Origin of the sequence: Escherichia sp. WS3227_2 (genome assembly GCF_046486495.1) — a bacterium.
In the GTDB taxonomy this organism is placed as follows: Bacteria; Pseudomonadota; Gammaproteobacteria; order Enterobacterales; family Enterobacteriaceae; genus Escherichia; species Escherichia coli.
Genome location: NZ_JBJQLG010000009.1, coordinates 167,380 through 225,050, shown reverse-complemented (window position 1 = coordinate 225,050; position 57,671 = coordinate 167,380). Strand labels below are relative to the sequence as shown.

Annotated in this window: 54 protein-coding genes (2 of these 54 only partly in view); 23 read left to right on the top strand and 31 right to left on the bottom strand. The window is 49.9% G+C overall.

Features of this window, described 5'->3' with window-relative positions; translation table 11 throughout:
- On the top strand, positions 1-2,021 hold the 3' portion of the coding sequence (katE, locus tag ACJHXB_RS15025; RefSeq protein ID WP_000077833.1) for a catalase HPII. It extends 241 nt beyond the left edge of the window; 2,021 of the gene's 2,262 nt are visible here — the last part of the coding sequence; its start codon lies beyond the left edge, outside the window; its stop codon occupies positions 2,019-2,021.
- Positions 2,022-2,067: 46 nt separating this feature from the next.
- Here the strand turns inward: katE and chbG are convergent, their stop codons facing one another.
- The 7 genes from chbG to osmE form a co-directional block, all read right to left on the bottom strand.
- A complete protein-coding gene (chbG, locus tag ACJHXB_RS15020) occupies positions 2,068-2,826 on the bottom strand; it encodes a chitin disaccharide deacetylase (protein WP_000440456.1) in 759 nt (252 codons plus the stop codon).
- Between the two features lie 12 nt (positions 2,827-2,838).
- Entirely contained in the window at positions 2,839-4,191 is a 1,353-nt protein-coding gene (celF, locus tag ACJHXB_RS15015; RefSeq protein WP_000078748.1) for a 6-phospho-beta-glucosidase, read from the bottom strand.
- 104 nt (positions 4,192-4,295) lie between these two features.
- A complete protein-coding gene (gene chbR / locus ACJHXB_RS15010) occupies positions 4,296-5,138 on the bottom strand; it encodes a transcriptional regulator ChbR (protein ID WP_000983653.1) in 843 nt (280 codons plus the stop codon).
- 7 nt (positions 5,139-5,145) lie between these two features.
- Entirely contained in the window at positions 5,146-5,496 is a 351-nt protein-coding gene (gene chbA, locus ACJHXB_RS15005; RefSeq protein ID WP_000968909.1) for a PTS N,N'-diacetylchitobiose transporter subunit IIA, read from the bottom strand.
- 50 nt (positions 5,497-5,546) lie between these two features.
- The gene (gene chbC, locus ACJHXB_RS15000; protein WP_000073041.1) at positions 5,547-6,905 is read right to left on the bottom strand and encodes a PTS N,N'-diacetylchitobiose transporter subunit IIC; all 1,359 of its coding nucleotides are present in this window, start codon (positions 6,903-6,905) and stop codon (positions 5,547-5,549) included.
- Positions 6,906-6,988: 83 nt separating this feature from the next.
- Positions 6,989-7,309, bottom strand: a complete 321-nt coding sequence (chbB, locus tag ACJHXB_RS14995) for a PTS N,N'-diacetylchitobiose transporter subunit IIB (protein ID WP_000412169.1) — start codon at positions 7,307-7,309, stop codon at positions 6,989-6,991.
- A gap of 298 nt (positions 7,310-7,607) precedes the next feature.
- The gene (osmE, locus tag ACJHXB_RS14990; protein ID WP_001039044.1) at positions 7,608-7,946 is read right to left on the bottom strand and encodes an osmotically-inducible lipoprotein OsmE; all 339 of its coding nucleotides are present in this window, start codon (positions 7,944-7,946) and stop codon (positions 7,608-7,610) included.
- A gap of 201 nt (positions 7,947-8,147) precedes the next feature.
- On the opposite strand from osmE, the gene nadE reads away from it, so the two are divergent.
- Positions 8,148-8,975: an ammonia-dependent NAD(+) synthetase gene (nadE, locus tag ACJHXB_RS14985; RefSeq protein WP_000175035.1), complete on the top strand. Its 828-nt coding sequence runs from the start codon at positions 8,148-8,150 to the stop codon at positions 8,973-8,975.
- A gap of 229 nt (positions 8,976-9,204) precedes the next feature.
- Positions 9,205-10,092, top strand: coding sequence for an excinuclease Cho (gene cho / locus ACJHXB_RS14980; protein WP_000252392.1), 888 nt, complete (start codon positions 9,205-9,207; stop codon positions 10,090-10,092).
- Here the strand turns inward: cho and ves are convergent.
- The 7 genes from ves to astC form a co-directional block, all read right to left on the bottom strand.
- Positions 10,052-10,627: an environmental stress-induced protein Ves gene (gene ves, locus ACJHXB_RS14975; protein ID WP_001308689.1), complete on the bottom strand. Its 576-nt coding sequence runs from the start codon at positions 10,625-10,627 to the stop codon at positions 10,052-10,054. The genes cho and ves overlap by 41 nt on opposite strands.
- Positions 10,628-10,829: 202 nt before the next feature.
- Positions 10,830-11,315: an ATP-independent periplasmic protein-refolding chaperone Spy gene (gene spy / locus ACJHXB_RS14970; protein WP_001228989.1), complete on the bottom strand. Its 486-nt coding sequence runs from the start codon at positions 11,313-11,315 to the stop codon at positions 10,830-10,832.
- Positions 11,316-11,644: 329 nt separating this feature from the next.
- Positions 11,645-12,613 carry a succinylglutamate desuccinylase gene (astE, locus tag ACJHXB_RS14965; protein ID WP_000368472.1) on the bottom strand — a complete coding sequence of 323 codons (969 nt, stop codon included), beginning with the start codon at positions 12,611-12,613 and terminating at the stop codon, positions 11,645-11,647.
- Positions 12,606-13,949 (bottom strand): N-succinylarginine dihydrolase, encoded by a 1,344-nt coding sequence (gene astB, locus ACJHXB_RS14960; protein ID WP_000994951.1) that lies wholly within the window; start codon positions 13,947-13,949, stop codon positions 12,606-12,608. The genes astE and astB overlap by 8 nt, the downstream gene beginning before the upstream one ends.
- Positions 13,946-15,424 (bottom strand): succinylglutamate-semialdehyde dehydrogenase, encoded by a 1,479-nt coding sequence (gene astD, locus ACJHXB_RS14955; protein WP_000177305.1) that lies wholly within the window; start codon positions 15,422-15,424, stop codon positions 13,946-13,948. The genes astB and astD overlap by 4 nt, the downstream gene beginning before the upstream one ends.
- Positions 15,421-16,455 (bottom strand): arginine N-succinyltransferase, encoded by a 1,035-nt coding sequence (gene astA / locus ACJHXB_RS14950; protein ID WP_000989429.1) that lies wholly within the window; start codon positions 16,453-16,455, stop codon positions 15,421-15,423. Before astA ends, astD begins: the two co-directional genes overlap by 4 nt.
- Positions 16,452-17,672, bottom strand: a complete 1,221-nt coding sequence (gene astC / locus ACJHXB_RS14945) for a succinylornithine/acetylornithine transaminase (protein ID WP_410233508.1) — start codon at positions 17,670-17,672, stop codon at positions 16,452-16,454. The genes astA and astC overlap by 4 nt, the downstream gene beginning before the upstream one ends.
- Positions 17,673-18,117: 445 nt before the next feature.
- On the opposite strand from astC, the gene xthA reads away from it, so the two are divergent.
- The 9 genes from xthA to ynjE all read left to right on the top strand — a co-directional run bounded on the left by xthA (position 18,118) and on the right by ynjE (position 26,463).
- On the top strand, positions 18,118-18,924 hold the full coding sequence (xthA, locus tag ACJHXB_RS14940; RefSeq protein WP_000673927.1) for an exodeoxyribonuclease III: 807 nt from the start codon (positions 18,118-18,120) through the stop codon (positions 18,922-18,924).
- 166 nt (positions 18,925-19,090) lie between these two features.
- Entirely contained in the window at positions 19,091-19,801 is a 711-nt protein-coding gene (locus ACJHXB_RS14935) for a TVP38/TMEM64 family protein (RefSeq protein WP_001306150.1), read from the top strand.
- 4 nt (positions 19,802-19,805) lie between these two features.
- The gene (gene ydjY / locus ACJHXB_RS14930; protein WP_000939207.1) at positions 19,806-20,483 is read left to right on the top strand and encodes a lipoprotein YdjY; all 678 of its coding nucleotides are present in this window, start codon (positions 19,806-19,808) and stop codon (positions 20,481-20,483) included.
- 13 nt (positions 20,484-20,496) lie between these two features.
- Positions 20,497-21,204 (top strand): TVP38/TMEM64 family protein, encoded by a 708-nt coding sequence (locus tag ACJHXB_RS14925; RefSeq protein WP_000977153.1) that lies wholly within the window; start codon positions 20,497-20,499, stop codon positions 21,202-21,204.
- The gene (locus ACJHXB_RS14920) at positions 21,204-21,752 is read left to right on the top strand and encodes a carboxymuconolactone decarboxylase family protein (protein ID WP_000524083.1); all 549 of its coding nucleotides are present in this window, start codon (positions 21,204-21,206) and stop codon (positions 21,750-21,752) included. Before ACJHXB_RS14925 ends, ACJHXB_RS14920 begins: the two co-directional genes overlap by 1 nt.
- Before the next feature lie 9 nt (positions 21,753-21,761).
- Positions 21,762-22,928: an ABC transporter substrate-binding protein gene (locus ACJHXB_RS14915; RefSeq protein ID WP_001215287.1), complete on the top strand. Its 1,167-nt coding sequence runs from the start codon at positions 21,762-21,764 to the stop codon at positions 22,926-22,928.
- Entirely contained in the window at positions 22,901-24,436 is a 1,536-nt protein-coding gene (locus tag ACJHXB_RS14910) for an ABC transporter permease (RefSeq protein WP_000224998.1), read from the top strand. The genes ACJHXB_RS14915 and ACJHXB_RS14910 overlap by 28 nt, the downstream gene beginning before the upstream one ends.
- Positions 24,436-25,086 (top strand): ATP-binding cassette domain-containing protein, encoded by a 651-nt coding sequence (locus tag ACJHXB_RS14905; RefSeq protein WP_000882822.1) that lies wholly within the window; start codon positions 24,436-24,438, stop codon positions 25,084-25,086. The genes ACJHXB_RS14910 and ACJHXB_RS14905 overlap by 1 nt, the downstream gene beginning before the upstream one ends.
- A 69-nt stretch (positions 25,087-25,155) precedes the next feature.
- On the top strand, positions 25,156-26,463 hold the full coding sequence (gene ynjE / locus ACJHXB_RS14900) for a thiosulfate sulfurtransferase YnjE (protein ID WP_001469177.1): 1,308 nt from the start codon (positions 25,156-25,158) through the stop codon (positions 26,461-26,463).
- Positions 26,464-26,471: 8 nt separating this feature from the next.
- Here ynjE and ACJHXB_RS14895 read toward each other — a convergent pair whose 3' ends face one another.
- On the bottom strand, positions 26,472-27,092 hold the full coding sequence (locus tag ACJHXB_RS14895; RefSeq protein ID WP_001469178.1) for a CDP-alcohol phosphatidyltransferase family protein: 621 nt from the start codon (positions 27,090-27,092) through the stop codon (positions 26,472-26,474).
- An 86-nt stretch (positions 27,093-27,178) separates the two neighbouring features.
- Between ACJHXB_RS14895 and nudG the strand changes: the two genes are divergently transcribed.
- On the top strand, positions 27,179-27,586 hold the full coding sequence (gene nudG / locus ACJHXB_RS14890) for a CTP pyrophosphohydrolase (RefSeq protein ID WP_000781867.1): 408 nt from the start codon (positions 27,179-27,181) through the stop codon (positions 27,584-27,586).
- Here nudG and ACJHXB_RS14885 read toward each other — a convergent pair.
- The gene (locus ACJHXB_RS14885; RefSeq protein WP_000085245.1) at positions 27,552-27,824 is read right to left on the bottom strand and encodes a YnjH family protein; all 273 of its coding nucleotides are present in this window, start codon (positions 27,822-27,824) and stop codon (positions 27,552-27,554) included. The genes nudG and ACJHXB_RS14885 overlap by 35 nt on opposite strands.
- A gap of 235 nt (positions 27,825-28,059) precedes the next feature.
- Here ACJHXB_RS14885 and gdhA point away from each other — a divergent pair, with 235 nt between their 5' ends.
- On the top strand, positions 28,060-29,403 hold the full coding sequence (gdhA, locus tag ACJHXB_RS14880) for an NADP-specific glutamate dehydrogenase (protein WP_000373044.1): 1,344 nt from the start codon (positions 28,060-28,062) through the stop codon (positions 29,401-29,403).
- Positions 29,404-29,479: 76 nt separating this feature from the next.
- On the opposite strand, the gene topB is transcribed toward gdhA, so the two are convergent.
- The 3 genes from topB to ACJHXB_RS14865 all read right to left on the bottom strand — a co-directional run bounded on the left by topB (position 29,480) and on the right by ACJHXB_RS14865 (position 33,151).
- The gene (topB, locus tag ACJHXB_RS14875; RefSeq protein WP_001235825.1) at positions 29,480-31,435 is read right to left on the bottom strand and encodes a DNA topoisomerase III; all 1,956 of its coding nucleotides are present in this window, start codon (positions 31,433-31,435) and stop codon (positions 29,480-29,482) included.
- A gap of 4 nt (positions 31,436-31,439) precedes the next feature.
- The gene (gene selD, locus ACJHXB_RS14870) at positions 31,440-32,483 is read right to left on the bottom strand and encodes a selenide, water dikinase SelD (protein WP_001469179.1); all 1,044 of its coding nucleotides are present in this window, start codon (positions 32,481-32,483) and stop codon (positions 31,440-31,442) included.
- A 116-nt stretch (positions 32,484-32,599) separates the two neighbouring features.
- Complete coding sequence (locus ACJHXB_RS14865) at positions 32,600-33,151, bottom strand: NAD(P)H nitroreductase (RefSeq protein WP_000339271.1); 552 nt, start codon at positions 33,149-33,151, stop codon at positions 32,600-32,602.
- 160 nt (positions 33,152-33,311) lie between these two features.
- On the opposite strand from ACJHXB_RS14865, the gene sppA reads away from it, so the two are divergent.
- The 3 genes from sppA to pncA all read left to right on the top strand — a co-directional run bounded on the left by sppA (position 33,312) and on the right by pncA (position 37,003).
- On the top strand, positions 33,312-35,168 hold the full coding sequence (sppA, locus tag ACJHXB_RS14860) for a signal peptide peptidase SppA (protein ID WP_001259824.1): 1,857 nt from the start codon (positions 33,312-33,314) through the stop codon (positions 35,166-35,168).
- Positions 35,169-35,334: 166 nt separating this feature from the next.
- Positions 35,335-36,351: an asparaginase gene (gene ansA / locus ACJHXB_RS14855; RefSeq protein ID WP_001170162.1), complete on the top strand. Its 1,017-nt coding sequence runs from the start codon at positions 35,335-35,337 to the stop codon at positions 36,349-36,351.
- Positions 36,352-36,361: 10 nt separating this feature from the next.
- Positions 36,362-37,003, top strand: coding sequence for a bifunctional nicotinamidase/pyrazinamidase (gene pncA / locus ACJHXB_RS14850; RefSeq protein WP_001135079.1), 642 nt, complete (start codon positions 36,362-36,364; stop codon positions 37,001-37,003).
- A 92-nt stretch (positions 37,004-37,095) separates the two neighbouring features.
- On the opposite strand, the gene ACJHXB_RS14845 is transcribed toward pncA, so the two are convergent.
- The 10 genes from ACJHXB_RS14845 to msrB all read right to left on the bottom strand — a co-directional run bounded on the left by ACJHXB_RS14845 (position 37,096) and on the right by msrB (position 46,904).
- Positions 37,096-38,454 carry an MFS transporter gene (locus ACJHXB_RS14845; protein WP_000438820.1) on the bottom strand — a complete coding sequence of 453 codons (1,359 nt, stop codon included), beginning with the start codon at positions 38,452-38,454 and terminating at the stop codon, positions 37,096-37,098.
- A gap of 116 nt (positions 38,455-38,570) precedes the next feature.
- A complete protein-coding gene (locus ACJHXB_RS14840; protein ID WP_000719088.1) occupies positions 38,571-39,329 on the bottom strand; it encodes a DeoR/GlpR family DNA-binding transcription regulator in 759 nt (252 codons plus the stop codon).
- A gap of 136 nt (positions 39,330-39,465) precedes the next feature.
- Positions 39,466-40,446 carry an NADH-dependent methylglyoxal reductase gene (gene ydjG, locus ACJHXB_RS14835; protein ID WP_000723727.1) on the bottom strand — a complete coding sequence of 327 codons (981 nt, stop codon included), beginning with the start codon at positions 40,444-40,446 and terminating at the stop codon, positions 39,466-39,468.
- Positions 40,447-40,455: 9 nt separating this feature from the next.
- Positions 40,456-41,403, bottom strand: a complete 948-nt coding sequence (locus ACJHXB_RS14830) for a sugar kinase (protein ID WP_001469180.1) — start codon at positions 41,401-41,403, stop codon at positions 40,456-40,458.
- A 4-nt stretch (positions 41,404-41,407) separates the two neighbouring features.
- Positions 41,408-42,244 (bottom strand): ketose-bisphosphate aldolase, encoded by an 837-nt coding sequence (locus ACJHXB_RS14825; protein WP_000878883.1) that lies wholly within the window; start codon positions 42,242-42,244, stop codon positions 41,408-41,410.
- A gap of 20 nt (positions 42,245-42,264) precedes the next feature.
- On the bottom strand, positions 42,265-43,308 hold the full coding sequence (locus ACJHXB_RS14820) for an NAD(P)-dependent alcohol dehydrogenase (RefSeq protein WP_000798093.1): 1,044 nt from the start codon (positions 43,306-43,308) through the stop codon (positions 42,265-42,267).
- A gap of 16 nt (positions 43,309-43,324) precedes the next feature.
- A complete protein-coding gene (locus ACJHXB_RS14815) occupies positions 43,325-44,704 on the bottom strand; it encodes an MFS transporter (protein WP_000435313.1) in 1,380 nt (459 codons plus the stop codon).
- A gap of 26 nt (positions 44,705-44,730) precedes the next feature.
- Positions 44,731-45,807 (bottom strand): zinc-binding dehydrogenase, encoded by a 1,077-nt coding sequence (locus ACJHXB_RS14810; protein ID WP_000645211.1) that lies wholly within the window; start codon positions 45,805-45,807, stop codon positions 44,731-44,733.
- Positions 45,808-46,176: 369 nt separating this feature from the next.
- Complete coding sequence (locus tag ACJHXB_RS14805) at positions 46,177-46,449, bottom strand: YeaC family protein (protein ID WP_001046790.1); 273 nt, start codon at positions 46,447-46,449, stop codon at positions 46,177-46,179.
- A gap of 41 nt (positions 46,450-46,490) precedes the next feature.
- On the bottom strand, positions 46,491-46,904 hold the full coding sequence (gene msrB / locus ACJHXB_RS14800; RefSeq protein ID WP_001284618.1) for a peptide-methionine (R)-S-oxide reductase MsrB: 414 nt from the start codon (positions 46,902-46,904) through the stop codon (positions 46,491-46,493).
- 341 nt (positions 46,905-47,245) lie between these two features.
- On the opposite strand from msrB, the gene gapA reads away from it, so the two are divergent.
- Both gapA and ACJHXB_RS14790 read left to right on the top strand, forming a co-directional pair.
- Positions 47,246-48,241, top strand: coding sequence for a glyceraldehyde-3-phosphate dehydrogenase (gene gapA, locus ACJHXB_RS14795; RefSeq protein WP_000153502.1), 996 nt, complete (start codon positions 47,246-47,248; stop codon positions 48,239-48,241).
- 83 nt (positions 48,242-48,324) lie between these two features.
- Positions 48,325-49,209 (top strand): D-hexose-6-phosphate mutarotase, encoded by an 885-nt coding sequence (locus tag ACJHXB_RS14790; protein ID WP_001469181.1) that lies wholly within the window; start codon positions 48,325-48,327, stop codon positions 49,207-49,209.
- A gap of 50 nt (positions 49,210-49,259) precedes the next feature.
- On the opposite strand, the gene yeaE is transcribed toward ACJHXB_RS14790, so the two are convergent.
- On the bottom strand, positions 49,260-50,114 hold the full coding sequence (gene yeaE / locus ACJHXB_RS14785; RefSeq protein ID WP_001314799.1) for a methylglyoxal reductase YeaE: 855 nt from the start codon (positions 50,112-50,114) through the stop codon (positions 49,260-49,262).
- An 89-nt stretch (positions 50,115-50,203) separates the two neighbouring features.
- A complete protein-coding gene (gene mipA / locus ACJHXB_RS14780; protein WP_000163771.1) occupies positions 50,204-50,950 on the bottom strand; it encodes a scaffolding protein MipA in 747 nt (248 codons plus the stop codon).
- Between the two features lie 435 nt (positions 50,951-51,385).
- On the opposite strand from mipA, the gene yeaG reads away from it, so the two are divergent.
- From yeaG to dgcJ, 4 genes are all read left to right on the top strand, one after another.
- Positions 51,386-53,320 (top strand): protein kinase YeaG, encoded by a 1,935-nt coding sequence (gene yeaG, locus ACJHXB_RS14775; protein WP_001019882.1) that lies wholly within the window; start codon positions 51,386-51,388, stop codon positions 53,318-53,320.
- Positions 53,321-53,432: 112 nt separating this feature from the next.
- Positions 53,433-54,716, top strand: coding sequence for a YeaH/YhbH family protein (locus ACJHXB_RS14770; RefSeq protein WP_000219686.1), 1,284 nt, complete (start codon positions 53,433-53,435; stop codon positions 54,714-54,716).
- A 146-nt stretch (positions 54,717-54,862) separates the two neighbouring features.
- Complete coding sequence (locus ACJHXB_RS14765; protein ID WP_410233507.1) at positions 54,863-56,338, top strand: GGDEF domain-containing protein; 1,476 nt, start codon at positions 54,863-54,865, stop codon at positions 56,336-56,338.
- Between the two features lie 180 nt (positions 56,339-56,518).
- Positions 56,519-57,671, top strand: the 5' portion of a protein-coding gene (gene dgcJ / locus ACJHXB_RS14760) for a diguanylate cyclase DgcJ (protein ID WP_001322965.1). Its footprint extends 338 nt past the window's final position; the window shows 1,153 of its 1,491 coding nt (coding positions 1-1,153); the start codon lies at positions 56,519-56,521; its stop codon lies beyond the right edge, outside the window.

The window sequence follows — 57,671 nt, the reverse complement described above, 5'->3', positions numbered from 1 at the left end:
CCACTAATCAGGGCGTGCGCATCGCCGATGATCAAAACTCACTGCGTGCCGGTAGCCGTGGTCCAACGCTGCTGGAAGATTTTATTCTGCGCGAGAAAATCACTCACTTTGACCATGAGCGCATCCCGGAACGTATTGTTCATGCACGCGGATCAGCCGCTCACGGTTATTTCCAGCCATATAAAAGCTTAAGCGATATCACCAAAGCGGATTTCCTCTCAGATCCGAACAAAATCACCCCAGTATTTGTTAGGTTCTCTACCGTTCAGGGTGGTGCTGGCTCTGCCGATACCGTGCGTGATATCCGTGGCTTTGCCACCAAGTTCTATACCGAAGAGGGTATTTTTGACCTCGTTGGCAATAACACGCCAATCTTCTTTATCCAGGATGCGCATAAATTCCCCGATTTTGTTCATGCGGTAAAACCAGAACCGCACTGGGCAATTCCACAAGGGCAAAGCGCCCACGATACTTTCTGGGATTATGTTTCTCTGCAACCTGAAACTCTGCACAACGTGATGTGGGCGATGTCGGATCGCGGTATACCGCGCAGTTACCGCACCATGGAAGGCTTCGGTATTCACACCTTCCGCCTGATTAATGCCGAAGGGAAGGCAACGTTCGTACGTTTCCACTGGAAACCACTGGCAGGTAAAGCCTCACTCGTTTGGGATGAAGCACAAAAACTAACCGGACGTGACCCGGACTTCCACCGCCGCGAGTTGTGGGAAGCCATCGAAGCAGGCGATTTTCCGGAATACGAACTGGGCTTCCAGTTGATTCCTGAAGAAGATGAATTCAAGTTTGACTTCGATCTTCTCGATCCAACCAAACTCATCCCGGAAGAACTGGTACCCGTTCAGCGTGTTGGCAAAATGGTGCTCAATCGCAACCCGGATAACTTCTTTGCCGAAAACGAACAGGCGGCTTTCCATCCTGGGCATATTGTCCCCGGTCTGGATTTCACCAACGATCCGCTGTTGCAGGGGCGTTTGTTCTCTTATACCGATACACAAATCAGTCGTCTTGGCGGACCCAATTTCCATGAGATTCCGATTAACCGCCCGACCTGCCCTTACCATAATTTCCAGCGTGACGGCATGCATCGTATGGGGATCGACACTAACCCGGCGAATTACGAACCGAACTCGATCAACGATAACTGGCCGCGCGAAACACCGCCGGGGCCGAAACGCGGCGGTTTTGAATCATACCAGGAGCGCGTGGAAGGCAATAAAGTTCGCGAGCGCAGCCCATCGTTTGGCGAATATTATTCCCATCCGCGTCTGTTCTGGCTAAGTCAGACGCCATTCGAGCAGCGCCATATTGTCGATGGTTTCAGTTTTGAGTTAAGCAAAGTAGTTCGGCCGTATATTCGTGAGCGCGTTGTTGACCAGCTGGCGCATATTGATCTCACTCTGGCCCAGGCGGTGGCGAAAAATCTCGGTATCGAGCTGACGGACGACCAGCTGAATATCACCCCGCCTCCGGACGTCAACGGTCTGAAAAAGGATCCATCCTTAAGTTTGTACGCCATTCCTGACGGTGATGTGAAAGGTCGCGTGGTAGCGATTTTACTTAATGATGAAGTCAGATCGGCAGACCTTCTGGCCATTCTCAAGGCGCTGAAGGCCAAAGGCGTTCATGCCAAACTGCTCTACTCCCGAATGGGTGAAGTGACTGCGGATGACGGTACGGTGCTGCCTATAGCTGCTACCTTTGCCGGAGCGCCTTCGCTGACGGTCGATGCGGTTATTGTCCCTTGCGGCAATATCGCGGATATCGCTGACAACGGCGATGCCAACTACTACCTGATGGAAGCCTACAAACACCTTAAACCGATTGCGCTGGCAGGAGACGCGCGCAAGTTTAAAGCAACAATCAAGGTCGCTGACCAGGGTGAAGAAGGGATTGTGGAAGCTGACAGCGCCGATGGTAGTTTTATGGATGAACTGTTAACGCTGATGGCAGCACACCGCGTGTGGTCACGCATTCCTAAGATTGACAAAATCCCGGCGTAAATATGGATAAGGTCACGCCCCCTGGGGAGTGACCTTACCACCTTACTTACACATCAAGATAACTACCCAACCGATAACCACGCTCAGCAATCGCATATTTCAACGACGCTGAAGTCAGCACATCCAGTTCCGTTAACCGAGGGAAGCAATAAGCACTCTGGCGAATCGTATTATCGATAAACGCCGGGTGGCACATCACTTCCAGCGAGCGCTCGCCGCGATGACTGGAGTCATCAAGCACTTGCAGGAACAGTGTCTCGCTAATCTCTTCACCATAAAACGCGCTACTGAATCCCTGCGAACTGCGCAGATTAGCCGGTAAATCACCATCCTTAGAAAGCGACTGACGGTCGATGCGCAACGCAATCCCCTCTTCTGCCGCAAACCTGGCAACAATCGGGAAAATCTGCGGGAACATATGCACATGATGATGGCTATCAAGATGCGTAGGTTTGCGTCCAAATAGCTCAATGAAACGCAAATACTGACTGGCGAGCTCCTGAGTAATTTCTTCCAGCGGTAAAGCATCTTCTTCTGCCAACTGCCAGATCCATTTTCCCAGCACGCCATCGCGGGTTAACCCCGGCATAGCTGTCAGTGGCTTGCCCATAGTAAGGACAAAGTGCATCCCTATGGCCAAACTCGGTTCATCACGACTCAACTGCACTGCATGGTCAATAGCCTGCCCATTCACCAGTGCCGTCGTCGACGTGACAATCCCATTGCGACAGGCCTCGATAATGCCGTAGTTCTGACCTTTGCTTAAGCCAAAATCATCGGCATTAACAATCAGTAAGCGTTCCATAATCAGCCTCGGTTAATGTGCTTTTTTAAGCTCTGCGATGCAGTCGGCAAAATTTGGCAGCCATTTCTCGTGCGCCAGAATCATCTCGCGTGCCAGCAGCTCAGCATCGCGATCGGAATGCACCAACGGACTAAGGTTTAGCGCCAGTAACACATCGTTAAATTCTCCGCTAAGTGCAGCGTTGCTGGCAGCAATCTCGAAGCCTTTAATGGTGTGAATCAGCCCCATCACTTTATCATCGAAATGCGTAATGCGCGGATGTGGCGTCGCGCCATCGCGCCCCAGCGTACAGGTCATTTCTACCGCCCAGTCTGCCGGAATATTATCAATATGCCCATGATGCGGGATATTAACGTAATGTTCAGCTTGCTTGTCGTTGTAGATAGCGTTGATCACTTCGCACGCTGCATCAGAGTAATAAGCCCCACCGCGCTGTTCCAGTTCTTTCGGCTTAACTTTCAACTCCGGGTTTTTATACAGCTCAAAAAGTTGTTTCTCGACTTTCTGTACTACCTGTGCTCGTGCGCCGCCTTTGTAGTATTCGCCCATTTCAATAGCCAGCATCTCTTTTTGCTTGAAGTAATAAAGCAAATAAGAACACGGCAACAGATTCAGAGAACGAATTAAACCTTCGCTAAATGGCAGATCGAAAATATTTTTAACGCCAGATGCTTTTAACTGCCCGGATGCCACACCATCAAGCAATTCGGCAAAGCGTGATTTGCCATTTACCAGCACATCTTTAATGAACACCATATGGTTGAGGCCGAACAGATCGATAGATAAATCATCGCTATCTTTCAGCATCAGAACATCGCGAATAAACATCTTCATGCCGATCGGAATATTACACACGCCGATAAAGCGTTTAAATCCGGTATGACGATAAACGGCTTCAGTGACCATTCCCGCCGGGTTAGTGAAGTTAATCACCCATGCATTCGGACAAAGTTCTTCGACATCTTTTACGATGTCAAAAATCACCGGAATGGTACGCAGACCTTTAAACAGACCGCCCGCGCCGTTAGTTTCCTGACCAAGATAACCATGACTTAATGGAATACGTTCATCCAGTTCGCGCGCCGGTAATTGGCCTACGCGCAGTTGGGTAGTAACGAAATCAGCATCTTTCAATGCTTCGCGGCGATCCAGCGTTTTATAAAGCTTCATCGGGACGCCAGCGTTATCAATCATCCGTTGGCAGAGATCAAAAATAATATCCAGTTTAGCTTTACCACCTTCGACATCCACCAGCCATAATTCGCTGACCGGCAATTCGTGATAACGCTTAATAAATCCTTCCAGTAACTCCGGGGTATAGCTGCTCCCGCCACCAATAGTGACGACTTTTAATTTCTGGCTCATAATTTCTCCCTTCAGTACAGAATACTGATATCTGGCATATCTGCCCCCCCGGACATAAATAATCCAGCAACAGGACAGATATGTGAATTGTCAGGTATAACGACTTACTGATTAAATTCAGTCAATTTCTTACGATAGCTCTTAGGCGTAAAGGACGTTAATTTCTTAAACGTTTTAATAAACAAACTCGGGCTACTATAACCGGCCTCAAACGCAATATCCGTCACGGAATAGTTGGTCATTTCCAGTTGTTTTTTGGCAAAATTAATACGGATCTCATTAATAATCTGCATTGGTGTTTTGCCATAATATCGTTGAGTCGCTCGCGTCAAATATTCCTGTGATTTGGCTGACAACGTCACCATATTCTCCAGCGCCGATTCACTAAACTGCTCTTTATCATGCATCTTTTCTACCGTACTTTTCAGCCACTGCGGTACATCATCAATCACCTGTTCTTCGCGGTAATGACGTAAACGGTTAATGACATAAAAAGTAACCATCTCAACAAACTCTTCCAGCCCTGTTTCGCGGAAATTCAATGAAGAAATCACTGTTTCCACATAGGTGAGAAAAGCGTTATTGGTCCGGTATACCTGCGAAGCGACAAAGCAATAAGGCAACAACGGCAGGTAATGCTGCTCAAAAAAGCGTTTACTGATCCCAACATTCAATATGCGCGTGGCACCAAACTCATAAAAACTTTGATGGTGCGAACCTAACGGAATAAAAACAAAATCGCCCCGTTCCAGTAACACGCGCTTACCGTTAATCTCCTGGAAATAACGCCCGGTTAATACCAGAGTAAATTCATAATAGTCGTGCTGATGCAGTCCGCTGATACTCTCAGTTTTGTTGTAGATAAACACATGGAAGTTTTTGCCATTAAACAACTGCTGTTCTCGGGCAGTGGCAATTTCCGGCGCGTTAATCACTGGCTGCATCATCGACTCCTTATGCCTTCAGTTTTTCATGAAGCTCAATTAATTCGGTAATCAGTTCACGCGCAAGCATGGACGTCATTAAATGATCCTGAGCGTGGACCAGCACCAGACTCACTTTCATCTTACCTTCGCCCGCATCGCCTTCAATCAGTTTCGTCTGTACCAGATGCGCTTCATTCAATGCCATCCGTGACTGATCCATCATGGCTTTTGCTGCGGCAAAATCGCCCTGCTTCGCCTCTTTCAGTGCGGCATACGCCAGGCTGCGCGCTTGTCCGGAGTTGATGATAAGTCCCATCACCACTTCTTCCAGCTCTTCAGCTTCTGTTTGCGTATCGGGAATGTTATCGAGATCCATCATACATCGTTCCTCTCTTTTCTTACCGGCACGATTACCCGTACCGGCATCGATTAAAATTTCAGGGCGTTAGCGATATCTTCTTCGCTCTCTTCTTTATCAATCGCGTTTTGTGCTTTGTTAGCAACCACAACAAAGGGCAGATAAATTAACGTTGCGATACCAAGGTTGAAGAGTGCGACCAGCAATGCGGCGACGCTACCGTTGGTGTTAAAGAAGGCTCCCAGACCGGTTGGCATGGTCCACGGTGCAATATTGGTCACCGGAGGAATAATGCCCATGTAGTACGCTGCGAGGGTGATTGCCGCCAGAATCGGTTGTACCAGTACAAACGGAATAAACATCACCGGGTTCATGATAATTGGCAGACCAAACAGAATCGGTTCGTTAATCTGGAAGATACCGGACGGCAGCGCCAGTTTTGCCACCTGACGATAATCAGCACGGCGAGAGGCGATAAAGATAGCCAGGATCAGACCCAAAGTCGCACCACTGCCACCGAGGAAAATAAAGGAGTCCAGCATCGGCTTGGCCCAGATATGGAAGGTCTTACCGGCTGCCAGCGCCGCTTCGACGGAACCATATTGCTGATAGGTCGCGATGTTTTCCAGCGCCCACGGCGTCATAATGCCGTTGTCCAGTGCGGTCAGCGCCAGCGCGCCATGAATACCGAAGAACCAGAGCAGTGGAACAAAGATCACATAGGCCCAGCCCACCACGCTACCCAACGATGCCAGTGGGGTTGAGATGGTATCCATAATGATCTGATGGAAGTTGGTGCCCCAGGTATTCAACGCCCAGGCAATAATCCCCATCACGGAAAGAATAATAAAGCCGGGAATTAAAGCCGAGAAGGAACGCGATACTGAAGCAGGTACGCTGTCGGGCAATTTAATGACCCAATTGCGGCGGACAATAAAGGTAAACATTTCTGCCACCACCAGGCCAATAATAATCCCGGAGATGATATTCGCCCCACCTAACCAGTTTGCGCCAACCGCATAGGCCTCACCGACACTATAAGGCGTGACGGTCATAAATGCTGCAACGGATAACAACCCGGCCGCCAGCGCATCGACTTTACGCTCTTCTGCCAGCGCCATGCCAATAAAGAACGGTGCCATTAAAGACATTATCCCTAATGTTCCGTTATATACGTTGCCGCCAATACCTTTCAGACCATTAAGTGTTTCAATGGTTGAGGCATCCAGGCGAATACCTAAGGAATAAAAAAACGACCCCTCCCCAAAGCTTAGAAAAACGTTGTTAATTAATACAAACATGGCCCCCGCAAGGGTTAACGGCATTAAGCGAATAAAGCCATTTTTGATTGCATTAACGTGTGGCTGCTTTCCTATTTTAACTGCAAAAGGGAGGAGTACCTTTTCAAGCGATGCAATAACATTACTCATAGAAAAATACCCTTAAAAACCGCAATTTAAATATTGCGGTATTGATTTATGAAATAACTCTTTGACGGGAAAATTTAAAAAAATTAATTTGCTGCGGCTTTTTTAATCGCTGCAACCGCAGCCTTAAGCACGCCTAAACCATCGACTTTGCCATAAAGCAGCGAGTCAATTACTTCGACCGGTTTGTTGGGTAACAAACGCTGGATTTCGGGCAACATATAAGCAATCTGTGGCCCTAATAACACGACATCGGCATTCTGACCTTTTTCACCAGCCAGTGTTTCCGGAAATGCTTCAATAATGACCGGAACTTCATATTTTTCTGCCTGTGCGCGCATTTTTGATACCAGTAAAGAGGTAGACATGCCCGCAGAACAAAACAGATAAATGTGTTTCTTTTCCATAAAACTGCCCTCATCGACGATTATCTGTCAGCCAGACACTCCGCAAGCCTTAACCTGCTTCCATGCTCTGGGTAACTTGCGAAACCAACATGACTTTTTTTGTGGCTGAAAGGAGTATACGGTATAGACCTGAGCAATAGTATTTCTTTGACCTTATAAATTGTCTCTCCTTGACCTGCGGTTATGACCCTCTTCACATTTCGGGCAAATAATTCGCGAAGATAATTAAGAACTCAGGCCAAAAAAAACCGGCACAATGGCCGGTTTCCGTTGTAACTCAAGCTTTCAGGCGAAGTGATTACTTCGCAGCCTGTGGATCAGTGTCGTATTCAGCACAGGTCTGATAACCGGAGTTGATGACATGTCCGGTATCATCTAACGCGACAAAGTAGGTTTCTGCTTTACCATCACGTTGACCCAGGATGTAGGTCTGGCAAGTACCACGAGCATGGATCATGCTCACTTCAGACGAAGGTTTACCTGCAATTTGTGCAACCTGCGCCCGGCTCATGCCTTTTTTGACGTCTTTCACCACAGGCTGTACAAACTGGTCTTTGGTACGATCATAAGCCGTACAACCCGCCAGCATGGTTAATACCGCCGCTGCACTCAGAATTCCTGCCATATTCTTGTTCATATTCCGTCCTCTTGTTTATCAGCGTGTTAGATAAGCCTGGAATACATTGGGCGCTTTTTCAAGCCCGTGAACGAAACGGCTCCGCTTTCAGAGGATTCCTGTATGACGTTTTAACCACCATTCAGCCCGCTGTCGCTTGTCGTTTCAGTAGCAACGGGTTAGCTTTAAGGAAGTTTTGTCTTTTCTGTCTGGAGGGGTTCAATGACATTGCAACAACAAATAATAAAGGCGCTGGGCGCAAAACCGCAGATAAATGCTGAAGAGGAAATTCGTCGTAGTGTCGATTTTCTGAAAAGCTACCTGCAAACTTATCCGTTCATTAAATCACTGGTGCTCGGGATCAGCGGCGGTCAGGACTCCACGCTTGCCGGAAAGCTGTGCCAGATGGCGATTAATGAGCTGCGCCAGGAAACCGGCAACGAATCGCTGCAATTTATTGCCGTACGCCTGCCCTATGGTGTTCAGGCCGACGAACAAGATTGCCAGGATGCCATTGCCTTTATTCAACCGGATCGCGTATTAACCGTTAATATCAAGGGCGCGGTATTGGCCAGCGAGCAGGCATTGCGGGAAGCAGGCATTGAACTGAGCGATTTTGTCCGTGGCAATGAAAAAGCGCGTGAGCGGATGAAAGCACAATATAGCATTGCGGGTATGACCAGCGGTGTCGTGGTGGGCACCGATCATGCAGCAGAAGCCATTACCGGATTCTTCACTAAATATGGTGACGGCGGTACGGACATTAATCCGCTGTATCGTCTCAACAAACGCCAGGGTAAACAGTTACTGGCGGCATTAGGTTGCCCGGAACACCTTTATAAGAAAGCGCCAACGGCCGATCTGGAAGATGATCGCCCTTCTCTGCCAGATGAAGTGGCACTCGGCGTGACCTATGACAATATCGACGACTATCTGGAAGGGAAAAACCTACCTGAACAGGTCGCCAGAACAATAGAGAACTGGTATCTGAAAACCGAACATAAACGCCGTCCGCCAATTACCGTTTTCGATGATTTCTGGAAAAAGTAATAATTTGCACATATTGGTTTGTGCGAAAAAGAGTACTTTGTTCACGCCGGATGCGGCGTGAACGCCTTATTCGCCCCACAAAACTATGCAAATTCAATACATTGCATGAGTCGAATAGGCCTGACAGGCGTAGCACGTCAGATGGTGTAACCTTTGTCATCAACCCGCCTCTTTTTTAATCGCTCCCCGCCTGTTACACTGGATAGATAACCAGCATTCGGAGTCAACAGTGGTACGGCGTTTAACTTCTCCGCGGCTCGAATTTGAAGCTGCGGCAATTTATGAATATCCCGAACATTTACGTTCATTCCTTAATGACTTACCCACCCGACCAGGGGTGTATTTGTTTCATGGCGAAAGTGACACCATGCCGCTCTATATCGGCAAAAGCGTTAATATCCGCAGTCGGGTGCTTTCTCATTTACGCACCCCGGATGAAGCCGCCATGCTACGGCAATCCCGGCGAATTAGCTGGATCTGCACCGCAGGCGAAATCGGCGCTCTACTCCTTGAAGCGCGATTAATCAAAGAACAACAGCCGCTGTTTAATAAACGGTTGCGCCGCAATCGCCAGCTCTGTGCCCTGCAATTAAATGAAAAGCGCGTCGATGTGGTGTATGCCAAAGAGGTGGATTTTTCACGAGCCCCCAACCTGTTTGGCCTGTTTGCCAATAGGCGCGCAGCTTTGCAAGCATTGCAGACCATCGCTGATGAACAAAAACTTTGCTATGGCCTGCTGGGACTGGAACCGTTAAGCCGCGGGCGTGCTTGTTTTCGTTCTGCATTAAAACGTTGCGCTGGGGCGTGTTGCGGTAAAGAGAGCCATGAGGAACATGCGCTACGTTTGCGCCAGTCTCTGGAACGTTTGCGGGTGGTGTGTTGGCCGTGGAATGGTGCGGTGGCGCTGAAAGAACAGCACCCGGAAATGACTCAATATCATATTATTCAAAACTGGCTGTGGCTGGGGGCGGTTAATTCGCTGGAAGAAGCGACAACGTTAATTCGGGCACCCGCCGGGTTTGATCACGACGGTTATAAAATTCTTTGTAAGCCGCTGCTTTCCGGTAACTATGAAATTACTGAACTTGATCCGGTGAATAACCAGCAAGCCAGTTGATTTCACTGAACAACAGTTTACCTTGCGGTTGTAAAAGCCGCAGGGTGTGCCTGCCATCGAACCAGCACGCGCCCTGGTCGGTAGTGAGCAGTTTATCGCCCAGTTGCCACGCCCCGTTAATCACAAACACCACCCCGCCGCGTGAGCCAAAGGTAGTAAACGTACGTTCGGCAATTCTGACTTTCGCCTTACAGACATCCAGGCGTGTCATGATGTTGAAATCCATCGACATCTGCCCTGCCGTCAGTTTCGCTTTAACCACCTGGTCCGCCGCAAAGGCAAAAGGCTGTAACGGTTTTAAGGTATGGTTAAAGCGGTCTGCGCTTTCAAGGAACATCTCGCCGCCTTCCAGCAACGTCACTATCCTTTCCATACCTGGAAACAAAGAAAACTCCCCATTCGCCGCGATGGATGCAATGCTGGCACGCCAGTAAAAATCACGTTTTGCCGGTGGGAAAGTGCAAATTTCGCGCGTTTCACCGGCAGCATTTCGCCACAGATTCACCGACATTTTACGCATATCAAAGTATTCCATACTCGCTCCCGGCCCGTTCTTTTCATTGTTATCGTTCAGGTAACCGTGGATGGTTATCGGCAACTCGGGTGATTTACGTTAGTGGCGATCAGGCTTTTTTTGCATCTGTTTGAGAACAAAAAAGAAAACCGCCGATCCTGTCCACCGCATTACTGCAAGGTAGTGGACAAGACCGGCGGTCTTAAGTTTTTTGGCTGAAAGATTATTCAGCAGTTGCAGGCATTTTACCTTTTGCCGCTGGACGTTCTGTCAGACGCTTCTCAAAATTAGCATTAAATTGCTTTTTCTGTTCCGGCGTCAGGATGTTGTAAATCTTGTTCTGGGTTTCCATGTGCGCCAGCATGTTAGCTTTGCGCTGTTCTTCCATTTTTGCGATCTGCGCTTCAGCTTTTGCTTTATCGAAGGTATCGCTGGCAATGATGTCATGCATTGCGCGGCGTTCTTCCAGCGGCGGACGTTTCATCTGGTCACGCTGGCCTTTCATGATTTCGCGGATCTGCTGTTTCTGCGCGTCGGTCAGGTTCAGGTCTTTGAACATCATGTCCTGATGCGGACCGAACTTGCCTTTGTGGTGCATCATCGGCTTCGCGTCAGCCGATGCTGCGGTAGTGGTGTCTGCGGCATGGGCCAGGTTAGCCGCGCCAAGAGCCAGGGTAGAGGCAACAAACAGTGCAGTTAATTTACGCATATTCTATATCCTTCCTTTCAGTTATTTATTACGGCTTTCTTAAGTAGCGTGCCGTGTTGACGAGATTAACTTTACTGACTTTAGCGTCAATTAATCAGAGCAACGGTAAAACAATGAAAGTGTAAAAAACACTTTTGCGCCAATTATGGAGAAAAAAAGAAAATTTGATGGAGAGTGATGAGAGAATATTACAACACGATGATTTTGCAGAGATTATGAAGAACTATACCGGATGACTGGTGATAAATAAAGCAAATAACCAGGATTAATCTGTATTAATTTATAAGAAAGCAACTTAATACCCGCAGAATGATTTCTGCGGGTAAGTATTAGCTTATTTTTTCGAGCATTAATCCCGCGCGTAATCCCAACGCTACCAAAGGATTAGGGAATAACACATACTCTACATCATGGGTTACGGTAAAACGTTCCTCCCCGTCCTGCGCCAGCAATGTTCCTTTCTCAAACGGCATAAAATTCAGCGTGTCACTTGCCATATGCATTTCGAAGGACGGCGAGTGGCGAGTAATTTGCGAAACCACCCGATAACGGAGCGGCGGCGTTCTCACGATACCGACACTCTCACCAGATAGCAGCGCAGCAATTGCGCTGGCAGTGACTGCAAACTGGCGAAGATCGTTTTGTCCAAAGGGCAACGCTTTGCCGAGTTCCAGCGTACAGGCCAGCGCGCCAAAATGTCTGGCGCTGAAATGGGTAAACGTACCACCAGGCTCCTGATGGAACACCAGTGCCTCCAGACCCGCCGCACCCAGCCACGTCAGAAATTTCTCGTCCCAGGGAATGTCGCGTTGCGGTAATACACCGAACTGCGGATGCAAGGAGCCACGAATTGCGGTATGTAGATCAAGGTGCCAGCGCATAGATTCTTTGCCCTGGTCATAAAAATCTTCCAGGCACTGTTCCAGTTCGCGCGCCCGACAGGTTTCCCCGCTTTCAGCAAATAGCTGCCAACGACCGCCAAACATTCGGTTCATATCACTATGGCAATAACGTTTCCCTTGCTTCAGCGCAGGAGGATTCCCGAGGATCACCAGCAACCGCCAACGTAACGGGATCTCGCCGTGAGATATCGCGCCAAGCAACGCGTCCAGCATCTCCACAGGTGCCGTCTCATTACCGTGTATTCCCGCTGAAATCACCAGCGCACCTTGCGGTGGCGTTAATGGCGTCAGTTCCAGCACACCATCGCCCAGCCAGCGCCAGCGAACGCCGTTGATTTCTCGCTCGATGATAACCGGTTTTTTACCCGTTAAGGTCAGAGCAAGAAAATTATCCATTGCCCCCTCCTTCACGCTGGAACGGATAAACCGAACCGAGATTCAGTAATTGGCTCAATACATCCAGTGCTTCCCGGCCTTCGCGCAGCAATTGCGGGTCGGCCAGATCGGCAGCAGTAAGACGATCGCGGTAGTAACGATCCACCCAGTCATTGAGCACATTAAACAGCGTATCGTTCATCATCACCGCCGGATTCACCGCCCGGCGTTCTTCTTCTGTCAATACCACGCGCAACCGCAGACACGCCGGGCCGCCGCCGTTTGCCATACTTTCACGTAAATCAAAAACTTTTAGTTCGCTAATCGGGTTGTCAGCGGCAAGGAGTTCATTGAGATAACCCCATACTCCGGCGTGTTCCCGACACTCCTGAGGCAGCACCAACATCATGGAACCATCATCGCGGCTCAACAGTTGGCTGTTAAACAGATATGTAGACACCGCATCCGACACGGAAACCTGAGTCGCCGGAACTTCTATCGCCATAAAACCGTTCACCCGCGCACGCAGGTTTGCCAGTAACTGCACCTGTCGAGCGAACGCCTGTTGATGGCAAAACAGCACCTGGCGGTTACTCACGGCAATCACGTCATTATGAAAAACGCCCTGGTCGATAACGTCCGGGTTTTGCTGGGCGAAAATCACCTGTTGGGGATTCACCTGATTCAGCCTTGCCACCGCCTCGCTGGCTTCGCGAGTCTGCCGCGCCGGATAACGGGAAGGCCGGGTATCATTGCCTTCTTCTCGCCCGTAGACAAAAAGTTGCATACCCGGTTCACCGTAATGACCGCCGAGACGATTGTGGTTTGCCGCCCCCTCATCACCGAGCAAGGCTACCTGCGGCAACGCCGAATGGACACTAAATTTCTCTTCGTCGTTAAAAATCGCTTTTAACAGCGATTCAGTGACGGGCGCTTCCAGCGAACGGTGAAATTTATTGTTCAGGTTAGCAACGGTGAGATGCACTTTGCCATCCAGCGTATCGGCAGATGGCGCGATCGTTGCCGCATTGGCTACCCACATTGGCGAAGCGGAACTGACGCTGGAAAGCCACTGCGGTGCCTGGCGTGCAACCTTTTCCAGTACCTGCTCATCGCTACCACTGAATCCCAACTGACGCAGCACCGGAATAAACGGACGCTCGTGCGGCGGGATCACCGCCTGGGGGAATCCCGCGTCGGCAAGGGCTTTCATTTTCAGTAAGCCCTGCTTCGCCGCCAGTCGCGGGTTAGAGACCTGAAAACGGTGACTGGTGGAGGCTTCATTACCAAACGACAGGCCCGCGTAATGATGAGTCAGCCCTACCAGCCCGTCGAAATTGATTTCCCAGGCGTTCATCGCACCACCTCATCGGAAAAATCCAGCCCAGGGTTAAGCGTGGCGGGCAATGTTAACGAGTCCGACTCCAGGCTCGCCATCGGCCAGGCGCAGTAATCTGCGGCATACCAGGCGCTGGGGCGATGGTTACCGGAAGCGCCAATGCCGCCGAATGGCGCGGTACTGGCAGCACCGGTAAGCGGTTTGTTCCAGTTAACAATCCCCGCCCGTGCCTCAAGCAGCAGTTGATCGAATTTTTCCCGCTCGGGGGAAACCAGACCGCAAGAGAGTCCGAAGCGGGTGTTGTTCGCCATCCGAACCGCCTCATCAAAGGTGTCATAACGCCAGACGCGCAATAGCGGACCGAACACCTCTTCATCTGGTACGCCAGCAACGCCCGTCATTTCAATGATCCCCGGCGTCAGCAACGATGTTCCTGCTTGTAATAAGCCCGGCGCAAGCAGGGGTCGCCCACCCATCGCTTCCAGTTCCTGCCAGGCAGTAACCACCTGCTGTGCAGCCTGCTCTGATATCAACCCGCCAATAAATGGCTGCGGTTCGTCATCCCAGTTGCCCGGCGTTAATCGCTGGCTGACGGCAACCAGACGAGCAAGGAACGCATCGCCCTGCGCCCCGCTTTTCAGCAATAAACGGCGGGCGCAGGTGCAGCGTTGCCCGGCTGTGACAAACGCCGACTGAATGGTCAGATGGACAGCCGCGTCGATATCCGCCACCTCATCGATAATCAGCGGGTTATTGCCGCCCATTTCGAGGGCGAGAATTTTCTCCGGCTGACCGGAGAGCTGACGATGCAACTGGTAGCCAGTATTGGCGCTACCGGTAAACAACAAGCCGTCGAGATCCTCCAGCGCACTCAGCGCCTGACCCGTTTCACGCCCGCCCTGCACCAGGTTCAGCACGCCCGGCGGCAAGCCAGCCTGCTGCCATAAACGCATTACCGCTTCGCCACTCCACGGTGTCAGTTCGCTGGGTTTAAAGATAATGGTGTTACCTGCCAGCAATGCCGGAACGATATGTCCGTTCGGCAAATGACCAGGGAAATTATACGGCCCAAACACCGCCAGCACGCCGTGTGGACGATGGCGCAGGCTTACCGCGCCGTCCGGCATTTCGCTGCGCTGTTCCCCCGTGCGCACGTGATATGCCTTGATTGATATCGCAATTTTATTGATCATCGCCGTCACTTCAGTTGCCGCTTCCCAGCGCGGCTTACCGGTTTCTCTGGCAATAATCGCGGTTAATTCGGCTTTATTGCTTTCCAGCAGTGCGGCAAAGCGTTCGACAACTGCCTGACGTTCAGCAAATGAGAGACGCGCCCAGCGCGGAAACGCCGCACGGGCAGCCCGACAAGCCTGCTCAACCTGAGCGGCATCGGCATCATTGCCCTGCCATAACACCTCGCCCGATACCGGATTACGCTTCACACGCAATGCGCCCTGGCCCGTCACCCAGTCACCGTTGATCCATAAAGTCATGCTGTTTTCTCCTCTGCGCACAGGCGCACCAGACGAACGCGATCCCCGGCGTGGCATTTGAGGGCATCGAGTTGTGCGGCGGTTAAAATCAAACGCTCGGTCGCTGGATCGGTACGCACCAGCACCACGCGGAAATGGTGATAATTTTCATTGGCGACCAGGCAGGCCGGGAAATCGCCCTGCGCAGGCTGCCCTTCTGCCACTTCCACCAGCCGACTTTTACGGATGGCGCGCACGCGGTCGATATCACACTCAAGCGTCGGCCCACCGTCGAAGATGTCGATATAGTTACGGTAACGAAAACCTTCTTTCTCCAGTACCGCACGGGCAGGCGCGGTTTGCGGATGTACCTGACCGATGACGTCCTGGGCTTCCTGGGATAAAAAGTGGGTATAGATCGGATGTTTCGGCATCAGTTCTGCAATAAATGCCTTTTGCCCGGTGCCGCAGAGAAAATCGGCGCGGCTAAAATCCATCGAAAAGAAGCGCTTACCGAGGCTTTGCCAGAACGGTGAATAGCCATGTTCGTCAATCACCCCGCGCATTTCGGCAACCACTTTGTCATTAAACTTGTCGCGAAAAGCCGCCATAAACATAAAGCGCGATTTCGACAGCAAATAGCCGTTGCCCTCTTTGCGCCACTCCGGGTCGAGAAACAGCGTGCACAGCTCGCTGCTGCCGGTGTGATCGTTACTGAGAAACAGCGTCGGCAACGCGTTATAGACATTCAGCTCTTTCGAAGCGTGAACCAGCGTGCCGACGCGATAGTTGTACCAGGGATCGTTCAGCCCAACTGCCACCTCAATGGCGCAAATCCCCGCCACTGTGCCTGTCTCGCTATCTTCCAGCACGAACACATAGCCCTGCTCACTTTTGGGCAGTTCGCCTTGCCAGGTTTTGATTGCCCTTTCGATACGCGCCGAAAGCGTGGCTTCATTGGCGGGAAGCGACGTCAGGCCGCCGCCCGTTTTGCTGGCAAGCTGCATCAGCGCCGAGACATCTGAGCGCTCAACGGGACGGATGACCATCATGATGAACCTCGGCTAACAAAGTGGTCGCAAGCAGCTGCAAAGCGATCCAGTCCGGTCGTCACCTCTTCTTCGCTGACATTGAGCGCAGGCGCAAAACGCACCACGTTGCCACCCGCAATCAGTACCATCACGCCTGCTTTCGCCGCTTCCTGAGAGATCTGTTTCGCTTGCCCGGCGTAATCGGCATTCAGTACACAGCCAATCAACAAACCTAATCCACGAATTTCACTGAACAAACCGCAGCGGTGATTAACGGTATTAAGACGCTCAACAAACCAGTCGTGACGCTGCTTAACCCCGTTAAGCATCTCTGGCGTGTTGATGAGCTCCAGCACTTTGCCTGCCACCGCCGAGGCCAGCGGATTGCCGCCATAGGTGGTGCCATGAGTGCCAACGGTCATCACGCTGGCGCACTCTTCGGTTGCCAACAACGCACCGACCGGGAAACCGCCGCCCAGCGCTTTGGCGGTAGTTAACAGATCGGGCGTCACGCCGTAGTGCATATAGGCATACAGTTCCCCGGTGCGCCCGACGCCGGTTTGTACTTCATCAAAAATCAACAGCGCATTGTGGCGGTCACACAATTCACGCAGACCTTGTAAAAATGCGTTGCTGGCTGGCACCACACCGCCTTCCCCCTGGATGGGTTCGACAATCACCGCACAGGTAGAGTCGTCAATCAGCGCGCTGGCAGAGTTAATATCGTTATATGCAGCATGACGAATATCCGGCGGCAGTGGCGCAAAATCCTGTGAATAGGCTGGCTGCCCCCCCGCACTGACTGTAAACAGCGTGCGACCATGAAACGCATTTTTAAACGCCACGATACCGCTCTTATGGCTGCCGTAGCGGTCGTGAGCGAATTTACGCGCCAGTTTTAGCGCCGCTTCATTGGCTTCCGCACCGGAGTTACAAAAGAAGACGCGATCGGCAAACGTGGCGTCGATCAATTTTTTCGCCAGTCGCAGTACCGGCTCGTTGGTGTAACCGTTGCCGGTATGCCAGAACTTACTCGCCTGTTCGTTCAGCGCCTCACGCAGTTCCGGATGCGCATGGCCCAGCGCGTTCACCGCAATGCCACCCGCGAAGTCGATATACTCTTTCCCCTGCTGATCCCACAAGCGCGAACCTTCGCCACGTAGCGGTATAAACGGTGCCGGAGCGTAAACAGGTATCATCCATTCATCAAAGTTTTCACGCGTAATTGGCTGAGACATAGCGACCTCTACAGTAAATAATTCGTTATTTATATGTTAATAATAAGTAATGTTTGCGCTGTAAATGTAGATTGCAGGGTTCGTGCCAGCCAGTGATAAAAGTGCATAAACCGCGATGGCTAACTGGAAATCAAGGAGTTATAACCAAACCATATGCATTTAAAGTGCATATAAAGTGAATACGTTTGCGATGTGGGTGAATAAAAAGAATAAAAAACGCAATGTTATGCAGAAGTAAAATATAATTCTGGAATTGTGATCATTGACGAAATTTGCTGGAAATTACTGCGCCATTCTGACGCAGCGCGCACCAAAAGCGGGCATTTTTTGCGCCATCGTTGACATCATTAACAACCATCGATCAAATCACTTAACAACAGGCGGTACGCAAAGCGAAATTCTGCTACCATCCACGCACTCTTTATCTGAATAAATGGCAGCGACTATGAAATTTGTCTCTTTTAATATCAACGGCCTGCGCGCCAGACCTCACCAGCTTGAAGCCATCGTCGAAAAGCACCAACCGGATGTAATTGGCCTGCAGGAGACAAAAGTTCATGACGATATGTTTCCGCTCGAAGAGGTGGCGAAGCTCGGCTACAACGTGTTTTATCACGGGCAGAAAGGCCATTATGGCGTGGCGCTGCTGACCAAAGAGACGCCGATTGCCGTGCGTCGCGGCTTTCCCGGTGACGACGAAGAGGCGCAGCGGCGGATTATTATGGCGGAAATCCCCTCACCGCTGGGTAATGTCACCGTGATCAACGGTTACTTCCCGCAGGGTGAAAGCCGCGACCATCCGATAAAATTCCCGGCAAAAGCGCAGTTTTATCAGAATCTGCAAAACTACCTGGAAACCGAACTCAAGCGTGAAAATCCGGTGCTGATTATGGGCGATATGAATATCAGTCCTGGCGACCTGGATATTGGCATTGGCGAAGAGAACCGTAAGCGCTGGCTGCGTACCGGAAAATGTTCTTTCCTCCCGGAGGAACGCGAATGGATGGAGAGACTGATGAGCTGGGGGTTGGTCGATACCTTCCGCCATGCGAATCCACAAACAGCCGATCGTTTCTCATGGTTTGATTACCGCTCAAAAGGTTTTGACGATAACCGTGGTCTGCGCATCGACCTGCTTCTCGCCAGCCAACCGCTGGCAGAATGTTGCGTAGAAACCGGCATCGACTATGAAATTCGCAGCATGGAAAAACCGTCCGATCACGCCCCCGTCTGGGCGACCTTCCGCCGCTAATTTAGCAGCTCTCCTGGCTCAAACTGGGTCAGGAGAATTAACCTTGAGAAAAATCAACAAACTGTCAGTAATGATTTGTTGCCTGCCGTCCTTTGTTATACCGTCACTGCGTTTTTAGTTGTCTGACCACTTCTCTATTATCAAGTTTGATATAGGAAACTCCACGATGAACGCTGAGCGTAAATTTCTTTTTGCCTGTCTTATTTTTGCGCTGGTCATTTACGCTTTCCACGCTTTCGGTTTATTCGAGCTGCTCACCGATTTACCTCACTTACTGACACTCATTCGCCAGAGCGGATTGTTCGGTTATAGCCTCTATATTCTGTTATTCATCATTGCCACCCTCTTTCTGTTACCAGGAAGCATACTGGTGATCGCTGGAGGAATAGTTTTTGGCCCGCTCTTAGGGACACTACTATCATTAATTGCCGCCACGCTGGCCTCCTCGTGCTCATTCCTGCTGGCGCGCTGGCTGGGACGTGATTTACTGCTGAAATACGTTGGCCATAGCCATACCTTTCAGGCCATTGAAAAAGGCATTGCGCGTAACGGTATTGATTTTCTTATTCTGACCCGCTTAATCCCGTTGTTTCCTTACAATATTCAAAATTACGCTTACGGATTAACCACAATCACCTTCTGGCCTTATACCCTTATTTCGGCACTCACAACCCTGCCCGGTATTGTTATTTATACCGTGATGGCAAGCGATCTCGCCAATGAAGGCATTACGCTGCGCTTTATTTTACAACTCTGTCTGGCGGGCCTGGCGCTGTTTATTCTCGTCCAGCTCGCAAAACTCTACGCCCGACACAAACATGTGGATCTGTCTGCTTCGCGCCGCAGCCCACTTACTCACCCAAAAAATGAAGGATAGAACGATGTTGCAACATTATTCAGTGTCATGGAAAAAAGGACTGGCTGCACTCTGCTTACTGGCTGTTGCCGGGCTTAGCGGCTGCGATCAAAAAGAGAATGCTGCTGCAAAAGTGGAATACGACGGACTTTCGAACAGCCAACCGCTGCGTGTCGATGCCAATAACCATACGGTAACCATGCTGGTGCAAATTAATGGTCGTTTCCTCACCGACGACACTCGTCACGGTATTGTGTTTAAAGATGGCTCCAACGGACATAAATCGCTGTTTATGGGTTATGCGACCCCGAAAGCATTTTATGAAGCCCTGAAAGAGGCAGGTGGTACGCCGGGCGAAAACATGACGATGGATAATAAAGAAACGACTCATGTCACAGGCAGCAAACTGGATATTTCGGTCAACTGGCAAGGGGCGGCAAAAGCGTATTCCTTCGATGAAGTGATTGTTGACAGTAATGGTAAGAAACTGGACATGCGCTTTGGCGGTAATTTAACGGCAGCAGAAGAGAAGAAAACGGGTTGCCTGGTGTGTCTGGATAGCTGCCCGGTCGGCATCGTCAGCAATGCAACATACACTTATGGTGCGGTGGAAAAACGCGGCGAAGTGAAATTCAAAGGCAATGCCTCAGTTCTCCCGGCGGATAACACGCTGGCAACGGTTACCTTTAAAATCACCGAATAAAGCAGGATAACGGATGATGAAGATGCAATCGCGTAAAATCTGGTACTACCGTATAACCCTCATCATCCTGTTGTTCGCTGTGCTGCTGGCATGGGCGCTGCTTCCCGGCGTCCATGAGTTTATCAATCGCAGCGTTGCGGCGTTTGCCGCCGTGGACCAACAGGGTATAGAACGCTTTATTCAGTCTTACGGCGCACTAGCGGCAGTTGTCTCGTTCTTGTTGATGATTTTACAGGCCATTGCTGCACCGCTACCTGCGTTTTTGATCACCTTTGCCAATGCGTCGCTGTTTGGTGCGTTCTGGGGCGGCTTACTGTCGTGGACCAGTTCGATGGCCGGCGCGGCGCTGTGCTTTTTTATCGCCAGAGTGATGGGCCGCGAAGTGGTGGAAAAATTAACCGGCAAAACCGTACTTGACAGTATGGACGGCTTTTTCACTCGCTACGGCAAACACACCATCCTGGTATGTCGGTTATTGCCTTTTGTCCCTTTCGATCCAATCAGCTATGCTGCCGGTTTGACTTCAATACGTTTTCGCTCGTTTTTTATCGCCACCGGGCTTGGTCAGTTACCGGCAACTATTGTTTATTCCTGGGCGGGCAGCATGTTAACAGGCGGTACTTTCTGGTTTGTCACCGGACTGTTTATTCTGTTTGCCCTGACCGTGGTGATTTTTATGGCGAAGAAAATATGGCTTGAGCGCCAGAAGAGGAATGCCTGATGGGTTTACCGCCGCTTAGCAAAATTCCTTTCATTTTACGTCCGCAGGCGTGGCTGCATCGTCGCCATTACGGCGAGGTGCTAAGCCCCATTCGCTGGTGGGGGCGGATCCCGTTTATCTTTTATCTGGTGTCGATGTTTGTCGGCTGGCTGGAGCGCAAACGCTCACCGCTCGATCCAGTAGTGCGATCGCTTGTCAGCGCGCGCATTGCGCAAATGTGCCTGTGTGAGTTTTGCGTGGATATCACCAGTATGAAAGTCGCCGAGCGTACCGGCAGCACCGATAAACTGCTGGCAGTGGCTGACTGGCGGCAAAGCCCGCTCTTTAGCGATGAAGAACGGCTGGCGCTGGAGTACGCCGAAGCCGCAAGCGTCACACCGCCAACGGTCGATGATGCCCTGCGTACCCGACTGGCTACCCATTTTGACGCTCAGGCACTCACCGAACTGACGGCATTGATCGGCCTGCAAAATCTGTCAGCCCGTTTTAATTCTGCCATGGACATTCCCGCTCAGGGGCTGTGCCGTATTCCTGACAAACGTTCTTAAGGAGAGATGATGCGCCATTGTGGGTGGTTGCTGGGATTGTTATCGCTGTTTTCTTTGGCAACACATGCCAGAGACTGGCAGGAAATCAAAAACGACGCCAAAGGGCAAACCGTCTGGTTTAACGCCTGGGGCGGCGATACCGCAATTAACCGCTATCTCGACTGGGTTAGCGGCGAGATGAAAACCCATTACGATATAAACCTGAAGATTGTTCGTCTCGCGGATGCCGCAGACGCGGTGAAGCGCATTCAGACCGAAGCTGCTGCCGGGCGCAAAACGGGCGGCTCGGTGGATCTACTCTGGGTGAACGGCGAAAACTTCCGCACCTTAAAAGAGGCTAATTTACTGCAAACCGACTGGGCAGAGACTCTGCCCAACTGGCGCTATGTCGACACGCAGCTGCCGGTGCGGGAAGATTTTTCAGTGCCTACAGAAGGGGCTGAATCGCCCTGGGGTGGCGCACAACTGACGTTTATCGCCCGCCGCGATGTTACGCCACAGCCACCACAAACGCCGCAAGCCTTACTGGAGTTTGCTAAAGCCAATCCCGGCACGGTTACCTATCCGCGCCCACCGGACTTTACCGGCACGGCGTTTCTTGAACAGTTGCTGATTATGCTAACGCCAGATCCCACAGCATTAAAAGAAGCGCCGGACGATGCCACTTTCGCCAGCGTCACTGCGCCCTTATGGCAATATCTTGATGCACTACATCCGTATTTGTGGCGCGAAGGAAAGGATTTCCCGCCTTCGCCCGCGCGGATGGATGCTCTGCTGAAAGCCGACACATTGCGCCTGTCACTGACCTTTAACCCCGCGCATGCGCAGCAAAAAATCGCCAGCGGCGATTTGCCTGCAAGCAGTTACAGTTTTGGTTTTCGCGAGGGAATGATTGGCAACGTGCATTTCGTCACCATTCCTGCTAACGCGAATGCCAGTGCTGCGGCGAAGGTTGTCGCCAATTTCCTGCTCTCACCCGATGCACAACTGCGTAAAGCAGACCCTGCTGTCTGGGGCGATCCTTCGGTTCTCGATCCGCAAAAACTGCCTGACGGGCAGCGCGAAAAATTGCAATCAAGAATGCCGCAGGATCTGCCGCCGGTACTGGCTGAACCGCACGCAGGTTGGGTAAATGCGCTGGAACAAGAATGGCTACACCGTTACGGTACGCATTAATCTTTTTGCTGTGGGCGATGGTGGCGGTGATTTATGCACCGCTGATCCCGGCAACTCTCACGCTGATATCGCCTGCTTTGTCGTTGACACACTGGCAGGCGTTATTTGCTGACCCGCAGTTACCGCAGGCATTACTGGCAACGCTGGTGTCGACAACCATTGCGGCGGGCGGGGCGTTGTTGATTGCCCTGCTGGTGATTGTGGCGCTGTGGCCCGGGCCGAAATGGCAGCGTATGTGCGCCCGTCTGCCGTGGCTGCTCGCCATTCCCCATGTGGCTTTTGCCACCAGCGCCCTTCTGCTCTTTGCTGACGGAGGGCTGCTTTATGACTATTTCCCATATTTCACTCCGCCAATGGACAAATTGGGTATTGGGCTGGGCTTCACGCTGGCGGTGAAAGAAAGCGCATTTCTATTGTGGATCTTAGCGGCAGTATTGAGCGAAAAACGGCTGTTGCAGCAACTCATTGTGCTGGATTCGCTGGGCTACAGCCGCTGGCAATGCCTGAACTGGCTACTGTTGCCCTCCGTCGCGCCTGCGCTGGCAATGGCGATGCTGGCGATTGTTGCCTGGTCGCTGTCGGTCGTGGATGTGGCGATTATTCTTGGGCCAGGTAATCCACCGACGCTGGCAGTAATTAGCTGGCAGTGGTTAACTCAGGGCGAAGCCGATCAACAAACGAAAGGCGCACTCGCCAGCCTGCTGCTGATGCTGTTACTCGCCGCCTACGTTTTGCTGGGCTATCTGCTATGGCGTAGCTGGCGGCGTACTATTCCCCGCGTAGATGGCGTTCGTAAGCCTGCCACGCCTTTATTGCCTGGCATTACGCTGGCGAGTCTTTTACCCTTAACCGGTGTGCTGTGTGTGGTTCTGCTGACGATCCTCGCGGATCAGTCGACGATCAATAGTGAAGCGCTCATCAACAGCCTGACAATGGGGCTGGTGGCGACATTCATCGCTTTGCTCCTGTTACTGCTGTGGCTGGAATGGGGGCCACAGCGTCGCCAGTTGTGGCTATGGTTGCCCATTTTATTACCCGCTCTGCCACTGGTGGCGGGCCAGTACACGCTGGCGCTATGGCTAAACATGGATGGAAGCTGGACGGCGGTGGTCTGGGGGCATCTGCTGTGGGTAATGCCGTGGATGCTGTTTATCCTGCAACCCGCCTGGCAGCGCATTGATTCACGGTTAATTTTGATTGCGCAAACACTGGGCTGGTCGCAGTCCAAAATCTTCTTTTACGTGAAATGTCCGCTTATGCTACGCCCTACGCTGATTGCCTTCGCGGTGGGATTTTCAGTCAGTATTGCACAGTATATGCCGACGCTGTGGCTGGGCGCGGGGCGTTTTCCGACGCTCACCACTGAAGCGGTGGCATTAAGCAGCGGCGGCAGCAACGGTATTCTCGCCGCCCAGGCTTTATGGCAACTGCTATTACCGCTTATTATTTTTGCCCTGACCGCGTTAGTCGCAAAATGGGTAGGTTATGTCAGACAAGGACTCCGCTAATGCTCTGCGTGAAAAATGTTTCGCTACGTTTACCAGAAAGCTGCTTGCTGACAAACGTTAACTTTACGGTGGATAAATGTGACATTGTCACGTTAATGGGGCCGTCTGGCTGTGGAAAATCCACTCTGTTTTCATGGATGATTGGTGCGCTGGCCGGACAGTTTTCTTGTACAGGTGAGCTATGGCTCAATGAGCAACGGATTGACATGCTACCCACCGCAGAGCGTCAGATTGGCATTCTTTTCCAGGATGCACTGTTATTTGACCAGTTCAGCGTCGGGCAAAATTTACTGCTGGCTCTGCCAGCGGCACTCAAAGGTGTTGCAAGGCGCGATGCGGTAAATGATGCGCTGGAGCGTGCGGGGCTTGGCGGTATGTTCCATCAGGATCCTGCCACTTTGTCTGGCGGTCAGCGAGCGCGCGTTGCTCTGCTTCGCGCTCTTCTCGCTCAGCCAAAAGCGTTGCTACTGGATGAGCCATTCAGCCGTCTTGATGTAGCTCTGCGCGATAATTTTCGCCAGTGGGTATTTAGCGAAGTTCGCGCCCTGGCGATCCCCGTCGTTCAGGTAACGCACGATCTCCAGGATGTTCCTGCTGATAGTTCTGTTCTGGATATGGCGCAGTGGTCAGAAAATTACAACAAACTGTGATAACGCAAAGTTTTTCTCAATGCGTCAGTTCAGAATGGCGCACTCAAAACTACAATGTCGGGATTTTCGATGAAACGTGTTTCTCAAATGACCGCGCTGGCAATGGCTTTAGGGCTGGCTTGCGCTTCTTCGTGGGCCGCTGAACTGGCGAAGCCTCTTACACTTGACCAGCTTCAACAACAAAATGGCAAAGCGATAGATACTCGCCCCAGCGCGTTTTATAACGGCTGGCCACAAACCTTAAATGGCCCTTCTGGTCATGAACCTGCCGCCTTAAACCTCTCTGCTAGCTGGCTCGACAAAATGAGCACCGAACAGCTTAACGCGTGGATCAAGCTACATAACCTGAAAGCCGATGCTCCGGTTGCGCTGTACGGTAATGACAAAGATGTCGATGCCGTCAAAACGCGTCTGCAAAAAGCAGGTTTTACGCATATCTCCATCCTGAGTGACGCGCTAAGTGAACCTTCCCGTCTGCAAAAACTGCCGCACTTTGAGCAGCTGGTTTATCCGCAATGGCTGCATGACCTGCAACAAGGTAAAGAGGTTACGGCGAAACCTGCCGGTGACTGGAAAGTCATTGAAGCGGCCTGGGGCGCTCCTAAGCTTTACCTTATCAGTCATATTCCCGGCGCTGACTACATCGATACCAACGAAGTGGAAAGCGAACCGCTGTGGAACAAAGTTTCTGATGAACAACTAAAAGCGATGCTGGCAAAACACGGCATTCGCCATGACACCACGGTCATTCTGTACGGGCGTGACGTATACGCTGCAGCGCGTGTGGCGCAGATAATGCTTTATGCCGGCGTGAAAGATGTGCGCCTGCTGGATGGCGGCTGGCAAACCTGGTCCGACGCGGGTCTGCCCGTTGAGCGCGGTACGCCAGCGAAAGTGAAAGCGGAACCGGATTTCGGCGTGAAGATCCCGGCACAACCGCAACTGATGCTTGATATGGAACAGGCGCGTGGACTGCTGCATCGCCAGGATGCATCGCTGGTGAGCATTCGTTCGTGGCCAGAATTTATCGGTACGACCAGCGGTTACAGCTATATTAAACCAAAAGGTGAAATAGCCGGAGCACGTTGGGGACACGCTGGTAGCGACTCGACGCATATGGAAGATTTTCATAACCCAGATGGCACCATGCGCAGCGCCGGTGATATTACGGCTATGTGGAAAGCATGGAATATCAGACCAGATCAGCAAGTTTCATTCTACTGCGGCACCGGCTGGCGCGCGTCCGAAACCTTTATGTACGCACGAGCAATGGGCTGGAATAACGTCTCCGTTTACGACGGCGGCTGGTACGAATGGAGCAGCGATCCAAAAAATCCGGTAGCAACCGGTGAACGCGGCCCGGACAGCAGCAAATAACATTGCAATTACTGACGCTGGAGCGACTTCAGCGTCAGATACCCACTCCACACCCGCGTAAAGGTCGTCATCCAACACAGCGCACCAAATACCCACGCAAACCACGGAAAACAGGCCGGAAAGAGGCAACTCAGAACAAACAGCAAAATCGTCTCGCTGCCTTCGGTTAACCCGCCAAGATAATAAAACGATTTATGCGCATAACCGGGATTATCAATCTGATGTTTCGTCGCCAGCGCAGCAAAGGCGAGAAAACTGCTGCCCGTACCGATAAACGCAAACAGCAGCCAGCCGCCTGCCAGCGCATTTTGCTCCGGTGCAGCAAGAATAAAACCAAACGGCACCAGCGCGTAAAAGAGAAAATCGAGAGAAATATCGAGAAAGCCGCCCGCGTCGGTAAGCCCTCTGCGCCGCGCCAGTGCGCCATCCAGACCATCAAGCAGACGATTCAACAAAATGACGACTAGCGCCGTCAGATACCAGCCCAGCGCCAGAAAAGGCAGTGCCAGCACGCCGATGGCAAATCCCACTAATGTTAAACCATCTGGCGTAATGCCCGGTTTATCAAGAACCCGCACGCACTGATGCAACAACGGTTTAATCCGGGGATGAAGATGGCGGTCTAGCACAGGCACTCCTTAAATATAAAGCCTTTCTGATTGAGCAACAGTGCGGATATTATGGCATTTTTCGCTTATCTGCCCGTGTGTAATTTATGAAAATGATTGAAGTTGTTGCCGCCATCATCGAACGTGATGGCAAAATTTTACTCGCGCAACGCCCCGCCCATAGCGATCAGGCGGGATTATGGGAGTTTGCCGGTGGTAAAGTCGAGCCGGATGAAAGCCAGCGGCAGGCGCTGGTGCGTGAGTTACGCGAAGAACTGGGCATCGAAGCAGCTGTGGGTGAATATGTTGCCAGCCATCAGCGAGAAGTTTCAGGGCGGATTATCCATCTTCATGCCTGGCACGTACCCGACTTCCACGGGACGTTACAGGCACATGAACATCAGGCGCTGGTCTGGTGCACACCTGAAGAGGCGCTGCAATATCCGCTGGCCCCTGCTGACATTCCACTATTAGAGGCGTTTATGGCTTTACGCGCCGCCAGACCAGCGGATTAGTGCTAAGGGTTTTGTCATCCCGCTGGCATTGCAGGAGTATTCCTTCGGCTTTAATTACCGCCCCTTCAGAATAATTTTGATCCTGATAAACGCAGCACTGAGTACAGGGCTGCGCTGACTGCCCGCCTGAACTGAACACTTCTGGCGGTACGTTCACCTCCACGTCCTGACGATAATGCGGGTTAGCCAGTGCAATTAATGGAAATGCTAATACTACGGCGAACAATGCTCGACTCACAGGGAACTCCTTAACGTTATTGTCTCTGCTACTAATAACGGTAGCCGGGCGGCATAACTTTAGCGTCTGAGCTATCGCATTTGGTTATGAGATTACTCTCGTTATTAATTTGCTTTCCTGGGTCATTTTTTTCTTGCTTACCGTCACATTCTTGATGGTATAGTCGAAAACTGCAAAAGCACATGACATAAACAACATAAGCACAATCGTATTAATATATAAGGGTTTTATATCTATGGATCAGACATATTCTCTGGAGTCATTCCTCAACCATGTCCAAAAGCGCGACCCGAATCAAACCGAGTTCGCGCAAGCCGTTCGTGAAGTAATGACCACACTCTGGCCTTTTCTTGAACAAAATCCAAAATATCGCCAGATGTCATTACTGGAGCGTCTGGTTGAACCGGAGCGCGTGATCCAGTTTCGCGTGGTATGGGTTGATGATCGCAACCAGGTACAGGTCAACCGTGCATGGCGTGTGCAGTTCAGCTCTGCCATCGGCCCGTACAAAGGCGGTATGCGCTTCCATCCGTCAGTTAACCTTTCCATTCTCAAATTCCTCGGCTTCGAACAAACCTTCAAAAATGCCCTGACTACTCTGCCGATGGGCGGTGGTAAAGGCGGCAGCGATTTCGATCCGAAAGGAAAAAGCGAAGGTGAAGTGATGCGTTTTTGCCAGGCGCTGATGACTGAACTGTATCGCCACCTGGGCGCGGATACCGACGTTCCGGCAGGTGATATCGGGGTTGGTGGTCGTGAAGTCGGCTTTATGGCGGGGATGATGAAAAAGCTCTCCAACAATACCGCCTGCGTCTTCACCGGTAAGGGCCTTTCATTTGGCGGCAGTCTTATTCGCCCGGAAGCTACCGGCTACGGTCTGGTTTATTTCACAGAAGCAATGCTAAAACGCCACGGTATGGGTTTTGAAGGAATGCGCGTTTCCGTTTCTGGCTCCGGCAACGTCGCCCAATACGCTATCGAAAAAGCGATGGAATTTGGTGCTCGTGTGATCACTGCGTCAGACTCCAGTGGCACTGTAGTTGATGAAAGCGGATTCACGAAAGAGAAACTGGCACGTCTTATCGAAATCAAAGCCAGCCGCGATGGTCGAGTGGCTGATTACGCCAAAGAATTTGGTCTGGTCTATCTCGAAGGCCAACAGCCGTGGTCTGTACCGGTTGATATCGCCCTGCCTTGCGCCACCCAGAACGAACTGGATGTTGACGCCGCGCATCAGCTTATCGCCAATGGCGTTAAAGCCGTCGCTGAAGGGGCAAATATGCCGACCACCATCGAAGCGACTGAACTGTTCCAGCAGGCAGGCGTACTGTTTGCACCGGGTAAAGCGGCTAATGCTGGCGGTGTAGCAACATCGGGCCTGGAAATGGCACAAAACGCTGCGCGCCTGGGCTGGAAAGCCGAGAAAGTTGACGCACGTTTGCATCACATCATGCTGGATATCCACCATGCCTGTGTCGAGCATGGTGGTGAAGGTGAGCAAACCAACTACGTGCAGGGTGCGAACATTGCCGGTTTTGTGAAGGTTGCCGATGCGATGTTAAGCCAGGGCGTGATTTAAGACAATTGTGCCGGATACAGCGCAAACGCCTTATCCGGCAATAAAAATCTTCAGTATCAGATGGTTGAAAGAACCTTTATGTTATCACTCCATTGCCCGCCTCTTCTGATGGCGGGCTTTTTTTCGGCGCTCTCTTGCGTGGCGAATCCTTTTTCTTCCCTTCTCCACCGCCGGGAGCCATTATTCCCCGAAACTGCCTTACCGACGTGCGCTTTGCCTGATCAATCAACTGATACAGCGTCCCCACCAGCGGTTGCATAAAGTCCTGGTAGCGACACTGCTTTTCGCTGATTTGCGTCAGCACCGATTCCCAGTGCGCGGTCATGTCCGGTCTCGTTGCCATCTCTGGCAGCGAATGGAATAATGCTTTTCCGGCGTCGGTGGAGTGGATATAGCGCCCTTTTTTGGTCAGGAAGCCTCGCTTGAACAGCAGTTCAATAATCCCGGCGCGAGTCGCTTCTGTCCCCAGACCATCGGTCGCACGAAGGATCTTTTTCAGATCTTTGTCCTGCACAAAACGTGCTATCCCGGTCATCGCTGAAAGCAGTGTTGCATCGGTAAAATGGCGCGGCGGCTGGGTTTGCCGCTCTACCACTTCACCTTTTTCACACAGCAACTCATCGCCTTTCGCCACCACAGGCAGCGACGTGCCGTCGTTTTCTTCATCGCGCTCTTTGCTGCCTAACAGTGTGCGCCAGCCTGCTTCAGCAAGAAAACGTGCTTTAGCGACAAATTTGCCTTTGGCAATGTCCAGTTCGATAACACACTTGCGGAACACCGCATCCGGGCAGAACTGCATCAAATACTGACGGGCAATCAGGTTATAGACCTTCGCTTCGTTCTCCGTCAGGTTGATCGCAGAACTCCGTGCGGTCGGGATGATGGCGTGGTGCGCATCGACCTTTTTGTCATCCCAGCAGCGGTTGCGTATATCTGGATCGACCACTGGCTGCGGTAACAAGCCCGGTGCATGAACGCTGATGGCATTCATCACTGCGTGGCGTCCGGCAAAATGCTCTTCTGGCAGATAGCGACAATCGGAACGCGGATAAGTGATTAGCTTGTGCGTTTCGTACAACTTCTGGCAGATATCAAGCACGTTCTGCGCGCTCAGACCAAAGCGTTTTGCCGCTTCAATCTGCAACGCCGAAAGCGAAAACGGTAGCGGTGCGGATTCTGATTCCCGTTTATCGTTATAGCTGGTGACAATAGCCGGTTGGCCGCTGATGCGGTTGACCACATGCTCCGCCAGCGGACGATGTAACAAGCGCCCTTCTTCATCCTGATAAGGTTCACACGCTTCGCTCGGTTGCCAGATAGCGGTAAACCGCTCATCGGCAGGTGTCACGATATGCGCTTTGACTTCAAAGAAATCTTTCGCCACGAAGTTTTCAATCTCTTCGTCGCGGCGCACTACCAGCCCGAGCACGGGCGTCTGCACGCGTCCCACGGAAAGTACGCCCTGATAACCGGCATTGCGACCGAGAATAGTATACGCACGGGTCATATTGATGCCGTACAGCCAGTCGGCACGCGCTCGCGCCAGCGCAGAAACGCACAGCGGTACAAACTCACTGTTGGAACGAAGACGGTCGATCGCCCGCTCAACCGCCTGCGGGTTCAGGTCGTTTATCAAGCAACGCTGCACCTGCTGGCGCTTTTCCGGTGCCAGTTGCAGATAGTCCAGCACTTCATCCACCAGTAATTGCCCTTCGCGATCCGGGTCACCGGCGTGAACGATTTCGCTGGCTTCATGCAGGAAGCGTTTGATGACATTAAGTTGTTTAGTCACGGAGGGTCGGGGCTGTAATTGCCACTTTTCCGGGACAATCGGCAAATCCGCAAGATTCCAGCGCGCATAGCGGCTGTCGTAGGCGTCTGGCTGCGCCTGCTCAAGCAGGTGACCGATACACCAGGTCACTACCTGACCATTACCGCACTCGATAAAGCCATCGCCTTTCCGGTGCGGTTTGGGCAGGACATCAGCAATGGCGCGCGCCAGACTCGGTTTTTCGGCAATAAACAACCGCATTGAATTAACGGATCTCAACCATGGCACGACCGCCGCGCGCTGGCACCAGTTCGCCAATCGCCGTCAGTTCAATGCCAAACTCGGCGGCTGTAGCTTTAACCTCATTTTCTGCTTCCGGCATGACCGCCAGCAGCAAACCGCCAGAAGTTTGCGGATCGCACAGCAAATCGCGCACTTCACGCGGCATTTCACCCATCAGATGACCGTAGCTGGCAAAGTTACGTTCGGTGCCGCCAGGCACTGCGCCCAACTTAATGTACTCTTCAACCCCCGGCAGTTTCGGGATCGCTTCATAGTCGACGCGCGCCTGCACACCAGCACCCTGACACATTTCGCTTAAATGCCCCAGCAGACCAAAGCCCGTAACGTCGGTCATCGCTTTTACGCCTTCGATGTTGGCAAAGGACGCGCCTGCGATGTTCATCCGGCACATCACTTCCGTCGCCAGTCCCTGATGTTCTGGTTTCAGCAGTGATTTTTTCTCAGCCGTGGTAAGAACGCCGATCCCCAGCGGTTTCGTCAGGAACAGTTTGCATCCGGCTTGTGCGGTACTGTTTTTCTTCACCCGCTCGGTCGGTACGATCCCCGTTACCGCCAGACCAAAAATCGGCTCCGGCGCATCGATGGAGTGACCGCCAGCCAGCGCAATACCCGCCTGACGGCATGCATAGCGTCCACCTTCGGTTACTTCGCGGGCAATTTCAGAGGAAAGTTTGTTAATAGGCCAGCCGAGGATCGCAATCGCCATAATCGGTTTGCCACCCATCGCGAAGATATCACTGATGGCGTTAGTCGCCGCAATGCGGCCAAAATCGAAAGGATTATCAACGATCGGCATAAAGAAGTCGGTGGTACTGATAACGCTGGTGCCATTGCCCAGATCGTACACCGCCGCATCGTCGCGGGTTTCATTACCCACAAGCAAATTCGGATCAACAAACTTCGCCTGCTCACTGTGCAGGATAGTTTCCAACACTTTTGGGGAAATTTTACAGCCGCAACCAGCTCCGTGGCTGTATTGGGTCAAACGAATCGAGTTCTCGCTCATGGACATCTCCTGTCAATGCAATCCGGGTATGGTAACCCTCATTCCGTGAAGTGATAAGTGAGAGTGTCTGAATTCCTGCGCCTTTGCTCACAATCCAGACAGTTTCGCGACAATTATCAGAAATAAGTGACAAACGGCGTCGGGTCCGGGACGTTAATCGACGTAGATGCTTTCAGCTGCGGCGTACCAAGGTAGAGAAAACCGACAATTTTATCCTGCTCACGGCAACCGAATGCTTCACGCACTACCGGACTTTCAGTTAATGCGCCACTGCGCCAGATGCCGCCAAACCCCTGGGCAACTGCTGCCATTTGCATCGCCATGACCGCGCATCCCGCAGACATTTCCTGTTCCCAGCGCGGGACTTTATGATTTTCTTCGCATTTTGCCACCACCGTTATGATGAGCGGTGCGCGGAACGGCGCATTACGCGCTTTGTCGATAGCTTTTTCATCACTACCGGCAGCAATCGCCCCCTGTTCCAATAATGCGCTGAAACGCTCGCGTCCTTCCCCTTCAATCACAAAAAAATGCCACGGTTGCATGGACTTATGGTCCGGCGCACGCATACCCGCTCGCAGTATGTTTTGCAGTTGTTCACCCGTTGGCGCAGGTTCAGCCAGGCGGGAGGCGCTACGGCGATTGATCAATAGTTCGAGTGCATCCATTTGATTAACTCCTGTCATGATATTTATTCACAAAATTAACACGAGAGTGGATTTTGTTACAGCCCAGTCCGCAATTCCTGCTGACAAGTGCCGGTTGGGTCATTACGATAACCACATCTATTGCGCCTGTGACAGGTGTGACCTTTAGTTGGGAGAATACATGCGAACCCTTTGGCGATTTATTGCCGGATTTTTTAAATGGACGTGGCGTCTGCTGAATTTCGTCCGTGAAATGGTACTTAACCTGTTCTTTATTTTTCTCGTACTGGTTGGTGTGGGGATTTGGATGCAGGTCAGCGGTGGTGATTCGAAAGAAACGGCCAGTCGTGGCGCACTGCTGCTGGACATTTCTGGTGTGATCGTCGATAAACCCGACAGTTCTCAGCGGTTTAGTAAATTAAGCCGCCAACTGCTTGGTGCCAGTTCCGATCGTCTGCAGGAAAACTCACTGTTTGATATCGTCAATACCATTCGCCAGGCGAAGGATGACCGCAATATCACCGGTATCGTGATGGATCTGAAAAACTTCGCAGGCGGCGACCAGCCGTCTATGCAGTACATCGGCAAAGCCCTGAAAGAGTTTCGTGACAGCGGGAAACCGGTTTATGCCGTTGGCGAGAACTACAGCCAGGGGCAATATTATCTCGCCAGTTTCGCCAATAAAATTTGGCTGTCTCCGCAAGGTGTGGTTGATCTGCACGGTTTTGCCACCAACGGTCTGTACTACAAATCGTTACTGGATAAGCTGAAAGTTTCCACCCATGTGTTCCGCGTGGGTACGTATAAATCTGCCGTTGAACCGTTTATTCGTGATGATATGTCGCCGGCAGCTCGCGAAGCTGACAGCCGCTGGATTGGTGAGCTGTGGCAAAACTATCTGAATACTGTTGCCGCTAACCGGCAGATCCCTGCTCAGCAGGTATTCCCTGGCGCGCAAGGGTTGCTTGAGGGTTTAACCAAAACCGGTGGCGATACCGCGAAATATGCGCTGGAAAACAAGCTGGTCGATGCACTGGCATCAAGTGCCGAAATCGAAAAAGCTCTGACCAAAGAGTTCGGCTGGAGTAAGACTGATAAAAATTATCGCGCCATCAGTTATTACGATTACGCATTGAAAACACCGGCAGATACCGGTGACAGCATCGGTGTCGTCTTCGCGAATGGCGCAATTATGGATGGCGAGGAAACTCAGGGGAATGTTGGCGGTGATACCACTGCGGCACAAATCCGCGACGCTCGCCTTGACCCGAAAGTGAAAGCGATTGTTCTGCGTGTTAATAGTCCCGGCGGCAGCGTTACCGCGTCTGAAGTGATTCGCGCTGAACTGGCAGCAGCCCGGGCAGCGGGTAAGCCTGTGGTTGTATCGATGGGCGGCATGGCGGCATCTGGTGGTTACTGGATTTCCACACCAGCTAATTACATTGTGGCTAACCCCAGCACCCTGACCGGTTCTATCGGTATCTTCGGCGTGATCACCACCGTAGAAAATAGTCTGGATTCGATTGGTGTTCATACCGATGGCGTCTCAACTTCACCGCTGGCGGATGTTTCTATCACCAGGGCACTGCCGCCGGAAGCGCAGCAGATGATGCAGTTAAGCATTGAGAATGGCTATAAACGCTTTATCACGCTGGTTGCTGATGCGCGTCATTCAACGCCGGAGCAGATTGATAAAATCGCCCAGGGCCACGTCTGGACCGGTCAGGATGCAAAAGCTAACGGGCTGGTCGATAGTCTCGGTGATTTCGATGATGCGGTCGCCAAAGCAGCAGAGCTGGCAAAAGTGAAACAGTGGCATCTAGAATACTACGTTGATGAACCGACCTTCTTCGACAAAGTGATGGACAACATGTCTGGTTCTGTCCGGGCAATGTTGCCAGATGCGTTCCAGGCCATGTTACCTGCACCGCTGGCCTCGGTAGCCTCTACCGTTAAAAGTGAAAGCGACAAGCTGGCAGCGTTTAACGACCCACAAAACCGTTATGCGTTTTGCCTGACCTGCGCCAACGTGCGTTAAGTCTTGTACTGAGTGGCCGACAGATCGTCGGCCACATTATTTTTTACCTCTACGAATCCTCTTCCCGCTGTCTCGCCCCATATTTCCTTATCCGCATAGTATCAGGTGCGCTCCCCCTGCCTCACGTATATACTTTTGCTCTTTCGATATCATTCATATCAATATCATGCAAAAGAAATCAATTTACGTCGCCTACACGGGCGGGACCATCGGGATGCAGCGTTCCGAGCAGGGTTATATTCCGGTGTCAGGTCATCTACAGCGCCAACTGGCGCTGATGCCGGAATTCCATCGCCCGGAGATGCCAGATTTCACCATTCATGAATATACGCCGCTGATGGACTCTTCAGATATGACGCCAGAAGACTGGCAGCATATTGCTGAAGATATTAAAGCGCATTATGACGACTATGATGGTTTTGTCATTCTGCACGGCACCGACACGATGGCGTATACCGCCTCTGCGCTGTCGTTCATGCTCGAGAATCTCGGTAAACCGGTCATTGTGACAGGGTCACAAATCCCGCTAGCTGAGTTACGCTCTGACGGACAAATTAATCTGCTGAATGCGTTGTACGTTGCGGCGAATTATCCGATCAACGAAGTAACTCTCTTTTTTAATAATCGACTTTATCGTGGCAACCGTACCACCAAAGCCCATGCCGATGGGTTTGATGCGTTTGCCTCTCCAAACCTTCCTCCGTTACTGGAAGCAGGTATCCATATTCGTCGTTTGAATACGCCACCCGCCCCGCACGGTGAAGGGGAATTGATCGTTCATCCAATCACCCCACAACCAATTGGCGTAGTGACGATTTATCCGGGGATTTCTGCTGACGTCGTGCGCAATTTTCTGCGCCAACCGGTGAAAGCATTGATTCTGCGCTCATATGGCGTGGGTAATGCGCCACAAAACAAAGCCTTCCTGCAGGAATTACAAGAAGCCAGCGATCGCGGTATTGTGGTGGTCAACCTGACACAATGTATGTCCGGTAAAGTGAACATGGGTGGTTATGCCACTGGTAACGCCCTCGCCCATGCCGGCGTTATTGGCGGTGCAGATATGACTGTAGAAGCCACGCTAACCAAACTGCATTACCTGCTTAGCCAGGAACTGGATACCGAAACCATTCGCAAGGCCATGAGCCAAAACCTGCGCGGCGAACTGACGCCGGATGATTAAGGAGACTGCAATGCCCCCTCGCGCCCTGTTACTGGTCGATTTACAAAATGATTTCTGTGCTGGTGGCGCGCTCGCCGTGCCGGAAGGTGACAGTACGGTGGATGTCGCTAACCGCCTGATTGACTGGTGCCAGTCGCGCGGTGAAGCGGTTATCGCCAGTCAAGACTGGCACCCGGCGAATCACGGCAGTTTTGCCAGTCAGCACGGTGTAGAGCCTTATACGCCAGGCCAACTCGACGGTTTGCCACAAACCTTCTGGCCAGATCACTGTGTGCAGAACAGTGAAGGCGCACAATTACATCCGTTACTGAACCAAAAAGCGATCGCAGCGGTGTTCCATAAAGGCGAAAATCCTTTAGTTGACAGTTACAGTGCCTTTTTTGATAACGGCCGTCGGCAGAAAACCACGCTCGATGACTGGTTACGCGATCATGAAATCGATGAATTGATCATTATGGGCCTGGCTACTGACTATTGCGTGAAGTTTACCGTGCTGGACGCGTTACAGTTAGGTTATAAGGTTAATGTAATTACCGATGGTTGTCGTGGTGTGAATATCCAGCCACAGGACAGTGCGCACGCGTTTATGGAGATGTCAGCAGCTGGGGCAACGCTATATACGCTGGCAGACTGGGAAGAGACGCAGGAGTAATTTTATGCTGGCCTACAATTCTGTACTGCCATTGTAGGCCAGATAAAACACGTCAGTGGTACATCTGGTAATTGACACCATCAACGAAAGATTTAATTCACCTCAGAAATCTCTTCCAGCGACACCTTCCGCGTTTCGATGCCAAAAATGGAGAGAACCAGCGCACAGAGCACTAACATCACGCCAAGCACCATAAACACCGTGATTGACCCATAATGCGTTAATAGTGCCGCAACGCCATAAGGCGTGAAGACCGCGACGATCCGTCCTACGGCATTAACGAAACCCGAACCGCGCAAGCGTAAATGCGTTGGCCAGAGCTCCGGGATATAAACCGCCGACGCGAAGCAAACATACATGTATAAAAAGAAGATCATCACCAGGCCATAGATTAAAATCGCCCACTCTGTAGTCTGAATTGAATAGATATAGCCTAACACGGCAATAATAATAAGTAAGGCGGAGCCAAATAATCGACGAGGAAAATGATCAATAATTAATGCCGCAATAAATATTCCTACCGGAGCGCCAATCATAATAACAGCAGTCATTAATATTGATTTATCGACATCAATGCCGGAGTTAACAAATATGGTCGGTATCCATACGGTGATGGTATAAAGTGAAATGTTCATTGCAATTAAAACAGTAATCGCGACTAATGTACGTCGTAACATTTCCCCTTTAAACAGCAGCCAGAAAGTACCATTGATTACGTTAGCCTTGCTGTTGCTCTGATTCAAAGTAAGCGGGGGTAAACGAACACTCTTCTCTCTTTCAATTTGCTGCTCTACTTCACGAAGTTGGCTTTCTGCACCTGCGATTTGTCCTTTCCCCGCCAACCATCGAGGCGACTCAATAAAGTATTTACCTGAGAGAAACCAGGCTAACAGTATGCCAATACCACCCAGCAGAAACATTATCCGCCAACTAAAAAAAGCGATAACCACTACGCCTATCGCCGCAGACAACATGGGCGACCAGTTACCGACAAATGAGAGCCGCGCGGACCATTTTCCACGCACCGTCGCTGGGATAAACTCCGTAAACGAAGCATAGCCAACCATAATCAGCGCCCCCATTCCTGTGCCCATCAGGAAGCGAAAGAAGATGAGCCAGTACATATCAGGGACAAAAGCGGCCCCTGTTGCCGCAATACCGACGATGAGAAGATTTATGCGAAAAGCCCTGCGCCGCCCAAAATAATCACCGATGAACCCACCGGTAAGAGAGCCGATGAAATAACCAAACATTAATGCCGAGGTAAAGGCGGCATTGAGGAAATTATTTGACCATCCATTGCTTACCAGCTTTGCTAAAACAACATTGCCTGAATAACTCAAAAAACCCGTTAATAACAGACTAAAGCTTATAATACCAAATATACGATAATGAAACCGGGCCAAAGGCAAGCGGTCCAGTCTTGCGCCAATTTGATCATATTGTTCCATTAGGTGCCTCGGATTTGCTAAAAAGGTAGCAATTGCGGCAAATTCACTTGCCGCATCTTTATCATCATTTTATTTCCAGGCGCAGGAACAAATAATATTGACAACGTGTGCTTAAATTACCACACCAGCTGGATATTATTGTCTTTGCAAAATGCTATCCACTCTGCACCCGGTGATTTATCAGTTATTATGTAATTAATATGACTAAAGTCAGCTAACTGGACAAAAGCTTTGCGATCAAACTTAGAGTGATCAACCAATAACGCAACTTCTGTCGCCTGACGGATCATTGTCTTTTTGATTTCAGCTTCCGCTTCGTTAGAGTCCAGCGCGCCGCTGTTAATATCTAGACCTTTACAACTCATTACCATGATATCGACATGGTAGCGGCTGATGATCTCTTTAGTAATTCTTCCTTGCAGGGAAAGTGTATTTTTGTTTAGTTCCCCACCCGTTGAAACGACTTTAATTTCTGACTGAGCCAGAACATGAATCGCTTCCGCCGAGTTGGTTAGCAACGTCAGGTCACTACGGTCCTGTAACAATTTGAGCAATTCCATTACGGTACTACTGGAATCGGCTGCCATGGTGGTTTTATTGTCGATAAAGGGTAGTGCCTTGCGTGCAATAAGCTGCTTCTCTTCATAAAACGATGAAGCGCGCTTATAAAAATGGATATTCTCCGTCAACATCGCTGTATTTAAAACAGCACCACCATAGGTTCTGGTCAAAAAGCCTTCATCTTCCAGCTTCTCAAGATCGCGGCGAATGGTTTCTTCGGTTACCTGAAAAATCCCACTCAAATTTGAGACTGTCACCTTTTTATCGTTGGCAACCATTTGCTTAATTGCCTGAATCCTGTCTTTTGCCGCCACGATTACACCCCTGTATCTTTTTACATCACATTAGCGCGATTATCGCATAATTGATGTTTACTTTCAAAATAACCTGTTTGAATCACAGATTTTCATCACAGTTTTCACAGAAACAGAGGTGAATCGTGTTAAGTATTTAACGCTCCAGGGCCTCTGCCATTTCCCTCATCAATGTTGCGTCTGCATCCGATAAGTTGATATTCAATGCCGCGACATTTTCGCGTACCTGTTCCGGTGCAGTAGCCCCACTAAGAATGGAGATTAAATCACTCTGTTTTAATATCCACGCCAGTGCCAGAGTGGGAATTGTGCACTGATAACGAGCACAGAGTGGCTGCCACTGTTCAAGCATATCAATCACTTTCAGCATGTTTTCACGCTGGAACCAGACTTTATTTGCCCGAGCGCCGCCCGGAACGTAATCACGAGTGATGGTACCGGTCAACAATCCCTGCTCTAACGGGGAATAAACCTGTACCACAATGCCATTATCACGACATAGCGGCAGCAGTTCGCTTTCCATTGCCCGGTCGAGGATACTGTATTTCGCCTGAATAATATCCAGTTCACCATATTGCAGATACTCGCGGATATGGTCAGCATCGACGTTAGCAGCGCCTATAGCGCGAATTTTCCCTTCGGCCTTTAACTCATTGAGCACTGCGACAGTTTCAGCGATCGGCGTAAAAAATGGCGGCACCGACTGCCAGTGCGTCATGTAGATATCGATGTAATCAATACCCAGACGTTGCAAGCTGGCTTCTACCTCTTCGCGGATAGATTCCGGGGAAAGGTTTTTATACAACTGCCGATCGCCAACTTTGTTGAATAAACTTCCTTTTCGTTCCCAGACAATGCCGCATTTGGTTTCTACTACAACCTGTTCACGGGGCAGTTTTTTTAACGCCTGACCGACGATAACTTCACTATTGCCAAAGTTATATCCTGGCGCAGTATCAATCAGGTTAATGCCGCAACGATGGGCTTCAAGAATCGTATCAATACATATTTGTCGATCGAGATCGCCATTCCATGCAGGACCACCGCCAATGGCCCATGTCCCCAACCCCATTCGCGAAAGCGTTATATCCGTTGTGCCTAAAGGTATCTTTTTCATTTGCCTTCATTATCCTTCGTATTCTTCCAGCAATTGTTCGACCAGCTTTCTGTTTTTTACACCGGTGGTGGCACCGACGCTTAAAACCGAAATAGCCGCCGTTGCATTGGCAAAGCGTGCGCATTCACGCAGATTTTTGCCTTCTAACAGAGCTGCGATAAAGCCAGAAGCAAAGTTATCGCCTGCGCCAATAGTGTCGATGGCGGTTATTCCTGCGACCGCCGGCACCTTCATCGTCATGTCACCACGCTTGATAAAGCAGCCGTCTTTACCCGTTTTAATCACCACCGTTTTTACGCCGCACGCAAGAAAGCAGTCAGCAATTTCATCCAGTGTCTCTTTCCCGGTGAGTAATTTTGCCTCGGCAAAATTAGGAAACAGATAATCGACAAAACTCAATGCTTCGCAAATATCATCCAGCGTTTCATTCAACCGCGGTTTGATCATATCGGCACAGATAATCATCTGCCGGGCTTTAGCTTGCGTAAAAATTTCTGTTAGCGCTTTACCATCCAATAGAGGACTGTTGAAAATACTGGCCAGAGATAATAATTTCGCCTGAGAAAACCGCGAAAAATCAACATCGTCAATATTCAATTTCCACAGACTGCCGTTACGGTTTGTGACAAACGTCCGCTCGCCATCCTCCGTCACCAGTCCAACGTTAATTGAGGTATCTATGCTGACGTCCTGCTTCAGGCTTTGAATATCAATATTCTCTTTGCGGCAATGGTCGAGAATAAATTGCCCGGCGGCATCTTTACCAATACGACTCATTAATGCTGTGCGATGGCCCAGACGAGAAATAATTGTTGCTTCATTTATTGCATCACCCCCGGTGGTCATTGCGATTCTTTCAAGAGGATAAGAATCCACATCAAAGATATTTTTACTGACCGGTTGCAATGGAATATCAACAATAGCGGCACCTATACAAATAACGTCGAGATTATCCATATCATTATTCCGCTTTGCCATCAGAACCGAACAGTTTAATTTTTTCCAATGCCCGTTCTTTTACAGCTTTACGTACTTCACGTTCTAAATGCAGGAAAGGCTGATCCTGGTTTTCTTTCACTGCTACCATTGCGGCCTGACAGAGCTCCGTATGAATGTTGATTTTCGCGATACCCAACGAAATGGCAGTTTTAATGTCGGTATCACTGATCCCCGATGCGCCGTGCAAAACCAGCGGAACAGAAACGGCATCGCGTACGCGTTTGACGACCTCAAAATTCAATTGTGGCTCTGACGTATAAACCCCATGTTGGTTGCCGATGGCGACAGCCAATGAGTCACAGCCCGTACGTTCAACAAATTCAGCCGCCTGGTCAGGATCGGTATAGTGATAGCCCGCCAGCGCTTCTTCATAAACGGTTTCATTACCGACATGCCCTAATTCTGCCTCTACCGGAATACCCAGCGGATGGAAGAAATCAACAGCCTCTTTGGTTAAACGAATATTTTCTTCGAAATCAAATGCGGAAGCATCACGCATTAATGAATTCATACCATGAGTCCAGGCGTTATGAATAATTTCCATACTCCGACCATGATCCCAATGAGTTATTACCGGCACCGTTGCTTTTTTTGCCATTGATACCATCATGTGAGAGAAATCTTCAAATGAGGTGTTCCCGACAAAACCTGTACCAAAAGAAATAATAACCGGTGATTTCGCTTCTTCGGCTGCGTCGATAACGCCCATCAACATTTCTGCATTCCATACGTTAAAATGGGCAATTGCATAATGTTTATTTGTGGCATCGTTTTCCCAATATCTGATATCTGCGAGCATATTCTGTTCTCCCGTATTAATTAATCGCTAATTTTAATAACGCCTTTAATAATGTCGCGTTTGTTGTTAACCGACTCTTCAAATGCCTGTTGTACATCCTGATAATCGTAAATATGTGTCACCATCGATTTCACATCGAATCGCCCTGAGGAAATAGCTTCAATCGTGACCGGATAACGATTGGCATAGCGGAATACTGTCTGAATAGTGACTTCGCGATTGATTTTGAGGAAATTGATTGCCGAATCGCCCGGTACAGTACCAACAATCATAATTTTACCGCCGCGCATTACCAGATAAGGTGCCTGTTTAACGGTGACCGCAGAACCCGCTGTTTCGAAAACAATATCTGCGCCCATTTCTTCGGTAAATTGCTGACAGCGTGCAATAGTGTCTTCTTTTGCACCGTTAATAACCACTGTCGCGCCGAGCTGTTCCGCCATTGTCAGACGTTTATCCAGTACATCAACGACGGCAATATCCGTAGCTCCCAGGCATTTGCACGCTTGCAACGTCATCAAACCAATACAACCCGCTCCCAGAATAATTATCTTCTTACCCGGTTTAACATCTGCCAGCATCGCGGCATGCATCCCGACTGCAGCAGGCTCCACCAGCGCCCCTTCCATCATGTCCATATTGTCGGGCAGTTTGTAAGTAAAGCTCTCCGGATGACACAGATAGTGCGTTAATGCGCCGCGGTAGTTAGGTTGTGTCGCCATAAAATCAACGTCCGGGCAGATGTTATATTTGCCTTCCAGACAGTAACGACAGTGACCGCAAGGAACGCCAGGTTCGATATTTACCCGATCCCCCGCTTTAAATTTGCGCACACGGCTTCCCACAGCCACAACCGTCCCGGCGCATTCATGACCCAAGCCAATTTCTTGATTTGGGTCTTTAGGCGGAATAAACGGGCCTGATTCAAAACCATGTACATCTGAACCACAAATACCGACATATTCCACTTTAATCAAAACTTCATCTTCTTTAGGCACAGGTATTTCTGCTGAAATAATTTTCATTGTGCCCGGCACCTGCAATATTGCTTTTGAATTTTTCATTTTGAATCCACCAGTATTATTTATTGACTACTGCATCAATACTTAAACTTTCAACGGAGACACCTTTGGTTTCAATTCCAATGGTGGCGATAGCAATTGCGACAATAATTGAAACCGCCCCCAGAAGAATAAAGACTCCCGTTACGCCATAACTACTGAGCAGCACTGCAACGGCATAAGGTGCGGCAATACCACTGATTCGCCCTACCGCATTCGCCAGACCGGAGCCACGTAATTTGGCCTCTGTCGGCCAGATCTCAGGGACATACACTGCCGAGGCATAGCAAACGTACATATAGACGAAAGTAATCAGGAAGAAACCAATCAGCGTTATGAGCAACATACTGGTTTGCAGTGAATAGATATATCCGAGCACCGCAATCAGGATTAATAGCCCCACACCCATTGTTTTACGCGGAATTTTATCCATCACCAGCATGGCAATAAAAATACCAAATGGCGCACCAAACATACTCATGGTATTTAAAACAATCGAGTCTTTTAAATTAATCCCCTGGGTCATGAATATTGTTGGCAACCAGTTAATTAGTGTGTACTGCACAACGTTCATGGCAATCAGCACACAAGAACCTAATATCACGCGTTTCAGTAATACTCCTGTCAGTAAGGCTGAATACGGCACCGCTTGTGGCGCTTTACCGTCATCAGCAATAACCACGGACGGCAAAGGTTTTCCCGTCTGGCGTATGACGCCTTCTTCTATACTCCGCATGACTTTCTCGGCTTCCTGATACCGTCCGCGCGATTCCAGCCAGCGCGGGGATTCAGGAAAGTAGCGCCAGGCCAGCGCCGTAGCGATAAGCGACAATATTGCAGGGATAAGCAGTTGTACTCGCCAGTTCCACTCTGCACTAATCAGCGGCGTGAGTCCCATCGCAATCAATGAACAGAGCGGATATGACCAGTTGCCAATAAAAGAAACCCGACTGGACCACGTTCCGCGATTTCTACCGGGCATATATTCGGTGAAACCAGCAAACAGCGTCACCAGTAAAGCTCCCAGCCCAACGCCCATCACAAAACGGCAGGCAATAAGGAAATCCATATTCGGTGAAAAAGCACCGACCACCATCGAGGCAATATGAATGGCCTCATAGAGGATGAACGCATTTCTGCGACCGGTTTTGTCACCGATGATGCCGCCAACCAGCGCACCGAGAAACATTCCGGCGGTCGTGATTGCTGAGAATGTGGCAGTGGTGGAATTATCTGTCCAGCCCAACTCTTTCAGCTGCGCGAGGATCAAGCCACCAACGGCATTACTCCAGCAGACAAGCAAGCCAAACGCGACGATGGCAAACATTGACGAATGCCAGCGGCAATCCGGTAAGCGATCCAGCCGTGCACCACAATGCGGTTTTGTTATCTGTTCCATGCGATAACGTTCCTTCAGGAGAGTAGTTATTCATCAAAGTCGTAAGTCATGATCACTTTGATTGCGGTTTTATCGACCATCGCATCAAACCCTTCGCGCCATTGCGACAGGCCGATACGATGCGTGATCATCGGTTTGACTTTGATAGCGCCGCTGGCTAATAGCCGAAGAGCGTTACGCCATGAGGTGGAGTCATAGGCCATATGCCCAATGATGCTTTTGTTCCAGGCGGTAATGTCATTAATCGAGAAATCAAGAGGTTTGAAGCCCATTCCAACGCGTACCACTTCCCCGTTCGGGCGGAGCATTTCGATGGCTTGTTTCAATGCGATATTGGCACCGGAGCATTCAATCACCAGTCCCAGATTGTCTTTGCCACAAATTTGCTGGCAGCGCGCCACCACATCTTCGGTAGAACCATTTACTACTGCCGTCGCACCCAGTTCTTTTGCAACCGGGAAGCGGACCGCCACATCTTCTTGCAGACCAACGACGACGATATTTACCGCCCCCATAATCCGCGCCATTTGTACGGAGAACAGCCCGAGTGGGCCAGTGCCGATGACGACCACATCCTGACCAGGAAGGAATTTCGATTGCTGCGCGATGGATTTGTAGGCATTACAGATAGGGTCAAGCACGGCTGCGTCCTCATAATCAACACCATCAGGGATTTCCCACAACGCATGACGATGAATTTTGAGAATTTCACCAGGAACCAGACAATATTTGGAAAAACCACCGCCCCAGGTATTGTTATCCAGACCAAGGTTTACTTTTTGTGTACAACACAGAAAATCACCTTGTTCACAGGCCGGACAAACGCCGCAGACGTGACCGCTGTTATCTGACACGACGCGTTGCCCCACTTTCCAGTCTTTGACTTTTTCACCAACCTGCGCAATACAACCTGCGAACTCATGGCCGCGGATAGAGTTAAACTCATCAGAACCGCTATCGACATTGTAGTGCTTCATGTCTGCGCCGCAGATTGCCGCGGCTTTAATTTCAATCACTACATCTTCCGGGCCACAAATGGGTTGTGGGACATCGATCATCTTGTAGCCGCCAAAGGCTTTGCCAAACCGAGCCAGTGCTTTCATTGCGTCATCCTCTGTGTTTTGTTTTGCTTAGATGGTCATCATACTTACCCACATGATTTTTGAGGTCAACATTAAATCTGTAAAACACAGATAATGATCTGCGTTTTACAACTCAGATCACAATTACGCAGAAAATGGCTGGATCTGTTACAGGGTGATGGAAGGCGGAACGCAAAATGAGCAAATTTGAGAGGGATTACCGGCCAAATAGGTCTGAGACTTAAGTTCAGGAGAAGTCATTCAGGCGTGAACGCGACTGCAAGAGACCGGGCTGGGGCTTTGCCTGGTCGTGACGAGATAATTGAGATGAGTCGTGGGGTTATTGTTGGCTATCCCCTTTATAACCGCGGCAAAAAGGGGATAAACCACTTACTTAAACATGGCAATAGGCTTTGCTGAGATACCAAAATCTTCTTTTAACTGTTGTTTGCTCTTCATAACCATCTGACCATTTGTGTCAATTGTCATATGCTGAGCTTCGGTATTATGGCGGGCTTGCCACAGCATCACCAATTGCAGGCAGTTCTCTTTTTGTTCCTCGGTCAGCGCAACGCCATCTGGCCACTTACCCAGTTCAACGGCTGTCGACAAACGCTGGTATACCTCAGGCGTCATGCTGTTGATAATGTCATCAAGATTCATAATTTTTCCGCTCCTGTGGAATAAGTTGCTGAATCGTTTTTTCAACCGTTGATTTCTTCGCCGTTTTCGCCATCGGTAAAGCGTAAAGAGGCAGAGTTAACACAATAACGTTCGCCCGTTGGCTGCGGCCCGTCGGGGAAGACATGCCCCAGATGGGCATCACAGTTACCGCAACGAATTTCTATGCGCTGCATTCCATGTGACAAGTCTTTGATATAACGAATGGATTCTTCACTCACCGGTTCGTAGAAACTGGGCCAGCCACAGCCGGAATCATACTTGGTTTGGGAATGAAACAGCGGGGCATCGCAGATCAAACAGTGATATACGCCGTCACGCTTGTTATGCAGTAAACGACCCGTAAATGGCGGCTCTGTCCCATGATTCTGCGTCACGTAGAACTGCATCTCGGACAAATTTTTTTTCAGTTCTTCTGCCGAAGGTTTATTAGCCATTTGCTCACATCTCACTTTAATCGTGCTCACATTACGTGACTGATTCTAACAAAACATTAACACCAACTGGCAAAAATTTGTCCTAAACTTGATCTCGACGAAATGGCTGCACCTAAATCGTGATGAAAATCACATTTTTATCGTAATTGCCCTTTAAAATTCGGGACGCCGACCCCATGTGGTCTCAAGCCCAAAGGAAGAGTGAGGCGAGTCAGTCGCGTAATGCTTAGGCACAGGATTGATTTGTCGCAATGATTGACACGATTCCGCTTGACGCTGCGTAAGGTTTTTGTAATTTTACAGGCAACCTTTTATTCACTAACAAATAGCTGGTGGAATATATGACTATCAAAGTAGGTATCAACGGTTTTGGCCGTATCGGTCGCATTGTTTTCCGTGCTGCTCAGAAACGTTCTGACATCGAGATCGTTGCAATCAACGACCTGTTAGACGCTGATTACATGGCATACATGCTGAAATATGACTCCACTCACGGCCGTTTCGACGGTACCGTTGAAGTGAAAGACGGTCATCTGATCGTTAACGGTAAAAAAATCCGTGTTACCGCTGAACGTGATCCGGCTAACCTGAAATGGGACGAAGTTGGTGTTGACGTTGTCGCTGAAGCAACTGGTCTGTTCCTGACTGACGAAACTGCTCGTAAACACATCACCGCTGGCGCGAAAAAAGTGGTTATGACTGGTCCGTCTAAAGACAACACTCCGATGTTCGTTAAAGGCGCTAACTTCGACAAATATGCTGGCCAGGACATCGTTTCCAACGCTTCCTGCACCACCAACTGCCTGGCTCCGCTGGCTAAAGTTATCAACGATAACTTCGGCATCATCGAAGGTCTGATGACCACCGTTCACGCTACTACCGCTACTCAGAAAACCGTTGATGGCCCGTCTCACAAAGACTGGCGCGGCGGCCGCGGTGCTTCCCAGAACATCATTCCGTCCTCTACCGGTGCTGCTAAAGCTGTAGGTAAAGTACTGCCAGAACTGAATGGCAAACTGACTGGTATGGCGTTCCGCGTTCCGACCCCGAACGTATCCGTAGTTGACCTGACCGTTCGTCTGGAAAAAGCTGCAACTTACGAGCAGATCAAAGCTGCCGTTAAAGCTGCTGCTGAAGGCGAAATGAAAGGCGTTCTGGGCTACACCGAAGATGACGTAGTATCTACCGATTTCAACGGCGAAGTTTGCACTTCCGTGTTCGATGCTAAAGCTGGTATCGCTCTGAACGACAACTTCGTGAAACTGGTATCCTGGTACGACAACGAAACCGGTTACTCCAACAAAGTTCTGGACCTGATCGCTCACATCTCCAAATAAGTTGAGATGACACTGTGATCTAAAAAGAGCGACTTCGGTCGCTCTTTTTTTTACCTGATAAAATGAAGTTAAAGGACTGCGTCATGATTAAGAAAATTTTTGCCCTTCCGGTCATCGAACAAATCTCCCCTGTCCTCTCCCGTCGTAAACTGGATGAACTGGACCTCATTGTGGTCGATCATCCCCAGGTAAAAGCCTCTTTTGCATTACAGGGCGCACACCTTCTCTCATGGAAACCTGCAGGTGAAGAAGAAGTTCTGTGGTTGAGTAACAACACACCGTTCAAAAATGGCGTCGCCATTCGCGGTGGCGTACCGGTTTGCTGGCCGTGGTTTGGTCCGGCTGCACAACAAGATCTGCCTGCGCACGGTTTTGCCCGCAACCTGCCGTGGACGCTGAAATCACATCGTGAAGATGCTGATGGCGTAGCGCTGACTTTTGAATTGACACAAAGCGAAGAGACAAAAAAATTCTGGCCGCACGACTTTACGCTATTAGCGCATTTCCGCGTGGGTAAAGCCTGTGAAATCGATCTTGAAGCACACGGCGAATTTGAAACCACCTCTGCCCTGCATACCTACTTTAACGTGGGTGATATCACTAAGGTAAGCGTCAGTGGACTAGGCGATCGCTTCATTGATAAAGTGAATGACGCGAAAGAAGATGTACTGACCGACGGTATTCAGACCTTCCCTGACCGTACCGATCGCGTGTATCTGAATCCGCAAGATTGCAGCGTGATTAATGATGAAGCGCTGAATCGTATTATCGCCGTAGGTCACCAGCATCATCTGAACGTTGTAGGCTGGAATCCGGGACCGGCGCTTTCAGTTAGCATGGGCGACATGCCGGACGATGGCTACAAGACCTTTGTTTGTGTAGAAACGGCTTACGCTTCAGAAACGCAAAAAGTCACCAAAGAAAAACCTGCACATCTGGCGCAATCCATTCGCGTTGCCAAACGTTAATTTGCGTTAATGTTGTGTGCCGGGTGCGATGCATCCGGCACGTATCAACATCACACCATATCCAGCGCAGTTTTTCCTTTTGGTGCCGGATACGCTTTATCCAGCATAGCTAATTCCGCTGGAGAAAGTTCGACCTCAAGCACAGCCGCATTCTGTTGGACATGGGCAATCGTGGCCGCTTTTGGAATCGCCATCACACCCTGATGGCTGATTACCCACGCCAACAATACTTGTGCCGAGCTGATATTGTGAGCATGTGCAATTTCGTTGACTACTGCGTTTTTTAGCAGCCCATTGCGCAACCGCCCGGCCTGAGCTAACGGACTGTAAGCCATCACCGGTATCTGCTGTTGCTGGCACCAGGGGAGTAGATCGTACTCAATCCCTCGTGAACCGAGATGGTAAAGTACCTGATTAGTGGCACACTGATTTCCCCCTGGCAGCTGCCAGAGTTCCTGCATATCGGCATAATCAAGGTTAGAAACGCCCCAGCGGCGGATTTTTCCCTGGGCGATCAATTTTTCCATCGCTGCGACAGTCTCTTCAAAAGCGAAACTGCCAGACCAGTGTAATAAGTAGAGATCGAGATAATCAGTATTGAGACGGCGTAAACTGGCTTCGCATGCATTTATCGCTTTTTGCCCGCCAGCATTCCACGGATAGACTTTAGAGACGAGAAAGACCTTCTCTCGCAGACCGGTTAATGCTTCCCCAACCACCATTTCGGCACCGCCCTCGGCATACATTTCGGCGGTATCAATGAGGGTTAAACCGAGCTCAATGCCCGCGCGTAGTGCAGCTACTTCTGTTTTACGCTGACTGGCATCTTCGCCCATATACCATGTTCCCTGCCCTATGGCTGGCAGTGAGACATCGCCACTAAATTGAATCATTTTTTGTCGCATTGTTTCCTCCCAGGTATTGCACCACCGTAATGCAAAACAGGGCATGACGCCCTGTTTTTATGCACAAAATGCCCTGGAAAGATGCATTATCAGAATTTGTAGGTGATCCCGGTAGAAATCAGGCCAGTCCAGGATTTATCCACCATTGGGCTGTCAGTAACTTCATCAGACAGACGGGTGTAGCGCGCGGTACCGTAAACACTCCAGTCGCCGAGGAAGTTGTAGCTGGCGCTCAGCTCCAGGTAAGGGCTCCAGCTGTCGTTCGGGTTATAGCCACGCAGACCGCTGCGAGCGGACTCTTTGCGCGATACGCCATAATAGTATTCGTTCTGGTTTTCGCTGTTCCACTGCACACCAATACCCGGAGTCACGGTCAGGCCACCGTTGGTGTAACGATACAACCAGGCCATATCCCAGACGATGCCGTTGCTGTTATCCAGGGTATCGCCAGCCAGGGTGGTACGCAGGTAACCGTACTGGGTAAAGTGAGCATAAGACAGACCAGCCATCATGGTGCTCTTACGGTCATCCAGGTGACGCATTTGGTGATCGCCACTGTCTTTCGCTTTGAAGTAAAGCGGCGACCAATAAGCGGTAATTGAAAGTTTGTCCGTTGCGTCATTCCACAGGTAGTAACCACCACCTAAGCCACGGAACCAGAAGTTATCGCCTTCATAGTTGATTACCGGTACTGGGTAGACATCGGTATCGTAATCTTTATATGGGTGTTCAACGACACCTACGCCTGCGCCCAGGGAAAATTTACCTTCAGCGTGCGCTACGCCTGCAGACGTTGCGATAAGCACTCCAAGTGCCAGAAGTTTGAGTTTGGTCACAATTAATCATTCCTTAAACAAATGTTTAGCGGGCGACAAAGTTTACCCGTCAATACATCGAAACCCAACCTTTTTACGTTTTCATTTTTTAAAGTAACTGTTTAATTTTCCTGACGCGGATGACACCGCGCTTACAGCCAAATGAATTTAGCGTTACTGGCGAGCCTGGTCTTTACATTAATTATGCAAAATTTATGGATGAGTTGTTGATATGCCATTGAAATTAAGAAAGCCGTGCAGGCAAGTTTTCCATTTGCCATCTACGCTTAATTTTGAAGGTGTATCACCGGGCACGTTGTTCTCATCGTCGATAAAATGGCATGAGAGTTGCTGTGTTTTAGCAAGAGACGTCGTTCAGTTTACCTCTTCCGGGAGCCTCTACTATTCATATGAACGGCTCTTAACCTGTGCTAAAAAACGAAAGGACGGCATACCATGAATATATTCGATCACTATCGCCAGCGATATGAAGCTGCCAAGGACGAAGAGTTCACACTGCAGGAGTTTCTTACCACTTGTCGGCAAGATCGCAGTGCTTATGCCAACGCGGCTGAGCGGCTATTGATGGCTATCGGTGAGCCTGTCATGGTCGATACAGCCCAGGAACCCAGACTTTCTCGACTCTTTTCTAACCGGGTCATTGCACGTTATCCGGCGTTTGAAGAGTTTTACGGCATGGAAGACGCGATTGAACAGATTGTCTCTTATCTGAAACACGCGGCTCAGGGGCTGGAAGAGAAGAAACAAATTCTGTATCTGCTGGGGCCTGTGGGTGGGGGTAAATCATCGCTTGCTGAGCGACTGAAATCATTAATGCAGCTCGTACCGATTTATGTATTGAGCGCCAACGGTGAGCGTAGCCCGGTCAACGATCATCCGTTCTGTCTTTTCAATCCGCAGGAAGATGCGCAGATTCTGGAAAAAGAGTATGGCATTCCTCGCCGCTATCTCGGCACCATCATGTCGCCGTGGGCGGCAAAACGCCTGCATGAATTTGGTGGCGATATCACTAAGTTCCGGGTAGTGAAGGTCTGGCCGTCAATTCTGCAACAAATTGCTATCGCCAAAACGGAACCCGGTGATGAGAACAACCAGGACATCTCCGCGCTGGTTGGGAAAGTCGATATTCGTAAACTCGAACACTACGCGCAGAATGACCCGGACGCCTACGGCTATTCCGGTGCACTGTGCCGCGCCAACCAGGGGATCATGGAATTCGTTGAGATGTTTAAAGCACCGATTAAAGTGCTGCATCCCTTGCTAACCGCCACTCAGGAAGGTAACTACAACGGGACGGAAGGTATCTCCGCCCTGCCGTTCAACGGGATTATTCTCGCCCACTCGAACGAATCCGAATGGGTCACTTTCCGTAATAACAAAAACAACGAAGCCTTCCTCGATCGTGTTTACATCGTGAAGGTGCCGTATTGCTTGCGCATTTCCGAAGAGATCAAAATCTACGAGAAATTGCTTAATCACAGTGAATTGACTCACGCCCCCTGCGCCCCTGGCACGCTGGAAACGCTGTCACGTTTTTCCATTCTTTCGCGCCTTAAAGAGCCAGAAAACTCCAGCATTTATTCAAAGATGCGGGTTTATGATGGTGAAAGTCTGAAAGACACCGATCCCAAAGCCAAGTCGTATCAGGAATATCGTGACTACGCCGGTGTCGATGAAGGGATGAACGGTCTGTCGACGCGTTTTGCGTTTAAGATCCTCTCCCGCGTGTTCAACTTCGATCATGTAGAAGTGGCGGCAAACCCGGTCCATCTGTTCTACGTCCTGGAACAGCAGATCGAGCGCGAGCAGTTCCCACAAGAGCAGGCAGAACGCTATCTGGAGTTCCTGAAAGGTTATCTGATCCCGAAATATGCCGAGTTTATTGGCAAAGAGATCCAGACGGCCTACCTTGAATCCTATTCCGAATATGGGCAAAACATTTTCGACCGTTATGTTACCTACGCGGATTTCTGGATTCAGGATCAGGAGTATCGCGATCCGGATACCGGGCAGTTGTTTGACCGCGAGTCTCTCAACGCCGAGCTGGAGAAAATCGAGAAACCGGCGGGGATCAGTAATCCAAAAGATTTCCGCAACGAGATTGTTAACTTCGTACTGCGCGCCAGAGCGAATAACAGCGGACGCAATCCGAACTGGACCAGCTATGAAAAACTGCGCACGGTTATTGAGAAGAAAATGTTCTCCAATACCGAGGAGCTGTTGCCGGTTATTTCGTTTAACGCCAAAACGTCAACCGACGAGCAGAAGAAACATGACGACTTTGTCGACCGTATGATGGAAAAAGGCTACACCCGTAAACAGGTGCGTTTACTGTGCGAATGGTATTTGCGCGTACGTAAATCGTCTTAACAACCCTGGCCCGGTACACATGCTACCGGGCCTACAACGACAGCGAACCGTGGGCCAGAGAAGCGGCAACACAGGCGTAGCATACAGTTGGCAAATGTAGTACGGGGGGCATATGACCTGGTTTATTGACCGGCGTCTGAACGGCAAAAACAAAAGCATGGTGAATCGCCAGCGTTTTTTACGCCGTTATAAAGCGCAAATTAAACAGTCGATCTCCGAGGCCATTAATAAGCGTTCGGTGACTGACGTCGACAGCGGCGAGTCTGTATCCATTCCCACGGAAGATATTAGCGAACCGATGTTTCATCAGGGGCGTGGCGGTCTGCGCCACCGCGTGCATCCGGGCAATGACCATTTCGTCCAGAATGACCGAATTGAACGTCCCCAGGGTGGCGGCGGAGGTTCCGGCAGTGGTCAGGGCCAGGCCAGCCAGGATGGTGAAGGTCAGGATGAATTTGTCTTTCAGATTTCGAAAGATGAGTATCTTGATCTGCTCTTTGAAGATCTGGCCTTACCGAATCTGAAACAAAACCAACAACGCCAGCTGACCGAATATAAAACGCATCGTGCGGGTTATACCGCTAACGGCGTTCCGGCCAATATCAGTGTTGTGCGTTCATTGCAGAACTCACTGGCACGACGCACAGCCATGACGGCGGGCAAGCGGCGGGAACTTCATGCGCTGGAAGAGAATTTGGCCATCATCAGCAATAGTGAACCTGCGCAACTGCTGGAAGAGGAACGTCTGCGCAAAGAAATTGCAGAATTACGTGCCAAAATTGAACGCGTCCCTTTCATTGACACCTTCGATTTACGTTACAAGAACTACGAGAAGCGGCCCGATCCCTCCAGCCAGGCAGTGATGTTTTGCCTGATGGACGTTTCCGGTTCAATGGATCAGTCCACTAAAGATATGGCTAAGCGTTTTTATATTCTGCTGTATCTGTTCCTTAGCAGAACGTATAAGAACGTGGAAGTCGTATACATCCGCCATCATACCCAGGCGAAAGAAGTCGATGAACATGAGTTTTTCTACTCGCAGGAAACTGGCGGCACCATTGTTTCCAGCGCCCTGAAACTGATGGATGAGGTAGTGAAAGAGCGTTATAACCCTGCACAGTGGAATATTTACGCGGCACAAGCATCGGACGGCGATAACTGGGCCGATGACTCTCCGCTTTGCCATGAAATCCTGGCGAAAAAATTATTACCCGTCGTTCGTTATTACAGCTATATCGAAATTACCCGTCGTGCACATCAGACACTGTGGCGAGAATATGAGCATCTGCAATCTACTTTCGACAACTTTGCGATGCAGCATATCCGCGACCAGGATGATATTTATCCGGTGTTCCGTGAACTGTTTCATAAACAAAATGCAACAGCTAAAGACTAAAACTATCAGCCGGGTCATTATCGCCTGGCTGATTTTTAGCTCACTGTAAATTATCTCATTTATTACATACATTAGCTTACAATCGCTTTAAATATGACAGCATAACCTTTACACAATTTAGTTCCAGAAAACAATCATTCGGAAAAATGATTCGGTCAACACGTGTTTCCCTGGGGTTATTCTTTAAATATTTTTTATCGTTAACGAAAATTGATCCTGGTCAAAACTATATATCTCTGCCATCAATAAAATCCAGCACTCACATTGCTCTCCTTTTTATGGCTTCTATGGGTACACAAAAATTAAAAGCTCAAGGCTTTTTTATTTTCAGCTTATTGCTGACGTTAATTTTATTTTGCATTACTACCTTATATAACGAAAACACGAATGTAAAACTCATCCCACAGATGAATTACCTGATGGTTGTTGTGGCTTTGTTTTTCCTTAACGCCGTCATTTTTCTTTTCATGTTAATGAAGTATTTCACTAACAAACAAATTTTACCAACACTCATTTTAAGCCTTGCATTTTTAAGTGGCCTTATCTATTTAGTTGAAACCATTGTAATTATCCATAAACCAATCAACGGCAGTACACTGATCCAGACAAAGTCGAATGATGTTTCTATTTTCTATATTTTCCGCCAACTCAGTTTCATTTGTTTAACCTCGCTGGCGCTCTTTTGTTATGGGAAAGACAACATCCTTGACAACAATAAGAAAAAAACTGGCATTCTGTTACTGGCACTGATTCCTTTTTTAGTTTTTCCCCTTCTGGCACACAATCTGAGCAGTTATAACGCTGACTATTCTTTGTATGTCGTCGATTACTGTCCGGACAACCATACTGCGACCTGGGGAATCAACTATACAAAAATATTGGTTTGTCTGTGGGCATTTTTACTGTTCTTTATTATCATGCGCACACGATTAGCCTGCGAACTATGGCCGTTAATAGCATTATTATGTCTGGCATCGCTATGCTGCAACTTACTTCTACTAACTCTGGATGAGTATAATTACACCATCTGGTATATCAGTCGCGGGATTGAAGTCTCCAGTAAACTGTTTGTTGTGTCTTTTCTGATTTATAACATTTTTCAGGAACTGCAACTCTCCAGCAAACTGGCAGTTCATGATGTGCTGACCAATATTTATAATCGCCGCTACTTTTTCAACAGCGTAGAGTCATTATTGTCGCGACCTGTTGTTAAGGACTTCTGTGTCATGCTGGTTGATATTAATCAGTTCAAACGCATCAATGCCCAATGGGGACATCGTGTGGGTGATAAAGTGCTGGTTTCAATTGTCGATATTATCCAGCAAAGCATCCGCCCCGATGATATTTTAGCGCGACTGGAGGGTGAGGTGTTTGGCTTGCTATTTACCGAACTGAATAGTGCCCAGGCAAAAATCATTGCGGAACGTATGCGTAAAAATGTCGAACTCCTGACCGGCTTTAGTAACAGATATGATGTTCCTGAGCAAATGACCATCAGTATTGGCACGGTTTTTTCAACGGGTGACACACGTAATATCTCGCTTGTCATGACGGAAGCAGATAAAGCCTTACGCGAAGCGAAAAGCGAGGGGGGCAACAAAGTGATTATTCATCATATTTAAGTGCAAAAATATTCAGAGCCATGCTTTTTGCGTGGCTTTTGCATACAATTTATTACTATTACCCCTAAATTTCCCCTCCCCAGCGGCGCAGAGATGAGTATAATTAGCGCCCCTGTGCCAGGCCGCAATCGAACTTTATCTGGTTTTCTCGTTTCACTAACCGAAGGAGTGCCATTTATCATGAAATTGCACCATAGAATGCTCCGGCATTTTATCGCCGCAAGTGTCATTGTGCTGACATCTTCCTTCCTTATTTTTGAACTTGTCGCCAGTGACAGAGCAATGAGTGCCTATCTGCGCTATATCGTGCAGAGAGCAGACTCCTCCTTTCTTTATGATAAGTATCAGAATCAGAGTATTGCCGCGCATGTGATGCGCGCTCTCGCTGCTGAGCAGTCGGAAGTGTCGCCAGAACAGCGGCGCACCATCTGCGAGGCTTTTGAGTCTGCCAATAATACCCATGGCTTAAACCTGACTGCCCATAAATACCCTGGCTTACGCGGCACACTACAAACCGCATCCACTGACTGCGACACAATTGTGGAAGCTGCAGCACTATTACCCGCTTTTGATCAGGCAGTGGAAGGCAACCGCCACCAGGATGATTACGGTTCAGGTCTTGGGATGGCCGAAGAGAAATTTCACTATTATCTCGATCTCAATGACCGCTATGTCTATTTTTATGAGCCGGTTAATGTTGAATACTTTGCGATGAATAACTGGTCTTTCCTGCAGTCAGGAAGTATTGGCATCGATCGCAAAGATATTGAAAAGGTATTTACCGGGCGTACCGTTTTATCGAGCATTTACCAGGATCAGCGTACTAAACAGAACGTGATGAGTTTGCTGACGCCGGTATATGTCGCAGGGCAGCTAAAAGGGATTGTGCTGCTGGATATTAACAAAAACAATCTGCGGAATATCTTTTACACTCATGACCGCCCTCTCCTCTGGCGTTTTCTCAATGTCACGCTAACCGATACCGATTCGGGGCGCGACATTATCATCAACCAGAGCGAAGATAATCTGTTCCAGTATGTCAGTTACGTCCATGACTTACCGGGCGGCATTCGTGTCTCGTTATCCATTGATATTCTTTACTTTATCACGTCTTCGTGGAAAAGCGTTCTGTTCTGGATTTTGACGGCGTTAATTTTGCTGAATATGGTGCGGATGCACTTCCGTTTATACCAAAATGTGTCGCGAGAAAATATTAGTGATGCGATGACTGGACTCTATAATCGCAAAATTTTAACTCCTGAACTGGAGCAGCGGTTGCAAAAACTGGTGCAATCCGGTTCTTCGGTGATGTTTATTGCAATTGACATGGACA

What these genes read in the sequence shown, in the direction of transcription:
- chbG (WP_000440456.1), bottom strand. Translation starts at nt 2,826, where the DNA reads ATGGAACGCTTACTGATTGTTAATGCCGATGATTTTGGCTTAAGCAAA.
- celF (WP_000078748.1), bottom strand. Translation starts at nt 4,191, where the DNA reads ATGAGCCAGAAATTAAAAGTCGTCACTATTGGTGGCGGGAGCAGCTAT.
- chbR (WP_000983653.1), bottom strand. Translation starts at nt 5,138, where the DNA reads ATGATGCAGCCAGTGATTAACGCGCCGGAAATTGCCACTGCCCGAGAA.
- chbA (WP_000968909.1), bottom strand. Translation starts at nt 5,496, where the DNA reads ATGATGGATCTCGATAACATTCCCGATACGCAAACAGAAGCTGAAGAG.
- chbC (WP_000073041.1), bottom strand. Translation starts at nt 6,905, where the DNA reads ATGAGTAATGTTATTGCATCGCTTGAAAAGGTACTCCTCCCTTTTGCA.
- chbB (WP_000412169.1), bottom strand. Translation starts at nt 7,309, where the DNA reads ATGGAAAAGAAACACATTTATCTGTTTTGTTCTGCGGGCATGTCTACC.
- osmE (WP_001039044.1), bottom strand. Translation starts at nt 7,946, where the DNA reads ATGAACAAGAATATGGCAGGAATTCTGAGTGCAGCGGCGGTATTAACC.
- nadE (WP_000175035.1), top strand. Translation starts at nt 8,148, where the DNA reads ATGACATTGCAACAACAAATAATAAAGGCGCTGGGCGCAAAACCGCAG.
- ves (WP_001308689.1), bottom strand. Translation starts at nt 10,627, where the DNA reads ATGGAATACTTTGATATGCGTAAAATGTCGGTGAATCTGTGGCGAAAT.
- spy (WP_001228989.1), bottom strand. Translation starts at nt 11,315, where the DNA reads ATGCGTAAATTAACTGCACTGTTTGTTGCCTCTACCCTGGCTCTTGGC.
- astE (WP_000368472.1), bottom strand. Translation starts at nt 12,613, where the DNA reads ATGGATAATTTTCTTGCTCTGACCTTAACGGGTAAAAAACCGGTTATC.
- astB (WP_000994951.1), bottom strand. Translation starts at nt 13,949, where the DNA reads ATGAACGCCTGGGAAATCAATTTCGACGGGCTGGTAGGGCTGACTCAT.
- astD (WP_000177305.1), bottom strand. Translation starts at nt 15,424, where the DNA reads ATGACTTTATGGATCAACGGTGACTGGGTGACGGGCCAGGGCGCATTG.
- astA (WP_000989429.1), bottom strand. Translation starts at nt 16,455, where the DNA reads ATGATGGTCATCCGTCCCGTTGAGCGCTCAGATGTCTCGGCGCTGATG.
- astC (WP_410233508.1), bottom strand. Translation starts at nt 17,672, where the DNA reads ATGTCTCAGCCAATTACGCGTGAAAACTTTGATGAATGGATGATACCT.
- xthA (WP_000673927.1), top strand. Translation starts at nt 18,118, where the DNA reads ATGAAATTTGTCTCTTTTAATATCAACGGCCTGCGCGCCAGACCTCAC.
- ACJHXB_RS14935 (WP_001306150.1), top strand. Translation starts at nt 19,091, where the DNA reads ATGAACGCTGAGCGTAAATTTCTTTTTGCCTGTCTTATTTTTGCGCTG.
- ydjY (WP_000939207.1), top strand. Translation starts at nt 19,806, where the DNA reads ATGTTGCAACATTATTCAGTGTCATGGAAAAAAGGACTGGCTGCACTC.
- ACJHXB_RS14925 (WP_000977153.1), top strand. Translation starts at nt 20,497, where the DNA reads ATGATGAAGATGCAATCGCGTAAAATCTGGTACTACCGTATAACCCTC.
- ACJHXB_RS14920 (WP_000524083.1), top strand. Translation starts at nt 21,204, where the DNA reads ATGGGTTTACCGCCGCTTAGCAAAATTCCTTTCATTTTACGTCCGCAG.
- ACJHXB_RS14915 (WP_001215287.1), top strand. Translation starts at nt 21,762, where the DNA reads ATGCGCCATTGTGGGTGGTTGCTGGGATTGTTATCGCTGTTTTCTTTG.
- ACJHXB_RS14910 (WP_000224998.1), top strand. Translation starts at nt 22,901, where the DNA reads ATGGCTACACCGTTACGGTACGCATTAATCTTTTTGCTGTGGGCGATG.
- ACJHXB_RS14905 (WP_000882822.1), top strand. Translation starts at nt 24,436, where the DNA reads ATGCTCTGCGTGAAAAATGTTTCGCTACGTTTACCAGAAAGCTGCTTG.
- ynjE (WP_001469177.1), top strand. Translation starts at nt 25,156, where the DNA reads ATGAAACGTGTTTCTCAAATGACCGCGCTGGCAATGGCTTTAGGGCTG.
- nudG (WP_000781867.1), top strand. Translation starts at nt 27,179, where the DNA reads ATGAAAATGATTGAAGTTGTTGCCGCCATCATCGAACGTGATGGCAAA.
- gdhA (WP_000373044.1), top strand. Translation starts at nt 28,060, where the DNA reads ATGGATCAGACATATTCTCTGGAGTCATTCCTCAACCATGTCCAAAAG.
- topB (WP_001235825.1), bottom strand. Translation starts at nt 31,435, where the DNA reads ATGCGGTTGTTTATTGCCGAAAAACCGAGTCTGGCGCGCGCCATTGCT.
- selD (WP_001469179.1), bottom strand. Translation starts at nt 32,483, where the DNA reads ATGAGCGAGAACTCGATTCGTTTGACCCAATACAGCCACGGAGCTGGT.
- ACJHXB_RS14865 (WP_000339271.1), bottom strand. Translation starts at nt 33,151, where the DNA reads ATGGATGCACTCGAACTATTGATCAATCGCCGTAGCGCCTCCCGCCTG.
- sppA (WP_001259824.1), top strand. Translation starts at nt 33,312, where the DNA reads ATGCGAACCCTTTGGCGATTTATTGCCGGATTTTTTAAATGGACGTGG.
- ansA (WP_001170162.1), top strand. Translation starts at nt 35,335, where the DNA reads ATGCAAAAGAAATCAATTTACGTCGCCTACACGGGCGGGACCATCGGG.
- pncA (WP_001135079.1), top strand. Translation starts at nt 36,362, where the DNA reads ATGCCCCCTCGCGCCCTGTTACTGGTCGATTTACAAAATGATTTCTGT.
- ACJHXB_RS14845 (WP_000438820.1), bottom strand. Translation starts at nt 38,454, where the DNA reads ATGGAACAATATGATCAAATTGGCGCAAGACTGGACCGCTTGCCTTTG.
- ydjG (WP_000723727.1), bottom strand. Translation starts at nt 40,446, where the DNA reads ATGAAAAAGATACCTTTAGGCACAACGGATATAACGCTTTCGCGAATG.
- ACJHXB_RS14830 (WP_001469180.1), bottom strand. Translation starts at nt 41,403, where the DNA reads ATGGATAATCTCGACGTTATTTGTATAGGTGCCGCTATTGTTGATATT.
- ACJHXB_RS14825 (WP_000878883.1), bottom strand. Translation starts at nt 42,244, where the DNA reads ATGCTCGCAGATATCAGATATTGGGAAAACGATGCCACAAATAAACAT.
- ACJHXB_RS14820 (WP_000798093.1), bottom strand. Translation starts at nt 43,308, where the DNA reads ATGAAAAATTCAAAAGCAATATTGCAGGTGCCGGGCACAATGAAAATT.
- ACJHXB_RS14815 (WP_000435313.1), bottom strand. Translation starts at nt 44,704, where the DNA reads ATGGAACAGATAACAAAACCGCATTGTGGTGCACGGCTGGATCGCTTA.
- ACJHXB_RS14810 (WP_000645211.1), bottom strand. Translation starts at nt 45,807, where the DNA reads ATGAAAGCACTGGCTCGGTTTGGCAAAGCCTTTGGCGGCTACAAGATG.
- ACJHXB_RS14805 (WP_001046790.1), bottom strand. Translation starts at nt 46,449, where the DNA reads ATGAATCTTGATGACATTATCAACAGCATGACGCCTGAGGTATACCAG.
- msrB (WP_001284618.1), bottom strand. Translation starts at nt 46,904, where the DNA reads ATGGCTAATAAACCTTCGGCAGAAGAACTGAAAAAAAATTTGTCCGAG.
- gapA (WP_000153502.1), top strand. Translation starts at nt 47,246, where the DNA reads ATGACTATCAAAGTAGGTATCAACGGTTTTGGCCGTATCGGTCGCATT.
- ACJHXB_RS14790 (WP_001469181.1), top strand. Translation starts at nt 48,325, where the DNA reads ATGATTAAGAAAATTTTTGCCCTTCCGGTCATCGAACAAATCTCCCCT.
- yeaE (WP_001314799.1), bottom strand. Translation starts at nt 50,114, where the DNA reads ATGCGACAAAAAATGATTCAATTTAGTGGCGATGTCTCACTGCCAGCC.
- yeaG (WP_001019882.1), top strand. Translation starts at nt 51,386, where the DNA reads ATGAATATATTCGATCACTATCGCCAGCGATATGAAGCTGCCAAGGAC.
- ACJHXB_RS14770 (WP_000219686.1), top strand. Translation starts at nt 53,433, where the DNA reads ATGACCTGGTTTATTGACCGGCGTCTGAACGGCAAAAACAAAAGCATG.
- ACJHXB_RS14765 (WP_410233507.1), top strand. Translation starts at nt 54,863, where the DNA reads ATGATTCGGTCAACACGTGTTTCCCTGGGGTTATTCTTTAAATATTTT.